The sequence below is a fragment of the Streptomyces sp. NPDC000075 genome (genome assembly GCF_040301925.1).
Lineage (GTDB): Bacteria > Actinomycetota > Actinomycetes > Streptomycetales > Streptomycetaceae > Streptomyces > Streptomyces polychromogenes.
Genome location: NZ_JBEPFL010000039.1, coordinates 1 through 53,903 on the forward strand (window position 1 = coordinate 1; position 53,903 = coordinate 53,903).

56 protein-coding genes (1 of these 56 running past the window's edge) are annotated in these 53,903 nt (G+C 74.8%); 39 read left to right on the top strand and 17 right to left on the bottom strand.

Features of this window, described 5'->3' with window-relative positions; genetic code table 11:
* Positions 1-93: 93 nt before the first annotated feature.
* The 5 genes from ABT403_RS32545 (at position 94) to ABT403_RS32565 (ending at position 6,492) form a co-directional block, all read left to right on the top strand.
* Positions 94-3,531, top strand: a complete 3,438-nt coding sequence (locus ABT403_RS32545; protein ID WP_351650447.1) for a hypothetical protein — start codon at positions 94-96, stop codon at positions 3,529-3,531.
* A 125-nt stretch (positions 3,532-3,656) separates the two neighbouring features.
* Positions 3,657-3,824, top strand: coding sequence for a hypothetical protein (locus tag ABT403_RS32550; protein WP_344158240.1), 168 nt, complete (start codon positions 3,657-3,659; stop codon positions 3,822-3,824).
* 254 nt (positions 3,825-4,078) lie between these two features.
* Positions 4,079-4,849, top strand: a complete 771-nt coding sequence (locus ABT403_RS32555; protein ID WP_344158972.1) for an ABC transporter substrate-binding protein — start codon at positions 4,079-4,081, stop codon at positions 4,847-4,849.
* A complete protein-coding gene (locus ABT403_RS32560; protein ID WP_344158242.1) occupies positions 4,846-5,646 on the top strand; it encodes an amino acid ABC transporter permease in 801 nt (266 codons plus the stop codon). Before ABT403_RS32555 ends, ABT403_RS32560 begins: the two co-directional genes overlap by 4 nt.
* 12 nt (positions 5,647-5,658) lie before the next feature.
* Positions 5,659-6,492 (top strand): amino acid ABC transporter ATP-binding protein, encoded by an 834-nt coding sequence (locus ABT403_RS32565; protein ID WP_425580178.1) that lies wholly within the window; start codon positions 5,659-5,661, stop codon positions 6,490-6,492.
* Positions 6,493-6,536: 44 nt separating this feature from the next.
* Here the strand turns inward: ABT403_RS32565 and ABT403_RS32570 are convergent, their stop codons facing one another.
* The gene (locus ABT403_RS32570; RefSeq protein ID WP_344158244.1) at positions 6,537-7,727 is read right to left on the bottom strand and encodes an MFS transporter; all 1,191 of its coding nucleotides are present in this window, start codon (positions 7,725-7,727) and stop codon (positions 6,537-6,539) included.
* Positions 7,728-7,814: 87 nt separating this feature from the next.
* Complete coding sequence (locus tag ABT403_RS32575) at positions 7,815-8,375, bottom strand: hypothetical protein (protein ID WP_344158246.1); 561 nt, start codon at positions 8,373-8,375, stop codon at positions 7,815-7,817.
* 334 nt (positions 8,376-8,709) lie between these two features.
* Here ABT403_RS32575 and ABT403_RS32580 point away from each other — a divergent pair, with 334 nt between their 5' ends.
* The 7 genes from ABT403_RS32580 to ABT403_RS32610 all read left to right on the top strand — a co-directional run bounded on the left by ABT403_RS32580 (position 8,710) and on the right by ABT403_RS32610 (position 15,166).
* Positions 8,710-9,282 (top strand): NADPH-dependent FMN reductase, encoded by a 573-nt coding sequence (locus tag ABT403_RS32580; protein WP_344158248.1) that lies wholly within the window; start codon positions 8,710-8,712, stop codon positions 9,280-9,282.
* Positions 9,282-9,896, top strand: a complete 615-nt coding sequence (gene epsC / locus ABT403_RS32585) for a serine O-acetyltransferase EpsC (protein WP_344158251.1) — start codon at positions 9,282-9,284, stop codon at positions 9,894-9,896. Before ABT403_RS32580 ends, epsC begins: the two co-directional genes overlap by 1 nt.
* 128 nt (positions 9,897-10,024) lie before the next feature.
* The gene (locus tag ABT403_RS32590; protein ID WP_344158253.1) at positions 10,025-11,110 is read left to right on the top strand and encodes a PLP-dependent cysteine synthase family protein; all 1,086 of its coding nucleotides are present in this window, start codon (positions 10,025-10,027) and stop codon (positions 11,108-11,110) included.
* Between the two features lie 111 nt (positions 11,111-11,221).
* Entirely contained in the window at positions 11,222-11,809 is a 588-nt protein-coding gene (locus ABT403_RS32595) for a hypothetical protein (protein ID WP_344158256.1), read from the top strand.
* 348 nt (positions 11,810-12,157) lie between these two features.
* Complete coding sequence (locus ABT403_RS32600; protein WP_344158259.1) at positions 12,158-13,561, top strand: nucleobase:cation symporter-2 family protein; 1,404 nt, start codon at positions 12,158-12,160, stop codon at positions 13,559-13,561.
* 7 nt (positions 13,562-13,568) lie between these two features.
* Entirely contained in the window at positions 13,569-14,267 is a 699-nt protein-coding gene (locus tag ABT403_RS32605; RefSeq protein ID WP_344158262.1) for a transcriptional regulator, read from the top strand.
* Between the two features lie 59 nt (positions 14,268-14,326).
* Positions 14,327-15,166 carry a class I SAM-dependent methyltransferase gene (locus ABT403_RS32610; RefSeq protein ID WP_344158265.1) on the top strand — a complete coding sequence of 280 codons (840 nt, stop codon included), beginning with the start codon at positions 14,327-14,329 and terminating at the stop codon, positions 15,164-15,166.
* Positions 15,167-15,224: 58 nt separating this feature from the next.
* On the opposite strand, the gene ABT403_RS32615 is transcribed toward ABT403_RS32610, so the two are convergent.
* Positions 15,225-16,112 carry a TIGR03619 family F420-dependent LLM class oxidoreductase gene (locus tag ABT403_RS32615; protein ID WP_344158267.1) on the bottom strand — a complete coding sequence of 296 codons (888 nt, stop codon included), beginning with the start codon at positions 16,110-16,112 and terminating at the stop codon, positions 15,225-15,227.
* A gap of 117 nt (positions 16,113-16,229) precedes the next feature.
* Positions 16,230-16,562: a YnfA family protein gene (locus ABT403_RS32620; protein WP_344158269.1), complete on the bottom strand. Its 333-nt coding sequence runs from the start codon at positions 16,560-16,562 to the stop codon at positions 16,230-16,232.
* A gap of 119 nt (positions 16,563-16,681) precedes the next feature.
* Here ABT403_RS32620 and ABT403_RS32625 point away from each other — a divergent pair, with 119 nt between their 5' ends.
* From ABT403_RS32625 to ABT403_RS32645, 5 genes are all read left to right on the top strand, one after another.
* Positions 16,682-18,046, top strand: coding sequence for an outer membrane protein assembly factor BamB family protein (locus ABT403_RS32625; protein ID WP_344158271.1), 1,365 nt, complete (start codon positions 16,682-16,684; stop codon positions 18,044-18,046).
* 29 nt (positions 18,047-18,075) lie between these two features.
* Positions 18,076-18,588, top strand: coding sequence for a GNAT family N-acetyltransferase (locus tag ABT403_RS32630; RefSeq protein ID WP_344158273.1), 513 nt, complete (start codon positions 18,076-18,078; stop codon positions 18,586-18,588).
* A 74-nt stretch (positions 18,589-18,662) separates the two neighbouring features.
* Entirely contained in the window at positions 18,663-19,463 is an 801-nt protein-coding gene (locus tag ABT403_RS32635; RefSeq protein WP_344158275.1) for a MerR family transcriptional regulator, read from the top strand.
* Complete coding sequence (locus ABT403_RS32640) at positions 19,460-20,680, top strand: glycosyltransferase (protein ID WP_344158277.1); 1,221 nt, start codon at positions 19,460-19,462, stop codon at positions 20,678-20,680. Before ABT403_RS32635 ends, ABT403_RS32640 begins: the two co-directional genes overlap by 4 nt.
* Positions 20,681-20,769: 89 nt before the next feature.
* Entirely contained in the window at positions 20,770-21,006 is a 237-nt protein-coding gene (locus ABT403_RS32645) for a hypothetical protein (RefSeq protein WP_344158279.1), read from the top strand.
* A 198-nt stretch (positions 21,007-21,204) separates the two neighbouring features.
* On the opposite strand, the gene ABT403_RS32650 is transcribed toward ABT403_RS32645, so the two are convergent.
* Both ABT403_RS32650 and ABT403_RS32655 read right to left on the bottom strand, forming a co-directional pair.
* On the bottom strand, positions 21,205-21,360 hold the full coding sequence (locus ABT403_RS32650; RefSeq protein WP_344158281.1) for a DUF6131 family protein: 156 nt from the start codon (positions 21,358-21,360) through the stop codon (positions 21,205-21,207).
* 105 nt (positions 21,361-21,465) lie between these two features.
* A complete protein-coding gene (locus ABT403_RS32655) occupies positions 21,466-22,278 on the bottom strand; it encodes a class I SAM-dependent methyltransferase (RefSeq protein ID WP_344158283.1) in 813 nt (270 codons plus the stop codon).
* Positions 22,279-22,571: 293 nt separating this feature from the next.
* Between ABT403_RS32655 and ABT403_RS32660 the strand changes: the two genes are divergently transcribed.
* From ABT403_RS32660 to ABT403_RS32670, 3 genes are all read left to right on the top strand, one after another.
* Positions 22,572-23,330: a MerR family transcriptional regulator gene (locus ABT403_RS32660; RefSeq protein WP_344158285.1), complete on the top strand. Its 759-nt coding sequence runs from the start codon at positions 22,572-22,574 to the stop codon at positions 23,328-23,330.
* Positions 23,331-23,447: 117 nt separating this feature from the next.
* On the top strand, positions 23,448-23,645 hold the full coding sequence (locus tag ABT403_RS32665; RefSeq protein WP_344158287.1) for an antitoxin: 198 nt from the start codon (positions 23,448-23,450) through the stop codon (positions 23,643-23,645).
* Between the two features lie 87 nt (positions 23,646-23,732).
* On the top strand, positions 23,733-24,251 hold the full coding sequence (locus ABT403_RS32670) for an SUKH-3 domain-containing protein (protein ID WP_344158289.1): 519 nt from the start codon (positions 23,733-23,735) through the stop codon (positions 24,249-24,251).
* 61 nt (positions 24,252-24,312) lie between these two features.
* Here the strand turns inward: ABT403_RS32670 and ABT403_RS32675 are convergent, their stop codons facing one another.
* A complete protein-coding gene (locus ABT403_RS32675) occupies positions 24,313-25,122 on the bottom strand; it encodes a DUF4190 domain-containing protein (RefSeq protein WP_344158291.1) in 810 nt (269 codons plus the stop codon).
* A gap of 605 nt (positions 25,123-25,727) precedes the next feature.
* On the opposite strand from ABT403_RS32675, the gene ABT403_RS32680 reads away from it, so the two are divergent.
* Complete coding sequence (locus ABT403_RS32680; protein ID WP_344158293.1) at positions 25,728-26,354, top strand: hypothetical protein; 627 nt, start codon at positions 25,728-25,730, stop codon at positions 26,352-26,354.
* On the opposite strand, the gene ABT403_RS32685 is transcribed toward ABT403_RS32680, so the two are convergent.
* The 3 genes from ABT403_RS32685 to ABT403_RS32695 form a co-directional block, all read right to left on the bottom strand.
* Entirely contained in the window at positions 26,326-27,111 is a 786-nt protein-coding gene (locus tag ABT403_RS32685) for a polysaccharide deacetylase family protein (protein ID WP_344158295.1), read from the bottom strand. The two genes, ABT403_RS32680 and ABT403_RS32685, sit on opposite strands and share 29 nt — an antisense overlap.
* Positions 27,112-27,291: 180 nt before the next feature.
* Positions 27,292-28,491 carry a sensor histidine kinase gene (locus ABT403_RS32690; RefSeq protein ID WP_344158297.1) on the bottom strand — a complete coding sequence of 400 codons (1,200 nt, stop codon included), beginning with the start codon at positions 28,489-28,491 and terminating at the stop codon, positions 27,292-27,294.
* A 5-nt stretch (positions 28,492-28,496) separates the two neighbouring features.
* The gene (locus ABT403_RS32695; protein ID WP_344158299.1) at positions 28,497-29,162 is read right to left on the bottom strand and encodes a response regulator transcription factor; all 666 of its coding nucleotides are present in this window, start codon (positions 29,160-29,162) and stop codon (positions 28,497-28,499) included.
* Between the two features lie 89 nt (positions 29,163-29,251).
* Here ABT403_RS32695 and ABT403_RS32700 point away from each other — a divergent pair, with 89 nt between their 5' ends.
* From ABT403_RS32700 to ABT403_RS32715, 4 genes are read left to right on the top strand one after another with little or no spacing between them, the layout of a single operon-like run.
* Complete coding sequence (locus ABT403_RS32700) at positions 29,252-29,767, top strand: hypothetical protein (protein WP_344158301.1); 516 nt, start codon at positions 29,252-29,254, stop codon at positions 29,765-29,767.
* Entirely contained in the window at positions 29,752-30,888 is a 1,137-nt protein-coding gene (locus tag ABT403_RS32705) for a peptidoglycan-binding protein (protein ID WP_344158303.1), read from the top strand. The genes ABT403_RS32700 and ABT403_RS32705 overlap by 16 nt, the downstream gene beginning before the upstream one ends.
* Positions 30,885-31,667, top strand: a complete 783-nt coding sequence (locus tag ABT403_RS32710) for an ABC transporter ATP-binding protein (RefSeq protein ID WP_344158305.1) — start codon at positions 30,885-30,887, stop codon at positions 31,665-31,667. Before ABT403_RS32705 ends, ABT403_RS32710 begins: the two co-directional genes overlap by 4 nt.
* Positions 31,664-32,881, top strand: a complete 1,218-nt coding sequence (locus ABT403_RS32715; RefSeq protein WP_344158307.1) for an ABC transporter permease — start codon at positions 31,664-31,666, stop codon at positions 32,879-32,881. Before ABT403_RS32710 ends, ABT403_RS32715 begins: the two co-directional genes overlap by 4 nt.
* 64 nt (positions 32,882-32,945) lie before the next feature.
* Here the strand turns inward: ABT403_RS32715 and ABT403_RS32720 are convergent, their stop codons facing one another.
* Positions 32,946-33,986, bottom strand: coding sequence for a vWA domain-containing protein (locus ABT403_RS32720; protein WP_344158309.1), 1,041 nt, complete (start codon positions 33,984-33,986; stop codon positions 32,946-32,948).
* Between the two features lie 135 nt (positions 33,987-34,121).
* On the opposite strand from ABT403_RS32720, the gene ABT403_RS32725 reads away from it, so the two are divergent.
* From ABT403_RS32725 to ABT403_RS32755, 7 genes are all read left to right on the top strand, one after another.
* Positions 34,122-34,589 carry a YunG family protein gene (locus tag ABT403_RS32725; RefSeq protein ID WP_344158311.1) on the top strand — a complete coding sequence of 156 codons (468 nt, stop codon included), beginning with the start codon at positions 34,122-34,124 and terminating at the stop codon, positions 34,587-34,589.
* A gap of 93 nt (positions 34,590-34,682) precedes the next feature.
* Positions 34,683-34,937 (top strand): hypothetical protein, encoded by a 255-nt coding sequence (locus ABT403_RS32730; protein ID WP_344158313.1) that lies wholly within the window; start codon positions 34,683-34,685, stop codon positions 34,935-34,937.
* Positions 34,938-35,114: 177 nt separating this feature from the next.
* Positions 35,115-38,579: a hypothetical protein gene (locus ABT403_RS32735; protein WP_344158315.1), complete on the top strand. Its 3,465-nt coding sequence runs from the start codon at positions 35,115-35,117 to the stop codon at positions 38,577-38,579.
* Between the two features lie 117 nt (positions 38,580-38,696).
* A complete protein-coding gene (locus ABT403_RS32740) occupies positions 38,697-40,355 on the top strand; it encodes a DUF4153 domain-containing protein (RefSeq protein WP_344158317.1) in 1,659 nt (552 codons plus the stop codon).
* 31 nt (positions 40,356-40,386) lie between these two features.
* Positions 40,387-40,698 (top strand): hypothetical protein, encoded by a 312-nt coding sequence (locus tag ABT403_RS32745; RefSeq protein WP_344158318.1) that lies wholly within the window; start codon positions 40,387-40,389, stop codon positions 40,696-40,698.
* A 121-nt stretch (positions 40,699-40,819) separates the two neighbouring features.
* Positions 40,820-41,416 (top strand): hypothetical protein, encoded by a 597-nt coding sequence (locus tag ABT403_RS32750; RefSeq protein ID WP_344158319.1) that lies wholly within the window; start codon positions 40,820-40,822, stop codon positions 41,414-41,416.
* Complete coding sequence (locus ABT403_RS32755) at positions 41,413-41,784, top strand: peptidase inhibitor family I36 protein (protein WP_344158321.1); 372 nt, start codon at positions 41,413-41,415, stop codon at positions 41,782-41,784. Before ABT403_RS32750 ends, ABT403_RS32755 begins: the two co-directional genes overlap by 4 nt.
* 43 nt (positions 41,785-41,827) lie before the next feature.
* Here ABT403_RS32755 and ABT403_RS32760 read toward each other — a convergent pair whose 3' ends face one another.
* On the bottom strand, positions 41,828-42,715 hold the full coding sequence (locus tag ABT403_RS32760) for a DUF4436 family protein (RefSeq protein ID WP_344158323.1): 888 nt from the start codon (positions 42,713-42,715) through the stop codon (positions 41,828-41,830).
* A 372-nt stretch (positions 42,716-43,087) separates the two neighbouring features.
* On the opposite strand from ABT403_RS32760, the gene ABT403_RS32765 reads away from it, so the two are divergent.
* Positions 43,088-43,621: a hypothetical protein gene (locus tag ABT403_RS32765; RefSeq protein ID WP_344158325.1), complete on the top strand. Its 534-nt coding sequence runs from the start codon at positions 43,088-43,090 to the stop codon at positions 43,619-43,621.
* Between the two features lie 95 nt (positions 43,622-43,716).
* Here the strand turns inward: ABT403_RS32765 and ABT403_RS32770 are convergent, their stop codons facing one another.
* Positions 43,717-44,655: a LysR family transcriptional regulator gene (locus ABT403_RS32770; RefSeq protein ID WP_344158327.1), complete on the bottom strand. Its 939-nt coding sequence runs from the start codon at positions 44,653-44,655 to the stop codon at positions 43,717-43,719.
* Positions 44,656-44,787: 132 nt separating this feature from the next.
* Here ABT403_RS32770 and ABT403_RS32775 point away from each other — a divergent pair, with 132 nt between their 5' ends.
* Positions 44,788-46,035, top strand: coding sequence for an MFS transporter (locus ABT403_RS32775; RefSeq protein ID WP_344158329.1), 1,248 nt, complete (start codon positions 44,788-44,790; stop codon positions 46,033-46,035).
* Here the strand turns inward: ABT403_RS32775 and ABT403_RS32780 are convergent.
* Complete coding sequence (locus tag ABT403_RS32780) at positions 45,989-47,554, bottom strand: SDR family oxidoreductase (RefSeq protein WP_344158331.1); 1,566 nt, start codon at positions 47,552-47,554, stop codon at positions 45,989-45,991. The two genes, ABT403_RS32775 and ABT403_RS32780, sit on opposite strands and share 47 nt — an antisense overlap.
* A gap of 121 nt (positions 47,555-47,675) precedes the next feature.
* Here ABT403_RS32780 and ABT403_RS32785 point away from each other — a divergent pair, with 121 nt between their 5' ends.
* Entirely contained in the window at positions 47,676-48,767 is a 1,092-nt protein-coding gene (locus ABT403_RS32785) for a hypothetical protein (protein WP_344158333.1), read from the top strand.
* A gap of 37 nt (positions 48,768-48,804) precedes the next feature.
* Here ABT403_RS32785 and ABT403_RS32790 read toward each other — a convergent pair whose 3' ends face one another.
* The gene (locus tag ABT403_RS32790) at positions 48,805-49,272 is read right to left on the bottom strand and encodes a winged helix DNA-binding protein (RefSeq protein WP_344158335.1); all 468 of its coding nucleotides are present in this window, start codon (positions 49,270-49,272) and stop codon (positions 48,805-48,807) included.
* A gap of 262 nt (positions 49,273-49,534) precedes the next feature.
* Here ABT403_RS32790 and ABT403_RS32795 point away from each other — a divergent pair, with 262 nt between their 5' ends.
* Entirely contained in the window at positions 49,535-50,221 is a 687-nt protein-coding gene (locus ABT403_RS32795) for a hypothetical protein (protein WP_344158337.1), read from the top strand.
* A gap of 19 nt (positions 50,222-50,240) precedes the next feature.
* On the opposite strand, the gene ABT403_RS32800 is transcribed toward ABT403_RS32795, so the two are convergent.
* On the bottom strand, positions 50,241-51,125 hold the full coding sequence (locus ABT403_RS32800) for a SigB/SigF/SigG family RNA polymerase sigma factor (RefSeq protein WP_344158339.1): 885 nt from the start codon (positions 51,123-51,125) through the stop codon (positions 50,241-50,243).
* A gap of 181 nt (positions 51,126-51,306) precedes the next feature.
* Here ABT403_RS32800 and ABT403_RS32805 point away from each other — a divergent pair, with 181 nt between their 5' ends.
* Both ABT403_RS32805 and ABT403_RS32810 read left to right on the top strand, forming a co-directional pair.
* A complete protein-coding gene (locus tag ABT403_RS32805) occupies positions 51,307-51,687 on the top strand; it encodes a helix-turn-helix transcriptional regulator (RefSeq protein WP_344158341.1) in 381 nt (126 codons plus the stop codon).
* Between the two features lie 340 nt (positions 51,688-52,027).
* A complete protein-coding gene (locus ABT403_RS32810) occupies positions 52,028-52,387 on the top strand; it encodes a PRC-barrel domain-containing protein (RefSeq protein WP_344158343.1) in 360 nt (119 codons plus the stop codon).
* Between the two features lie 119 nt (positions 52,388-52,506).
* Here the strand turns inward: ABT403_RS32810 and ABT403_RS32815 are convergent, their stop codons facing one another.
* Entirely contained in the window at positions 52,507-52,749 is a 243-nt protein-coding gene (locus ABT403_RS32815; RefSeq protein WP_344158345.1) for a protealysin inhibitor emfourin, read from the bottom strand.
* 276 nt (positions 52,750-53,025) lie between these two features.
* Here ABT403_RS32815 and ABT403_RS32820 point away from each other — a divergent pair, with 276 nt between their 5' ends.
* Positions 53,026-53,903: the 5' portion of a mechanosensitive ion channel family protein gene (locus tag ABT403_RS32820; protein WP_344158347.1), read on the top strand. 223 nt of this gene lie beyond the right edge of the window; only the first 878 of its 1,101 coding nucleotides appear in the window; the start codon lies at positions 53,026-53,028; its stop codon lies off the right edge, out of view.

A 53,903-nucleotide genomic window follows, 5' to 3' on the forward strand; every position in this document is an offset into this window, starting at 1 on the left:
CCCCTGACCCCCCCCGGACGGAGTCCGGGGGGGGCAGGGGACTGCGCCGCAGGCGGTCAGGACGCGGCGGCCGCGCGGCGGCTGCGCGGATGGGTGGCCGAGCTGATCGGCGACCGCCCCGACCGGTGGCTCGGCGTGCACGACGCGCTCGCCAGCCACCGTGGCACCCTGCCCGCACTGCTCGCCGAGATACCGCCGCCCGCACCGCCGGCCGCCCCCGGCGAGGTCCGCGCACCCGTGCCCCGCAGCGTCCACACCACCCTGGCCCTGCTGCTGGAGCACGCCCGGCCCGAGGCTGCGGCGGCGGCCCTGGCCGCCTTGCCCGCCCGCACCCGCGAAGCCCTGCTCGGGGGCGGCCCGCTCCCCGCCCCGGCGCTCGTCACGGCCGTCGTGGAGCACGGCGACGCCGCCACCCGGGCGGCCCTCGCCGGCCATCCCCGGCTCGACACGCGGATCCTGGCCCGGCTGCTCGCCGTCGGGGACGCCGCGGTCGCCGCCGCCGTCTACCGCAACCCGCGCGCCACCACGTCCCTGCGCCGCATCGTCGTCGGGCGGCTCGCGCGGCAGCCCATGGACGAGGGCCTGCGCGCCGAACTGACCGACCCCGCCCGCCTCCTCCCGGGCACCTGGCTCACCCCCCTGCTCGCCTCCGGCGACCCGGAGCTCACGCTGCGCGCCCTGCGGACGCGGCAGACCCGGGGCGCCGTCCAGCGGTACGCCTTGATCCGCATCTGGGAGACCGCCGGACCGCAAGCGCTGAGGGCCCTGCTCGACGGCCCCGACGTGCTGCCGCACCTGACCGTGCCCGTCTGCACGGCCGTCCGGAAGGCCCTCGCCGAGGAGGACGGTTCGGGCAACGGGCTGCGCCGCCTGCGCGAGCGGGGCGAGCCCTACGAGGACCCCGCCCGGCTGCCCGCACTGCTGGCCGCCACGCGGGGCACGAGCAGCATCGCCGCCCTGCTCTCCGAGCCCTACGCCCACGACATGGACGCCCTCGCCGAGGCGCACGCCACGACCCCGTTCATGCCCAAGGCCTGCGAGGAGCTCGCCCGGCACGAAGCGGCGGACGACGCGCGGCGCCTGGTGTTCCGGCTCGGCGTCCTCAACGAGCCCTGGCGCACCGGCGGCCGGCGCGCCGGCAACTCGGAGCCGCCCGGGCGGCGCCTGGCCCGGGAGGAGCTCGACGACTCGGCGGCGAGGTGGGCGGAGGGCATGGCCTCGGCCGGCCTGCTGGACCCGGTCGAGCTGATCCGCACCGCACGCCCCGCCGTCCACGCGGTGAACGCCCTGGCCCGGCTCACCGAGCGGAACCTGCTCACCGGCGCCGCCCTGGACGAACTGGGCGCGCTCACCGCCGCCCATCTCGGCGAGCGCCCCGAGGCGTGGGCCGCCCTGGACGCCGGACTCCCCGGACACCAGGGGACGTTGGCCGAACTGATCACTCGAGCGGGCCTGGCCGCGCCCCCACGGCCCGACGCCCCCGGGGCATCCGGCACCCCCGGGGCATCCGGCACCCCCAGAGCCGCCGACGTCTTCGCAGCCGCCGCGCGGCCCGGGGCCGAAGGGGACCCCGGGGCCGTCGGGGAGGCCGGGGCGGCGGGTGCGGCGCGGACGGAGCCGGGGCCCGGCGTCCCGGCCTGGGAGCCCCCGTCCTCGCCGGGCGGCCCTCACCAGCGGGCCGCCCTCGCCGCCCTCGACCTGCTGCACTCCCTCGCGCCCGCCGGGACCCCGCTGCCCACGGACCCGGCCGTCCTGGGCTTCCTGGCGGACCACCGGCAGGAGGACGCCCCCGGACTCGCCACCCCCGCATGGCTCGTCCGGGCCTGCGCGGACGCCGGGGCCGAACCGCCGCGCGGCGGCTGGCACACCGCCCCCACGGCCGGGGAGATCCGCGCGGAGCGGCCCCGTACCTGGGGGAACAGCACCCGGCTGACCGAACAGGCCTACACCCAGGGCCTCCTGACCGCCGAGGAGCTCGTCCACCTGCTTCCGGCGCGCGGCATGCTGCTCCTGGCCCACGACTGGCGCCGCCTGGCCTTCGTCCCGGCCTGGCGGAAGGCCGTCGCCGACCTGCTGCGCCGCGAGCTGGGGACCGACCCGGACCGGTGGCTGCGGCTGGCGCACACGGCCGCGCGGGAAGCCGGCCTGGACCGGCACTCGGACGAGGGCGGCCCCACCTGGGCGGAGCTCCTCGAAGCCTCCCGTACCACCGGCGCCCTGCCCGCCGGCCACCTGCCGTCCGGCCGGGCCGCCTGGGGCGCGTCGGAGCGCGCGCCGAGCACACCGCAGGAGGCGCTGCGGCTGCGGGAGAAGGGCGACACGCGGTGGGCCTGGCCCCTCGCCACCCTGCTGTGCCTGGCCGACGCCGACGTCGTCGACGCGGTCCTGCCCCGCCTCGGGCCCGACGGCCCCTGGCTGCTCGCCGCCTACCTGACGCGCCACGACCGCACCCCGCGCGTCCTGCTCGCCCGGCTCCTGGCGGGGCGCGATCCCGAGGCGCTGCGCGTCCTGGCAGCCCAGTCGCGGTGGCTCACCGACGAGGCCAGGGAGCTGCTGGTCGACCTCGACGACCCCGACGTCGACCTCACCCTGCTGAGCAGCGGAACCCCCTCCCACCTGGCCGCCCGTATCGTCACCCGCCCCCACGACCGCACCGCCGCGCGGGTCCTCGCGCGGCTGTCGGAGGACCCCTCCGCCCCGCTGCACGGGGGTGCCCGCTGGCTGGACTCGGGCCAACCCGGCCTGATCGAGGAGGCGTTCGCCCGGCACGGCGACGAACTGGGCTTCGCCCAGCAGGCGGTGGGCTGCCTCAACCTGCTCGAACACGGCGGAGCCGCCCGCCTCACCGCACTCGTCGGCGGGGGCGGGCTCGGTCAGGCCGCCACCAGACTCTGCGTCAAGGCGCTGGGTTCACCGGACCCTGCCGCCGTGCTCCGCGCCCGGGTCGCCCTCGAACTGAACCAGGCCAAGCTCCTCGCCCGGCTGCGCAAGAGCACCAGCCACTGGCGGACGACGGCCACCGTCCTGGCGACCCGGGGGGCGGTCGACTGGGAGGCGCTGGCCACGGCGCACGAGGAGGAGCCGATCCCCCACTGGGGGTACCTGGTCAACCTCCGCACCGCCCCGGCCGCCCTGCGGATCCGCTACGCCGGCCTGCTGCACGAGCCCGGCGCGGACGGGCTGCCCGACGGCCCCGAAGCCACCCGGGCCCGGGCCCGCCACGGTCTGACCGGCCTCTACCACTGCCCGCCCGTCGTCCAGCTCGACGGCCTGCTGGCCTCGGGCCACCTGACCGGGGAGGACCTGCTGCACACCGCGGCCCCGGCCGCGCGGATCCTCGCCTACCTGAGCACCGCCACCCGCCGCCCGGACGCCCCGGAGGGGGCTCGGGTGGCCCTGGCCGGCCTCGCCGCCCACCTCGGGGCCCGGCTGGCCGCCGACCCCGGTGCCTGGACCAGGGCCGTCGCCCGGCTGACGGGCCGCGACCCCCTCTGGGACCCGGTGTCCCCGGTATCCGCCCTCCTGTCCTGAGGGCCGGTGTGTACGTGATGTGAAGAAATGTCATTGGGGGCGTTCGGGTGGGAGTCGCAGCCACCCGCAACCGAGTGCGCAGAGTAATAACTCATCACAGCCAGTAACTACATTCGGGAGGTTCGATGGACACCACACCGACGTACGCACTGTCATCCCGCATGCCCCGCTGGGCGCTCGACCCCTACCGGTTCCCCGGTCTGGAGGACCTGGAGGAGGCCGAGGCCTTCGGGGACCCGGGCGGCTCGCCCGCCCCGGCGCCCGCGGCCAAGCCCCACCGCCCCTCGCGCTGACACGGCCGCCGGGGACGGGACGCCGCCCGTCCCCGGACCCGCCGCATCGCGAATCATCCGCCGCCGCGCACCCCCGGGGATTACGATCTCGATCGGACGGTCCCGTCCCGCGACCGCCGCCCGCCCTGCACCCGTGGAGGTCAACCGTGTTCCGCACGGCCGAAGGACACCGCAGTCAGCGCAACAGCAACCGCCGCGACGGCCGCGGCCGCTCCGGCTTCCGGGGCGCGGCCTGCGCCGCCGCCGCGGCGGGCATGTTCCTCGCCGCAGGCTGCTCCTCCTCCGGCGAGAGCGGACCCGGGGAGGCGGCCGGCGGGGTTCCCGTCGTCGAGAAGGGCAAGCTCACCACCTGTACCCACCTGCCCTACCCGCCGTTCCAGTTCGAACAGAACGGCAAGGTCGTCGGCTTCGACGTCGCGCTGATCGACCTCGTCGCCCAGAACCTCAAGGTCGAACAGAAGATCCTCGACACCCCGTTCGAGAACTTCAAGACCGGCGCCTTCCTGAACTCGGGCCAGTGCGACCTCGCCGCCGCCGGTATGACCATCACCGACGAGCGCAAGAAGAACGTCGACTTCTCCATCCCCTACTTCGACGCCACCCAGGCGCTGCTCGCGACCAAGAAGAGCGGTTTCACCTCCCTCGCCGACGTCAAGGCCAAGGGGGGCAAGCTCGGTGCCCAGGCCGAGACCACCGGCGAGAGCTACGCCAAGAGCCAGGGCTTCAACCCCGTCGCCTTCGAGAGCTCGGACGCCGTCCTCAACGGCCTGCGCACGGGGCAGGTCGACGCGGTCGTCATCGACTACCCGGTCGTCCAGGGCTGGCTCAAGGACAAGGCCAACTCCTCCGAGTTCGTCCTCGGACAGAACATCGACACCGGGGAGAAGTACGGCTTCTCCGTGAAGAAGGGCAACGCCGCCCTCCTCGCCGCGATCGACAAGGCCATCACCACCGCCAAGGCCGACGGCACCTACAAGAAGATCTACGAGCAGTGGATCGGCCCGCTGCCCCAGGCAGCGTCGTGACCTCTCGGCTGACCCGGCGCCAGCGGCGCCGCGTCTGGCAGGGTGTCCAGTACGCGGTCTTCGTGGCGGCGCTGGTCCTGGTGGGCGTCCTCGCCGACTGGGACAGGCTGGCGAACCAGTTCGCGCAGAAGGACCTGGTGCTGCGGCTCTTCCCGCAGATCATCACCACCGCCCTGCGCAACACGGTGGTGTACACCTTCTCCGGGTTCGCCTTCGGCCTGGTGCTCGGCCTGGTCATCGCCATGATGAGGCTGTCGTCCGTGGCCCCCTACCGCTGGGTCGCGAGCGTATACATCGAGCTGTTCCGCGGCCTGCCCGCCCTGCTGATCTTCATCTTCGTCGGGGTCGCGGTGCCCCTGGCCTTCCCCGGGACCGCGATCCCGGGAGGCACGTACGGCAAGGTCGCGCTGGGCCTCGGCCTGGTCGCGGCCGCCTACATGGCGGAAACGATCCGCGCCGGGATCCAGGCCGTGCCCAAGGGCCAGATGGAGGCGGCCCGTTCGCTGGGCTTCTCCCACGCCCGGGCCATGGTGTCCGTGATCATCCCGCAGGCCTTCCGGATCGTCATCCCGCCGCTCACCAACGAGCTGGTCCTGCTCTTCAAGGACTCCTCGCTGGTGCTGTTCCTGGGCGTCACCCTGGAGGAGAGGGAGCTGACCAAGTTCGGCCGGGACCTCGCCAGCCAGACCGCCAACTCCACCCCGATCCTGGTCGCGGGCCTGTGCTACCTCCTGGTGACCGTACCGCTGAGCTTCGTGGTCCGCCGCCTGGAGGCACGCGCGGACAAGGCCACGTGAGAAGGGGAGACGATGTCACGGACGACGCGAACGGCGGCGGACACCATGGGCGCGGACCGCGCGGAGATCGAGATCCGGGGGCTGCACAAGTCCTTCGGTGACAACCACGTCCTGCGCGGCATCGACCTGGACGTCGCCCGGGGCGAGGTGGTGTGCGTCATCGGGCCCTCGGGCTCGGGCAAGTCCACCCTGCTGCGCTGCGTGAACCTGCTGGAGGAACCGAGCGGGGGCCGGGTCTTCGTCGGCGGCACGGAGCTCACCGATCCCGACGTGGACATCGACGCCGCGCGCCGCCGCATCGGCATGGTCTTCCAGCAGTTCAACCTCTTTCCGCACGTGAGCGTCACCGCCAACCTCACCCTCCCGCAGCGTCGGGTCCTGGGCCGCGACAAGGCGGAGGCCGCCGCCGTCGCCCGCGAGAACCTGGAGCGCGTGGGCCTCGCCGCGAAGGCGGACGCCTACCCCGCCCAGCTCTCGGGTGGGCAGCAGCAGCGCGTGGCGATCGCCCGCGCCTTGTCGATGGGGCCGGAGGTGATGCTCTTCGACGAGCCCACCTCGGCGCTCGACCCCGAACTCGTCGGCGAGGTGCTGTCGGTGATGCGGGTGCTGGCGGGGGAGGGGATGACGATGATGGTCGTCACCCACGAGATGAGCTTCGCCCGGGAGGTCGCCGACCGGGTCGTGTTCATGGACGGCGGCGTCATCGTCGAACAGGGTCCGGCGGAGCAGGTGGTGACCCGGCCGACCCAGGAGCGGACCCGCGACTTCCTCAACCGCGTCCTGGACCCGGCCGCCGCCCCGGCGCCGGGCCCCGAAGACGGCGAAGGCCCGGATGCGACGCAGTGACGGCCGGGGCACGCAGGACTGACGGCCCGGGGGGCGGGGCCCGTTCAGCCGTCCGTCCGCACCGGCCGCCGGAGCAGGTAGGCTCCGGCGGCCGAGACGAGCACGGCCATGCACGCGATGAACACCAGCCCGGCGCCCTCCAGCCCGACCGGCCCCACCAGCAGCCCCACACCGATCACCGGCACCGAGATGCCGAAGTACGCCACCACGAACAGCGTCGAGATCACCGCGGCGCGCCGGTCCTCCGGGGAGGCGGCGGCCACCGCGGACAGTGCCCCCCGGAACGCGAGCCCCTGACCGACGCCCCCGGCCAGCGCGCTCAGCACCACCAGCACCAGCAGGTCCCAGCGCAGCGCCCCCGCGAGCAGCGCCAGGCCGACCAGCAGCCCGGCGCAGCCCAGCGGCAGCGAACGCCCCGTGCCGACCCGGCCGACGGCCAGCTGTCCGGCGGTGGAGGAGAAGAAGGCCAGCGCGACCACCAGCCCGCTCAGCGCGCGGTCGTGCACGTCCAGCGACTCGGAGAGGAACGCCGGGCTGACCGAGGTGAACACCCCGAACAGGGCGAAGCCCACGAACGAGGCGATCGCCGCCGGCCCGAACACCGGCCGGACCCCGGCGGGCAGACCGGGCCGCTGCGGCCGTACGGCGCGCAGCGGGCCCCGCTCCCGTACGGTCTCCGGCAGCCTCAGCAGCACCACGGCCGACCCGGCCACCAGGGCGAGGTGCACGGCGAACGGCAGGTACAGCGGCCCCGGGGCGTACTGGGCCAGCAGCCCGGCGAGCAGCGGACCGCAGCCGAGGCCGCCCATGTTGGCGGCCGTCGCGACGAACGTGGCGCGGGCCGCGCCGCCCTCCGGGGCCAGTTCGAGGACGTAGGCCGTCGCGGCGCCGGTGAACAGCCCGGCGGAGAGCCCCGACAGCAGCCGCCCCGTGTACAGCCAGGGCAGCCCCGTGGCCGACAGGAAGCAGACGGCGCTTCCCGCCGCGCAGGCCAGACCGGTCAGCAGCACCGGCCGCCGGCCGACCGTGTCCGAAGCGTTCCCGGCCAGCAGCAGGACACCGATCACGGCGAAGGCGTACACCGCGTAGACGACGGTCACGGTCAGCTCGGAGAAGGAGAACTTCTCCTGGTACAGGCCGTAGAGCGGAGTGGGCAGCGTGGTGCCGGTCATGCACACGGCGAACACCGCTCCGCTGAGCGAACACTCGCGCCACCCTCGGCGATCACCGTCCATGCCGCGACGGTAACCCCGCCGCCCGCCCCGGGCCGGTCAGGCGCGCGACGGCGGGGATGGACGGCGGGCGGCGCGGGCGCGTGCGTACTACACGGGGCAGGGGCGGTACTCGAGGCTGAGCTCCCGGTCGACGGCGTAGCTGGTCCGCATCGAGGCCTCGCCGACCTTCTCCCAGGAGCCGTACTTGGCGTACAGCTGGTCCGCCGTCGGGCCGAGCGGGTTGCCGTACTTGGCGATGTTGCGCTCCTCCAGGATGCGGACCTCCTCCGGGGTCATGCCGGCCCGGGTGATCTCCTTGGCCTGGTTGCGCATGTCGACCAGCCCCCGGGCGACCTCCTCCTCCGAGGCGCCGGCCGCCCGCATGTCGGCGGCGGTGCGGTGCATGTCCTCCAGGAGGCGGTGGTAGCTCATCCGGGTGCGCTGGGCCTCCACCTTCTGGTCCATCGGCAGCACCCGGATCCGGCAGACGACCGGGTCGGTGCTGGGACACGGGTCGTCGGCGGGGACGGGCGGGGCGAGCGGTGCCGTGATGACCGAACCGCACTGCTCGTATGCGGCGGCCGAGGAGGAGGCCGCCGTGGTCAGCAGGGCGACGGCGGCGACGAACGGGACGAGGGCGCGGCGCAGCCGCGCGGAGTGGGGAGGCATGCCCGCATCCTGGACGGGAACCCCCTCCAAGATCACGCGGACCCACCGGCGATCACTCCAACGAGACCACCCCCGACGCCCCGTGCGTCAACCCGTCACCTATCGCCCCGCACGGGAGCGGGTCGGGCCTCGAGTGGTTCTCCGGGGTGGTGCGAGTCGTGGTCGAGCCCGGCTGCGGCCGCCGCTGGCACCGTAACGACGAAGACGCGGGGCGGACGGCGTACGCACTCCCTCGCCGCTCCGGCCCGGGCGCGGCGGTCCGGCCGGGACCACCCGTCCCGTGCGTGCGCGAAGCCTGCCGACCGGGAGGCCGAGAAACAAAGGAGTTCCCCTGGTGAAGATCGTTCTGATGTCGGGCAGTACCCGACGGGACTCGCTGAACACCACCGTCCTGGAGACGGTGCGCCACATCCTGGCGGGCCTTCCCGGTGCGCACGAGACGGCGGACCTCGCCGTCGCGGAACTGCCGTACTACGAGGCGGGCCTGGAGCTCGCCGACGGCTCGGCGGCGGTGCGCGCCGCCAAGGACCTGGTCGCAGGAGCCGACCTGCTGTTCATCAGCACCCCCTCCTACAACGGCGCGATGCCCGGCGCGCTGAAGAACGCCCTCGACTGGCTGTCCCGGGCGGAGGGCGAGACTCCGAGCCCGCTGGCCGGCAGGGTGACCGCCGTGGCCAGTGCCTCCCCCGGCGGGCGCGGCGGCGTCGAGGCGCAGGCCGGGCTGGTCGCCGTGCTCGAGCGCTGCGGTGCCCGGGTCGTCGGGCACGAGCCCGTCGGTGTCGCCCGCGCCGCCAAGGCGCCCACCGAGGACGGCCGTTACACGGACCCGGAGCTCGTGGCCCGGCTGGAGAGCCTGACCCGTGCGGCGCTCGCCGCCGCCGGGACGCGTGCGGAGGTGCTGGTCTGATGGCGCGTGACAAGGAACCCGGCCTGTTCGCGATCATGAAGGAGGACCTGGACGTCGTCGTCGCCCAGGACCCCTCCATGCGCAACCGCCGCGAGGCCCTGCTGCACGCGGCCCTGCCCGCCCTGTGGGCGCACCGCGTGGCCCACCGCCTGCACCGGCGTGGCATGCGCATGACGGCAGGCGTCATCGCCTGGCAGGCCCGCCGCAAGACCTCCGTGGAGATCCACCCCGGCGCCGTCCTCGGCCGGCGGGTGTTCATCGACCACGGCGCAGCCGTGGTGATCGGCGAGACCGCGGTCGTCGGGGACGACGTCACCATCTACCACCAGGTGACCCTCGGCGCGGTCGGCTGGTGGAGCGACAACAAGCGGCCCGCGGGCGAACGCCGCCACCCCGTGGTCGGCCACCACGTCGTGCTCGGCACGAACGCGACGGTCCTCGGCCCCGTCACCATCGGCGAGCACGCCGTCATCGGCGCGCAGGCCCTCGTCAACAAGGACGTCCCCCCGGGAGCCCGCGTGCTCGCCGCCACCGCCGTCATCAAGGCCGTGGGCGAGCAGCCCCAGCCCATGGAGGACCTGTACGCGGTGACGGCCTCGGCCGGCTCCTGGTAGTCCGCCCCCACCCTCGCTTGCCTCCCCGCCTCGCACCCTCCCCCCACCAAGACTGCGTCGGCGTACGGGCGGACCGTACGACCACCCCCGACAGGCAGCCGCACGACCCGACTTGTGAGGAACCACACGTGGAAAGCCGTAAGCCGCGCCCCATAGCCGACAGCATCGAGGACCTGATCGGCTCGACCCCGCTGATCCGCCTCCACTTCGAGGACACCGCCCCGGGTACGCAGGTGCTGGCCAAGCTCGAGGCCGCCAACCCGATGTCCACCAGCAAGGACCGCGCCGCCCTCTACATGCTGCGGGCCGCCGAGCAGCGCGGTGAACTCACCCCCGGCAGCGGCACGGTCATCGAGGCGACGTCCGGCAACACCGGCATCTCCCTGGCCGCGCTCTGCGCCTCCCGCGGCTACCGGTGCGTCATCGTGCTGCCCGACAGCGCCACCCCCGAGCGGATCGCCCTGCTCAGGGCGCTCGGCGCGGAGATCGTGCGGACCCCGCGCGAGCAGGGCTACTCCGGCGCGATCGCCAAGGCGGGGGAGCTGCACGCGGCGACCCCGAACTCCTGGTTCCCCTGCCAGCACGAGAACGCCGACAACGTCCGGGCCCACTACGAGACCACCGGCCCGGAGATCTGGACCGACACCGAGGGCCGCGTCGACGTCCTGGTCTGCGGCGTGGGCACCGGCGGCACCCTCAGCGGCACGGCCGGGTACCTCAAGGAGCAGAACCCGGAGATCCGCGTCGTCGCGGTCGAGCCGGAGAACTCCCCGGTCCTCACCCAGGGCGTGGGCGGCCTGCACCGCATCCCCGGCCTCAACGGCGGCTTCGTGGCCCCCACCACCGACGTCTCGCTGATCGACAGCGTGGTGACGGTCACCGATGAGGAGGCGCTGACCGCCGCCCGGCAGCTCGCCCGCCGCCAGGGCATCTTCGCCGGTGTCTCCTCCGGCGCCGTCGCCCACGCCGCCGCGCGGCTGGCCGCCCACCCGGACTACGTCGGCGCGTCGATCGTCACCCTGCTGCCGGACACCGGCGAGCGCTACCTCAGCCTGTGGAACGAGCCGGAGGCGCCGGCCGCCCGGCCCGCGGCCCGCAGGCCCTCCGCCGCCCGGCGCCCCGCCACCCCGCAGGTGTCCCAGCAGGTGGCCCCGCCGGCCCCGGAGCCGGAGCAGGCCGCCCCGCAGTCCCTGGCCCTGACCTCGAAGCCCTGACCGCGACGTCCTGACGTCGAAGCCCTGACCGCGACGTCCTGACCCCGTCGCGTCCGGCGCGACGCGCAACCGGCGGAGCCCCGGCGCGCGTCCGGGGGTGGGGGAGGGGTGATGGGCATGCCGGAGGAGGAACCGGGGAGGGGGCGGGCCGCCGTGGCGGTGCTGCCCGTGGCCGCCGCCGCGCTCGTGTACGTCTGGGCCCGCTGGTGCTTCGGCGGCTCCGCGCCCCCGCCCTCCTCCCTGGCGCTCGCCGGCGGGGCGGTGCTGGTCCTCGGCGCGGCGGTGGCGTACTTCGTGCCGGTGCGCGGAGCCGGCGGTCTCTTCGGCGCGCTGTTCCTCGCCCTGGGGCTGCTGTCCACGGTGGCGGTCGTCGAGGGGACCGCCGCGCGGGGCGAGACGGCCACCTGTACCGTCCGCGAGGTGCGCACGAAGGCGGAGCCCTCGTTCGGCGAGGGCGGTGCGGACAGGACGGTGTACCGCCTGGAGCTGGACTGCCCCGGAGGCTACCCGGACGAGCTCAAGGACGCCCCGGCCTCCTTTTCCCGGGGCGCGCGGGTCCGCGTCGCGTACGACGCCCGGCGCCGGCTGTCCCCGGTGCTCGCCGGTGACGGCTCGCCCTGGAAGCCCGCCCTGACCGCAGTGCTCCTCCTCGGCCTCAGCACGCTCCTGGCCGCGCGGCGGCGCCTTCCGCGAACGTAGCCGCCCCGAAGTCGCGCCGCCCGGGGGACAGTTGCGAGAAGGCGCCCGGTGCAACGGAATCCGAAGCAAAGAAGCCGCCTCGCCATGGATTCGCAAGTTACCTACGGGTTTCACTAAGAGAATCACGGCCGACGACTTGCGTAACCGCAAGGCCTCCGACAGTATCGGCCCCGTTCCGCCTCACCGCGCCCGGACGAGCACCGGCAACCCCGTGCCGTCCCACGCCCCGCGAGCCGCCCGATCCGAGCGGTCGCCGTCACGCGCCCTTCTCCGAGGCGATTCCCCCCTTTTCACGCGACCCCGCGTCGCGCCCCCTCTCATTCACCTACCCTCGAAGGCAAGGCAGAGATGGCACCACTGGCCTCGCGCCGACGTACCCCGGCAGCCGCCCAGCACCCCGTGGACGTGGTCCCCCCGTTCTCCCAGCTGTCGTTGTACGGCTTCCAGCACGTCCTGGCGTTCTACGCCGGCGCGGTCCTCGTACCGATCATCCTGGGCAACAGCCTGGGACTCTCCCCCCGCGAACTCGTCTACCTGATCAACGCCGACCTGGTCACGGCCGGTATCGCCACGATCATCCAGGCCTGGGGCTTCTGGCGGATCGGCGCCCGCCTCCCGCTCGTCCAGGGCGCGACCTTCACCGCCGTCTCCCCCATGATCGCCATCGGCCAGGGCGCGGGCGGCGGCACCGCCGGACTGCTGGTGGTCTACGGCGCCGTGATCACCGGCGGGATCGCCACCTTCCTGCTCGCGCCGTTCGTCGGACGGCTCGCCAAGTACTTCCCCCCGATCGTCACCGGCACCCTCCTCACCGTCATCGGCATCGTGCTGATACCCGTCGCCCTCCAGGACGTCGGCGGGGGCTCCGACCTGCTCGGCAAGCCCGGCTACGGCGCCCCGGAGCACCTCGCGTACGCCGGCGGCACCCTCCTGCTCATCCTGCTCCTGTCCCGCTTCGGCGGACCGTTCCTGCGCAGCGTCGCGATCCTGCTCGGCCTCGTCGGCGGGACGGCCGCGGCCTGGCTGCTCGGCGACGCCGACCTCGGCGCGGTGGAGCAGGCCGACTGGATCGGCGTGAGCACCCCGTTCCACTACGGCGTACCGCAGTTCCACCTCTTCCCGATGCTCGCGATGGTCGTCGTCATGGTGATCACCATGGTCGAGACCACCGGAGACGTGTACGCCATGGGCGAGATCACCGGCCGCGAGGTCGACGGCGAGACGGTCGGCCGCGCACTGCGCGCCGACGGCGTCGCCACCGTCCTCGGCGGCGTGTTCAACTCCTTCCCTTACGTGGCCTTCGCCGAGAACATCGGCCTGGTCCGGATCTCCCGGGTCACCAGCCGGTTCGTCGTGGTCGCCGCCGGATTCCTGATGATCCTCCTGGGCCTGGTCCCCAAGGCCGGCGCGGTGGTCGCCTCCGTCCCGCACCCGGTCCTCGGCGGCGCCGCCGTCGCCATGTTCGGGATGGTCGCCACCGTCGGCATCCAGATCCTCGCCAAGGTCGACCTGCGCGAGGAGCGCAACGCCCTGATCCTCGCGCTCAGCCTGGGCGCCGCGATGCTGCCGGCGGTCGTGGGCCCGTTCTTCGCGCAGATGCCCGTGGAACTGCGGGCCGTCCTGGGCAGCGGCATCACCCTCGGCAGCCTCACCGCCGTCCTGCTGAACCTGTTCTTCCACACCCCGGCCGACCGCACGGTGCGGGAGGAGATCGACTGGGACGCCTTCGCCGACGCCCGGCCGGCGAGGTGATCCGCCCGTGTCCGCACCCCCGTTCTCCCCCGCCGAGGCCCGGGCCGCGCGACTGCGCCTGGGCATGACACCCGCCCAGGCCGCCGCCGCCATGGCCCAGTTGGGCCTGGACCGGCCGCCGGAAGCCGTCCAGGCCTGGGAAGCCGGGACGCACGCCCCGTCCGAACCCGAGCTCCTCGCCCTGGCCGACGCCCTGTGGTGCCCGGTCGCGGTCCTCATGGCCGTACGGCCCGCCACCCTGCGCGAACACCGCCTGGCGCGCGGGTTCACCGCCGAACGCCTGGCCCTGCGCATCGGCATGGACCCGTACGCGTACGCCAGGGCCGAGGCCGAGCACCGGTGGGCCGGCACCGACCACCAGACCCTGCTCCTGGCGGACGCCCTCGGCCTGCCCTCGGAGGACCTGCTGGACCTCCTCGACCGCGACGGTGAACTCGTCGGCCTGCTGCGCCAGGCCGTCGAGGGCCGCTGGAAGGCCCACGCCGCCCACCTCGCCTTCCTCGTGCAGGCCGACGAACGGCGGGTGGCACGGGCCCTGAAGGCGCTGCACCGGGAGTACACCCGCTTCGACGAGCGCTACATGGGCCATCTCGTCGCCCGCAACGACGACGCCCGGCTGAGGGAGATCGCCGCCGAGCGGGCGGCCTGGCTCCGCTCCCTCCCGGACCGCTTCCGCTCCCTCACCGCCGCCGACGGGGCCGGCTGAGGTACCCGCCCCCGGTGCGCCGCCGTCCCCCGGGCGGGCCGCCCGGCATCATGGCCCGGATGGGGATGCGGACGGGGACACGGACGGGCGCGGGTCCGGAGAGGCAGGGGCCGATGTGGGCGGCGGGTGAGGCGTACGAGCCGTACGTCGGACGGTGGAGCCGCCTGGTGGCCGCCCGGTTCGTCCGCCGGCTGGACGCGGCCCCGGGCGGCAGCTGGCGTGACGTCGGATGCGGAACTGGCGCCGTCACCCAGGCGGTGCTGGACGCGGCCGAACCCGCCGACGTCATCGGCGTCGACCCGTCGCAGGACTACCTGGCCTACGCCCGCCGGCACGTCGCCGACCGGCGGGCGCGGTTCCTGCGGGCCGACGCCGAGCACCTGCCGTTCACCGGCTCCAGCGCCTCGGCGGTCGTCAGCGGCCTCGTCCTCAACTTCGTTCCCGATCCGGCCCGGGCGGCCGCCGAGATGGTGCGCGTCGTGCGCCCCGGCCGCCTGGTGGGGGTCTACCTCTGGGACTACGGGGAGGGCGGGATGGAGGCCATCCGCGCCTTCTGGGACGCCGCGACCGCCCTGGACCCGGGGGCCCGCGCCCTGGACGAGGCCGTCCGCTTCCCCCTGTGCACCCGGGCGGCGCTGGGCGGGCTCCTGGCCGGCGCGGGACTCCGGGACGTGCGGACCGAGGAGACCCGCGTACCCACCCCCTTCCGCGATTTCGCGGACTACTGGACCCCCTTCCTCGGCGGCCAGGGACCGGCCCCCGCCTACCTGGCCGGCCTTCCCGAAGACCACCGCGCCCGGCTGCGCGAACGGCTGAGGGCCGCGCTGCCCCGGGCGGCGGACGGCACGATCGCGCTGCACGCGAGGGCCTGGGCCGCCCGGGGCCGCCGCGCCGCCTGAACACGGCGCCGTGCCCACCGGCCCGGCGGCTCGCCGGCGTTGACGGCGCCCGGCCCGGTCAGCCCGCCTGGACGCGTTCCAGCGCCGCGACCCCGAGTTCCAGGGCCTCCTCGGGCCCGGCCACGCACTGCTGGAGGTCGATGAAGGCGCTGTCCGCGCCGGAGGCCCGTACACCGTCGAGCACGGCGGCGATCCCGTCGGCCCCGGTACCCGGCCGGACGTTGTGCCGGATGTGACGGGTCAGCACCCCCGGATCCCGGCCGGCCTCCTCGGCGGCCCGCCGCGCGGTGTCCCACAGGCCCGCCGCCATGTCCGGCGGCAGGAGCACCCCGGCCCAGCCGTCGGCGCGGCGGCCGACCCGGCGCATCGCCGCGGCGGAGACGCCGCCGAGCAGCACGGGCGGCCCGCCGGGCCGGGCGGGGCGCAGGCCGACGTACGACTCGGGGATCTTCCACCGCGGGCCCTCGTGGCCGAACACCTCGCGCGTCCAGTAGCCGTGCAGGATGTCGAGGACCTCGTCCAGCAGGGCGCCGCGCCGGGTGAAGTCGGCGTTCACGGCGGTGTACTCGTCGCGCAGCCAGCCGATGCCCAGCCCGGCGACCAGCCGTCCCGCGCTGATCACGTCGAGGGTGGTGAGGGTGCGGGCCAGCAGCGGCGGCGGGTACCAGGGGGCGTTGAGGGTGCTGGTCGCGAGCCGGACCCGGGTGGTCGCACCGGCGGCGGCGGTCAGCACGGTCAGCGGGTCGAGGAAGGTGCGGAACCCGGGCGGATACGGGTCCTCGGCCGTGTGGCCGGGGTACAGGTCGCTCGGCGAGACCGGCGCGAGGGCCCGGTCACCGACCCACAGCCAGCCGAAGCCGGCCTCCTCGGCCTGACGGGCGAACGGCACGATCCACTCGGGGCGGGCGTGGCCGCCGTACTGGGGCAGGGCTATTCCGATGTCCATCGGCCCAGTCTCGGCCGCAGGGGGACGCCCCGCCGAGGGTTTCCGGCCGCCGGGCGTGGCGTACGCCGGGGGTGGTGTACGCCGGGCGTGACGTACGCCGGGCGTGCCGTACGCCGGCTAGCCGCGCGGCCCGTACATGATCACCCCGACGCCGAGGAGGCAGATGACGGCCCCGATGACGTCCGCCCGGTCCGGGCGGTAGCCGTCGAGGACCATGCCCCAGGCGAGCGACCCGGCCACGAACACCCCGCCGTACGCGGCCAGGATCCGGCCGAAGTTCGCGTCCTCCTGAAGGGTCGCGACGAACCCGTAGACGCCGAGCGCGATCACCCCCGCACCGATCCACGCCCACCCCCGGTGCTCCCGCACCCCCTGCCAGACCAGCCAGGCGCCACCGATCTCGAACAGGGCGGCGGCGGCGAACAGGGCGACCGATCGGACTACGAGCACGTCGACTACTTTCAGAGACGGATGGAGTCCGAAACTAACAGCGTTCGCCGGACGTCCGCACACGGGCGTCCGGGCAGGTGGGGGAAGTCGTGGAAGGCAGTTCACCGCGTACGGGGCGGGTGTCCGCGGTAGCGCGGCTCGTCGGGGCCTGCGCGTTCACCGCGGTGGCGCTGCTGTACGCCGTCCTGTGCGTGAAGTCGCTCCTCGTCGACATGACGGAGACCGTGTGCAGCGCCGGCGGCTGCCCGCGCGGGCTCGGGTGGCTGCTGCTGTGGGCGTGCGCCGCCTCGGCCGCGGCGGGCCTGCTGTGGTGGGCGGTGGCGCGGGCCCGCGCCCACCGCTCCGCCGCCGGCTGGACGCTGGCCGTCCTCGTCGCCCTCGCCGCGCTGGTGCCCGCCTGGCAGGGGTTCTCCTGGCTGCGCGGACCGCACCTGACCCTGTTCGGTTACCAGGCCCCCGAGGGCCCGGCGGCCGGCAGCCCGCTGGGTTCCTGGGGCGAGCCCGGCTCCGCTTCCGTGATCCGCGTCCGTACCGACGGGGTGACCCGGTACAACGGGGAGGGCCGCCACGGCTGGCGCCTCGGCCCGTCCCCGGACGGGTCGGAGATCTGCGCCATGAGCGCGCAGACCCCCTCCGGCACCGGCCTGCTGCTCTACGCGTGGGACGGCGCCTGCGGCGCCCGCGTCAGGGCGGTGGACCTGGACAGCGGCCGGGAGTTGTGGACGAAGGCCCTGGCCGCCCCGTCGGGCACGGTGTCCGCGGGCGGCTCCCTCGCCGTCACCGCTGCGGGCGGCGCCGTGGTGGCCCACGACCTGCGCACGGGCGCCGAACGCTGGCGCTCCCCGCTCCCGGAGGGAGCCACCGCCACGGACCTCCTGGCCGGCCCCGACCGCGTCCTGGCCGTCACCCGCTCCGCGTCCGGCACCGAACTCCTCACCCTGGACGCCGCCACCGGTGCCCGGGCCCGGCAGATCCCGCTCCCGTCCGGGATCGAACCGGCGCGCCTCGTGCGGGGAGCGCCGGCCGCCGCCGTCATCGCGGGCGACCGCCTGCTCGCCTTCGACGCTGAGGGCCGCAGCCACCAGGACGGGGAATCCCCGTACGTCCCGTCGAAAGACGACCGCCGGCTCCGCGTCGGGGACGTCCTGGTCGTGGCCGTCCCGGAGCGGGAGCAGCGCGAGGTCCTGGCCGCCTTCTCGCTGACGGACGGTCACCTGCTGTGGAGCCGCCCCCTCGGCGACGACTCGTGGGTCCGCACCCTGGCCGCCGGCCGCGGCGGCCGCTTCGCCGTGGTCTCCGAGGGCGCCTACGCCCACCTGTGGGAGCTGGACCCCCGCACCGGCGCCCAGGCGGGCGAACCGGCGGTCCTGCGGGACCTCCCGATGGGCGAGCGGACGGCCCTGTACGGCCACACGTTCGTCAACCTGGATCCCCGCGGCACCCTGCCCCCGATCTTCGACGTGGCCCCCGTGCTGGGCTGGTGACGGCTCCCGGTCGCATACCCTGCCTGCTCATGACCGTGCTGCGAGGTTCCTCCGTCGTCCTGCGCCCCACCCTCACCGAGGACATCCCCGTCCTGGCCGCCATCCGGGCCACCCCCGAGGTCCGCGCGCGGTGGCGGGGCGAGGACGACCTGGAGGCGGAGATCGCCGGAGACCTCGAGGACCCCGGCACGGTCTGCCTCACCATCCGCGACGGGGAGCGGATCGTCGGCATGATCCAGTGGCACTCCGAGGACGAGCCGGACTACCGGCACGCCGGCATCGACCTCTTCCTCGACCCCGCCGTCCACGGCCGGGGCCTGGGCACGGACGCGGTACGCACCCTCGCCCGCCACCTCGTCGACGACCTGGGCCACCACCGCCTCGTCATCGACCCGGCGGCCGACAACGCCCCGGCCATCCGCTGCTACGAGAAGGTCGGCTTCCGGCCGGTCGGCATCATGCGCCAGTACGAGCGCGGCCCGGACGGCACCTGGCACGACGGCCTGCTGATGGACCTCCTGGCCGCCGAACTGAGGCGCTGACCACCGGCCGCGGTTGACCCTCCCCCCACGTCAGGCTCCAGGCTGGACCCCGACGAAAGGGCAGGTGGCACGGTATGAGCTATTCGGTGGGACAGGTCGCGGCGTTCGCCGGGGTGACGGTGCGTACGCTGCACCACTACGACAGGGCCGGGCTGCTCTCGCCCGGCAGCCGCAGCCACGCCGGCTACCGGCTCTACGACGACGCGGACCTGGCGCGCCTCCAGCAGATCCTCTTCTACCGGGAACTCGGCTTCACCCTGGAGGAGACGGCCGCGATCCTCGACGATCCGCAGGCGAACGCCCTGGAGCACCTGGAGGCCCGGCAGCGCCGGCTCACCGAGGAGATCAGCAGGCTCCAGCGGCTCGCCGAGGTGGCCGCCCGGGCCGTCGAGGTCCAGCGCACGGGGGTCGAGCTGACCCCCGAGGAACGCTTCGAGGTCTTCGGGGAGATCGCCTTCGACCTCAGCTACGCCACGGAGGCGGAACGGAAGTGGACCGCCTCGGAGGGCGGCCGCGAGGCGATGGCACGCGCCGCCGCCCACACCAAGGAGGACTGGCGCCGGCTCATGCGCGAGGCCGGCGCCTGGCGCGCCGAACTGCTCGCCGCCTTCGACGAAGGGGAACCGGCCGGCGGCGAACGCGCCCTGGACCTCGCCGAGGAACACCGCCTGCACGTCTCGCGCTGGTTCACCTCCTGCACCCCCGCCATGCACCGCCGCATCGCGGACGACTTCCTCGCCGACCCCCGCGCCTTCGCCCTCGTCGTACCCCCCTCACAGCAGCGCCCGGGCCTCGCCGGGTACCTGCGCGAGGCCGTCCACGCCAACGCCGACCGCCGTGCCGGCACCCGCACCACGGAGGGCGAGGACCGATGAGGATACTGATCGCCGCAGCCGGATCACGCGGGGACGTCGACCCCTACACGGGCCTGGGCGCCGCGCTGCGCGCCGCCGGCCACGAGGTCGCGCTCGCCGCCACCGCCCCCTTCGCCACCCTGGTGCGGGCGGCGGGCCTGGAGTTCCGGGCCCTGCCGGGCGACACCCGGCCGCGCGGAGACGTCACCGACCGGCGCGAACTGATGCGTACCGCCTCCGCGTTCCTCACCGAGCTGGGCCAGGGCTTCGCCGACGCCGTCGGAGAGGGGGCGGACCTGCTCCTGCTGTCGGCCACCACGGCCCCCCTCGGCTGGCACCTGGCGGAGGCCACGGGTACGCCCGCCCTCGGCGTCTACCTCCAGCCCACCGCCCCCACCGGCGACTTCCCGCCCGTCGTCACCGGCGCCCGCTCCCTGGGCCGGTTCGGCAACCGCGCGGCCGGACGGCTCGCCCTGCGCATGGCCGACCGGATCAGCGAGCCGGGCGCCGCCCGGCTGCGCGAGCGCCTCGGGCTGCCGCCGCTCTCCGCCTCCGCCATGCGCCGGCGGACGGAACGGGCGCACTGGCCCGTCCTGCACGGCTACAGCACGGCCCTGGTCCCGGCCCCCTCCGACTGGCGGCCCGGCCTGGAGGCCGTGGGCAACTGGTGGCCCCACGTCGACCCGGCACGCCGGCTCCCCGCGCGGCTCGCGGACTTCCTCGACGCCGGCCCCCCGCCCGTCCTCATCGGCTTCGGCAGCATGGCCGCGGGCGAGGGCGAGCGACTCGGTGAACTCGCCGTGCGCGCCCTGCGCCGGGCCGGGCTGCGCGGCATCCTGCAGAGCGGGGCCGCCGGGCTCGCGGCGGACGCCGGCCCGGACGTCCTCACCGTCGGCGACGTCCCCCACGCCCTCCTGTTCCCCAGGCTCGCCGCGGTCGTCCACCACGCCGGGGCCGGTACCTCGGCGGCCGGGCTGCGCGCCGGAATCCCGGCCGTGACCGTCCCGGTGACGGCGGACCAGCCGTTCTGGGCGCGCCGCCTCGCCGCGATCGGCGCCGCCACCGCGCCGCTCCCCTACGCTTCCCTCACCGCCGAGGGCCTGGCCGGCGCCCTCGACCGGGCGGTGCGCCGGGAGACGTACGCCGGGGCCGCCCGCGCGGCCGCGCGGCACATGCGGAGCGAGGACGGAGCGCGGCGGGTCCTGCGCGCCGTCGAAGGGCTCGTCCGCGCGGGATGAGGAACGCCCGGGGCGCCGGGAGCGGCGGATCGGCGCCCGGAAACGTGTCGCCGCGCCCGTCACCGCCCACCTCGTGGAACCGTTTTCCCATGACTGAAGGATCGGCACCCCACATCTCCCCGGCGCGCTTCACCGTCCTCGGCGTCCAGCCGGGTGACCCGCCCTTCCGGATCGTCGAGCTCGACGGAGAGATCGTCGGCCGGGCGACGTCGATGACGGACGTCCTGCTGATCGCCGCCGAGGCGGGGGTCACCATCCACGACCTCGACGACCTGGACGAGGTCCGCTGGGTCAGCGGCGGCAAGTTCCACTGGACCCTGCCCTGACGAGCCCGGGCCGGGAGCCGTCGAGCCGTGGGCCCGGCCCGCCGGGCCCGCTCGTAGACCGGATACGGGTCCCGGTGGAAGGCGTCCCGCCGCTCCCGCCAGCGCAGGGCTCCCCGGCGGCGGGGGGCCGCCGGGGGAGCGGGGAGGGGGTGCCGTGACGGTGTGCCGCACCATGCGATGCGGCGGTCGAGGTCACGGTCACCAATAGTGCCTACGGCCTCCCACCGCGTGCCCCACGGCGCCCAGCACCCACAGCACGAGGCCGATGACGACGAGGATCACGCCGATCGTCCAGATGATCGAGATCCCGGTCAAGAAGCCGATGATCAGCAGAATGACGCCCAAGACAATCATGAGTACCTCCTGGCCCCTGACGAACGGGGAACGCCCTGCGTCTACCACCGCCGCCCGGTTTCATGCATGCGCCGGGGTGCCCGCCTCCACCGGCGGCGCGGGAGGTCAGCCCGACGGGGTCTCGCCGGGCTTCCACCCCCAGGCCGTGAGCATCCCGGCCGATAGCGCGGCGCACTCCCGCGATCGCAGGTAGCGGACCGCCGCGTCGATCCCGGCGTCGTCCAGCAGGCCGGTGCCCAGCATCGCCGCGCGGCCGCGCTCCCAGGTGTCCGCCCAGAACCGGCTGATGGGACTGCCCGGCACCAGCGGCGGAACGTGCATCTCGGCGGCGACCGGCAGGAGCCCCGCCGCGCGCAGCAACCGCGGGTACGACGGCACCCCGGAGACGTCCGTCCCGATCGTGGCCCGCAGCCCCTCCCACATCGCCCGCATCGCCACGGCGTACGGATCGCCGGGCGCCCGGTCGCTCGTCAGGTCGACCGCGTCGCTGACCACCAGCACACCGCCGGGCTCGACGTGGTCGGCCAGCGCCGCGAGGACGCGCTCGCGCTCGGGCAGGTGCATCAGCACGAACCGCGCGTGGACCAGCCGGAACCGGCGACCGGGCAGGAAGTCCGGCCCGGTGACGTCGGCGCGGAGCACCTCCAGCCCGGGCCGCGCGGCCAGGAACCGCACGTCGCGGTCGACGGCGAGGACACCCGCCACCCCGGCCTCGTCCAGCAGCCGGCGCGCGACCGTGCCCGTCCCCGCGCCCACGTCCAGACAGCTCCAGCCCGGGCCGGCCCCGAGGGCCCGCAGCCGCGCCATGGTGACGTCGTCGTACGCGAGGGCGCCGAAGTCGATGCGCTCGCCCTCGCCCGCCTGCCCGGGCGGGAAGACGTCCTCGCCGTACCGGCCCTCGGGCCGGCCGGCGCTCACCGCGCCTCCCGGGCGCGGCCCGGGGACGGGAACAGCGGGGCGTCGCACAACGTCATGGCCGGACCTCTTCACACGGTGGGGCGGTGCCGGGCGCCCCCGGCGGGGCCGCCGCCCACCGATCCTCCACCGAAGGCCGCCCGCCGGCCCGAGGCGCGCCGCGCCGGGCGGCCCGTTCCCCGGGCGTCGCCCGGACGGCCGCCCCGGCCGGGGTTGAAGTTGCCGCTGCGGCAGCTTCTACGGTGGCCACCGGGGGCCGGAGGGACCGGCCCGGCGAGACCCGTGAGGGGACGACGATGGACTGGCCGATCGCGGAGGTCGCGCGCATGTCGGGCGTGACCGCCAGGACACTGCGCCATTACGACGAGACCGGTCTCCTCCCGCCGGCCCGCATCGGTGCCAACGGCCACCGCCACTACGGCGAGCACCAACTGCTGCGGCTCCAGCAGATCCTCGTCCTGCGAGCGCTGGGCGTGGGCCTGCACGAGATCGGCCGGATCCTCTCCGAGCAGGTCGACGAGGTGGAGGCGCTGCGCGGGCACCTGCGCCGGCTGCTCGCCGAGCGGGACCGGCTCGACGCCCTGGCCGGCACCGTCTCCCGCACGATCACTGAACTCGAACAGTCAAGGAAGGACGGCGGATCCATGACCATCAACCGACCGGAGAACCTCTTCGAGGGCGTCCAGCCCTCCCAGTACGAAGAGACCCTGCGCGACTTCCCCGAACTGGCCGAGGCGGTCCGCCGCCGGACCGCCGGCGCGACCCCGGCCGAGATCGAGGCCAAGCACCGCGACCGCACGGCCCAGATGATCCGGATCGCCGAACTGATGGCCGCCGGCGCCCCCGCCGGCGCCGAGCCCCTCCAGACCGAGGTGCACGCCCAGTACGAGGCGCTGGTGGCGATACGCGCCGTCTCCGTCGAGGAGTACCTCGCGCTCGCACGCTCCTGCACGGACAACGAGCAGTGGCACGCCGCGTACGAGCTGATCGCACCCGGCCTGGCCGCCTACCACCGCGCCGCGATGGAGTACTACGCGGCGGACCGGCTCGGCTGAACACGGATGGCCCGTCGCCTTTCGGATCTATGTCCGGATGCTCCCCGGCTGCCCGCTTGGGGATATGACGTGAAATCATGTCCTTTACAGCAATCCACCGGAGGGGACGGGTCCACCATGTTCGACGCCTTGAAGAACCTCAAGGACAAGGCCGAGGAGATCGCCCAGACGCACGGCGGCGTGATCACCACCGGGCTGGAGAAGGTCGGCGACCTCGTCGACCAGAAGACCGACGGCAAGCACAGCGCCACGATCGACACGGCCGTCGACAAGGCCCAGGGTCTCGTGGAGAACCTGGCGAAGAAGAAGGACTGACACCCTGCGCACCGTGCCCGCTCCCCGCCGACTCCCTGATCGGCCCGGCCCGCCGACCCCGGCGCTCGCCGGCTGGTCCGTGGACGCATGACGCCCCGCGAGGAGGCCTGGCGCGAAGCGGCCCGGGCGGTGCTGCGGGCCGCCGGGTGGACGCCCGGCCGCAGTTCGGGGCCCGGGCCCGCGCCGGACACGGTGGAGCGGTACGGGCCCCCACCGCGCGCGGCGGCCGAGTTCCTGGCCGAGTTCGGCGGGCTGCACCTGACGTTCGCCGATCCGCGCGGCGGCACCCCCGACGACATCGACATCCGAGGGGGAGCGGACGTCCTGGGCTGGGTGGGCACGTGGAGCCGGGCGGCGGACGAGCCGGTGTACCCGGTGGGGGAGTTCGCGCGCGGGAACTGCGTGCTGCTGGTCGGGGAGAGCGGCAGCCTGTACGGGGCCTTCGACGCCGTCCTGGGCCGGCTCGCCGCCGACGCGCTCACCGGACTCGGCCGGCTGATGGCCGACCCCAGCCCGCTGGAACCCCGCCTGCCCGTCCCGCCGGAGGCCCTGTACCGCCCGGAGCGGCCCGCGCCCCGCGCCCGCCGGCCCCGCGACCGGCCCTGAGCGAACGCGGACCGCGTGCGCGGACGGCGCGGGGCCGGCGAGGGGGTGCGCGGACGGTGGGTCAGGAACCGCCGCGGGCGGAACCGGTGCTCGTACCGCCGGAGCTGCCCAGGAAGCAGGTGACCGTGCGGTCGCCCTGGATCCAGCTGCTGGCCTGCGGGTAGTAGTAGAAGACCTCCAGGTTCTTCGGCAGCTTCGCGGCGTCGCCCACGTAGCCGGTCAGCGCGGTCCCGCCGCACTTCTCCTCGGAGATCCGGACCACCTTCTCCGCGCCGGGGAACACCCCGTCGTCCAGCGTGAAGACGGCGTACGCCTCGCCCTCGTGGGGCTGGTCGCAGGGCACCGTCCGCACCGACAGGCGGGCCTGGGTGCCGTCGCCCCGCTGGGTCTTCGCCAGGTCGTCGTCGGTGTTGAAGCAGTCGCCCTTGCGGATGTCCTCCACCTTGCTGGAGCCCGGCGCCGTGACCTGGCCCTGGGTGTCGCGCTGCGGGCGCGGACCCTCGTCGAACGCCCCCGACAGCCCGAGGACGATCGCGACCGCGTAGAACGCGATGGTCATGCCGTGGATCACGATGGCCGCGATGGCCAGCCCCCTGCCCTTCTCACCGTTCTTGCGGATCTGGGAGAGCGCGACGATGCCCAGGATCAGCGGAACGGTCGGGATCGCGCAGACGATCGACATCACGAACGCCACCACGGACAGGGCGTTGGTCTTCTGCGGAGGCGGCGGGTACCAGCCCTGCTGCGCACCGCCGTACGGGTTCGCGGGCCCGGGCATCCCGGGCTGTCCCGGCTGGCCGGGCTGCCCGAACTGCCCCGGCTGCCCGTACGGCTGCTGCGGGTACGGCGGTGGCTGAGGGGGTATCGACATGCGCGTGCTGCTCCTCGCGGGAGGGTGGACGTGACCGCCGGCAGGGCGGTGAAGCCGCAGGCGGGGACCGGCGAACGGAAGGTGTGCGCACCGGCCGCGCCCCAGTATGCCCCGCCGGAATTCCGCCCTCCGTGCGGGCCGCCGCGAGCACTGTGGTCAGGATCGGAGAAGCACGCGGCCACCACCCGGACTTAGCCTGCGGACGAGGACGCCACGACGACGACAGGAGTCACCCCATGTGCCATCCCGCGTGGGCCCGCGCCCGCACCGCCGCCGCCGAGCGAGCGGCGACAGCCGGTCAGGAGGGCGGTGAGGAACCGGGAAACCGAGTCCGCGCCGGGATGATTCCCGCGCCCGCCGGGCCGCCGGACACGGAATCCCCGCACCGGCCGGATTCCCGGCCGGTGCGGGGGAGCTGACGCCGGATCGGATCCGGGCCGAGAACCCACCGGCTCCGCGTCCCCCCCAACACCCCCACGGCCCGCCAGGGCGTGGCCGCCTACGCCGCCCCACCGCGCGAAACCTGACATCCGTCACTTCCGGCGCCCCGGACCCGCAGCGAAGCTGGTGGGGACACCGACGGGCCGACGGGACGGGGGAAGCGCGTGACGGAGAAGGAGCCGGTGCCGGGCCGGGTGACGCCCAGGCCCACGGCGGCCGCGATCGTACGGCTGTGGGGCGCGTCCCTCGGGCGCCGGCTGCCGCCAGGCCGGCCCGCGCCGGGGCTTCGGCACTCGGCCGCGACGCGGCAGCTGGTGCTGGTCCTGGCGGGCACGGAGGTCGTGACGGCGTTCGTGATCTCCTCGATGCTGCCGCCCGCGCTCCGGGTGGTGCACGCGGTGACCGAACTGCTGATGATCCTGGCCGGGCTGGGCCTGGTGGCCTCGTTGCTGCGCCATCCGCACATGGTGGACGACGCGCACGTGGTGCTGCGGACCGGGTTCCTCGGGGAGGTGGCGCTGCCCCGCGCGGCGGTCCGCTCCGCCGCACCGGTCGTCCGCACCGTCCCGGGCCGCGGCCCGCGCCCCGTGCCGGGCGAACCGGGGGCGGTGGCCTGCTCGGTGGAGGCCGCCGTCAACGTCGCCCTGCACCTCGACCCGCCCGTCCGTCTGGACCTGGGCCGCGCCGGCCGGGTGGACGCGGCGACCGTCTACCTCTCGGCGGACTCCCCGTCCGCCTTCGCGGCGGCGCTCAGCGTGTCCCTCAGGGCGCGGTCCGCGCCGGGAAGGTGAACGTGTAGGAGTGGGACCTGAGCCAGGGGAGGTACTGCTCCAGGGCGGCCACGGTCTGGCTGCGGTCGCCGCCCCCGTCGTGGAAGAGGACCGTGGGCCGCGCGGGGAGCTTGTCCTCCACGGCGGAGACGATGGCCGGCAGGCCGGGGCGGCTCCAGTCCTTGGGGTCCACGCTCCAGCCCAGGGGGCGCATCCCGTTCTCCGCGGCGATCGCCCGGCTCTCGGGCGTGAAGGCGCCGCCCGGCGCGCGGTAGTAGTTCACCGCGACGCCCGGTACGGCCGCCTCGATCATGGCCTTGCCGCCCAGGATCTGGTCCCGCTGGTAGGCGACCGGCTTGTGGTCCATGGTCTCGTCGTGGTCGACGGAGTGGTCGCACAGCTGGTGCCCGTCGGCGGCGATCTCCCGCACCAGCTCCGGGTACTTCCGCGCGCGCGTCCCCACCAGGCAGAAGGTGGCCTTGACGTGGTTCTGCCGGAGCACCCGCAGCACCTGCGGAGTCCAGGTCGGGTCCGGGCCGTCGTCCACGGTGATCGCGATGTCCCGGCCCGTGCCCTGGGCGAGCCGGGATATGCCCTGCGGAACGGAGCCGGCCCCATGGACGGAAGCGGAGGCGTCCTTGTCCGGGGAGCGGCCGGGGGAGGAGGCGTCCGTCGCGGCGAGGGCCGGTCCGCCGGCCGCCGCCAGAAGGCCGAGGACGGCCGCCGCCACGGCGCCGCCCGTCCGCCGGCGGTGCGCGGAACTGCTGCTCATGCCCATGGACGCGCTCTCCTCTGCGTGGGGTCCGGTCGCCGGAAGTACGCGGTGCCGGGCGTCCGGTCGGGGAAGCGGACACCGGGCCGCCCTCTCGACGCTAGGGAGCGCCGCCCGCCCCGGTCAAGGAACCGTGGGACGGCTCACATCGGGCGAATCGGACGCGCCGCCCGCTCCGGTCCGCTCTCAGACCGGGGCCTGGAAGCAGACCCGCACCGTCATGCCCCCGTCCGGCGCGGGATTCGCCTCCGCCCGCAGCCGGGCGCCGTGGGCGCGGGCGATCGAGGCGACGAGCGACAGGCCGAGGCCCGCGCCCTCGCCCGCCGTGTGGCGGCGCTCGGCCCGCCGCCGGAAGGGCTCCAGCAGCCGGGGCACGTCCTGCGGATCGATCACCGGGCCGGTGTTGGACACCGTCAGGGCCCCGCCGCCCGGCTCCGGCGAAGTGCTCACCTCGATCCGGCCGCCCGCCCGGTTGTGGCGCACGGCATTGGTGAGCAGGTTGCGGACCAGGTGGTCCAGCAGGGCCCGGTCGCCCTCGACCGTCAGCGGCGCGAGGTCGGTGACCACCGCCAGCCCCTCGTGGGCCGTCGCCGCCAGGCCCGCCTCGGCCAGCGCCGCCAGGTCCACCGGCCCGGTGCTCTCCAGGCCCTCCTCCGACACCGCGAGCAGCAGCAGCGACTCGATCAGGTGCTCGCTGGACTCCGCGACCCCGATCAGCCGCTCCCGGATCCGCGCCACCTTCTCCGGTGACGGATCCCCCGCCAGCCCGATCTCCGCCGCCGCCCGCTGCACGGCCAGCGGCGTGCGCAGCTCGTGCGCGGCGTTGGCGGCGAACCGGCGCTGCGCCCCCACCAGGCTCTCCATCCGGTCGAGCATCCCGTCGAAGGTGTCGGCGAGCCGCTTCAGCTCGCCGGGCGGGGCCCGCAGGCCGATCCGCTCGTGCAGGTTCGCCCCGGACAGGCGGCGCGCCGTCTCCGTGATCACCCCCACCGGCCGCAGCACCCGGCCCGCCATCCACCAGGCCAGCCAGATCGACAGCACGGCGAAGACGGCCAGCGCGACGAGCGAGACCAGCAGCACCTCGTGCAGGGCGGCCTGCTCGACGGCGGCGGAGAGGTTGCGGGTCACCGCGTACCCCTTCAGCTGCTCCTGGCTCGGCACCTGGCCGCCGGGCGGCAGTCTCTGGGCCGGGACCGGGGTCCTCCACTCCTCCGTCAGGGCCTTCTCGAAGTCGCCGCGCGGCACGGCCGTGGTGACCGCGCCGCTGATCCGGGCGTACAGACCACCCCGCAGCAGGATGTTGACCAGGGCGATCAGGCCGCCGCCGGCGAGCACGAGCAGCGACCCGTACAGCGCGGTGAGACGGGCGCGCTCGGAACGGAGCACCGCTCTCACAGCGGATCAGCGATCCGGTAGCCGACGCCCGGCACGGTCTCGATCAGCTGCGGCTCGCCCAGCTTCGCCCGCAGCTTGCTGAGCGTGACCCGGACGGCGTTCGTCCGGTACGAGGTGTCCTGCTCCCACACCCGCTCGATCAGGTCGTCATTGCCCAGCACCGCGCCCTCGGCCCGCAGCAGCGCCTCCAGCACCGCGAACTCCTTCCGGGACAGCGCGAGGCGCCGCCCGTCCCGGGTGGCCGTCCGCCGCGCCGTGTCCACGGCGACGCCGCACCGCTCCAGGACCGGCGGCAGCGCCGGATGCGCGCGCCGCCCCAGGGCCAGCACCCGCGCCAGCAGCTCGTCGTAGGAGAACGGCTTGGTCAGGTAGTCGTCGGCGCCGAGCCCCAGCCCCTCCACCCGGTCGCGCACCGTCCCCGAGGCGGTCAGCATCAGCACCCGCGTCAGCAGCCGCTCCCGCACGATCTGGCGGCAGACCTCGTCCCCGTGCAGCCCGGGCAGGTCGCGGTCCAGGACGAGCACGTCGTACTCGCCCAGCCGCAGCCGTCGCAGGGCCTCCAGCCCGTCGCCCGCCTCGTCGACGGCGAGGGCGTCACGGCGCAGCCCCTCCGCGATCATCTCCCGGAGGAACTCCTCGTCCTCCACCACCAGAACTCGCATGTGCCCTCTCTACTCGAAGGCCGCATTTCCTCGTCGTAAACATGATCGGTGAAGGAAGCGAAACCGACCTCCCCGGCAGGCTCCGCCCCATGAACCGATCCTCGACCATGACCATGACCGCCGCCGGAGTCGTCACCGGCCTGGCCCTCCTCGTCACCGCGTGCACGGGCACCGGCTCCTCCGGAGGAGGGAAGGACGCCACGGGGCAGAACGCCGGAGCCTCCGGCAAGGGCGACGGCAAGGCCGGAGCCGGCCAGGACGCGGACAAGGCCCTCCGGGTACGCAAGTGCCTGCGCGAGCACGGGATAGACGCCCCCGACCCCCAGCCCGGCCAGGACCCGCGCGGCATGACCCTCGGCACCGGCGGCGAGGACCCCGAAGCCCTCAAGAAGGCCTTCGAGGCCTGCGGGATGCAGGCACCCGGCACCGGGGAGATGCCGCAGGCCGACAAGGACAAGGCCCTGAAGTGGGCCAAGTGCATGCGCGACAACGGCGTCAACGTCCCGGACCCGGAGTTCAAGGGGAACGCGATGAGCTCCACGAAGATCCCCGAGGGGCAGGAGCAGGCCTTCGAGGAGGCCCAGAAGAAGTGCCAGGCCGCGTGAACCGGCGCGGCAAGTGGCTCCTCGGCTCCCTCGCGGTCGCCGTCGCCGCCACGGGGGGCGGCTACGCCGTGACCGCCCAGCCCCGCGCGGACCGGGCGGCGGACCAGGACGGGCGCGCCGGCGGCCTGCCGCAGCGGACCGAACCGGTCCGGCGCGGTGACCTCAGCTCGGGCCTCACCGTCGAAGGCACCCTCGGCTACGCGCAGGAGCGCCGGCTGAACGCCCCCGGCCCCGGCATCCTCACCTGGGCCGCGGCCGCCGGAACGGCCGTCGAGCGGGACGGCAGGCTCTACGAGGTGGCCGGCAGGGCGGTGCGCCTGATGTACGGGACCACGCCGATGTACCGGCAGCTCAAGACGGGCGACAAGGGCGAGGACGTCACCCAGCTCAAACGCAACCTCATCGCCCTGGGCCACGGCACCGGGCTCGACCCGGCCGACGCCACCTACACGGCCGGCACCGCCGCTGCCGTCAAACGCTGGCAGAAGGCCCACAAGGCGCCCGAGACGGGAGAGGTCGGCAAGGAGGACATCGCCTTCGCCTCCGGCCCGCAACGGGTCCAGCGGAGCGACACGCAGGTCGGCGACGAGCCCGGCCCCGGCAAACCCGTGCTCACCCTGACCGGCACCGAGCGGATGGTCCGCTTCCAGCTGGACGCGGCCAAGGCGGGCACGGCCAAGAGCGGCGATCCGGTGACGGTGACCCTGCCCGGCGGCGCGACGGCCACCGGGAAGATCGACGCGGTGGGCAGCACCGCCGGCCCGGACGGCGAGGGCAACGGCTCCGGCTCCGGCGGCTCCGGCGGGGGCGGTGGGGGAGGCGGCGGGAACGGGAAGCCGAAGGTCCAGGTCACCGTCACCCTGGACGACGCCGCCCGGGCCAAGGGCCCCGACCGGTCCCCGGTGTCGGTCCGGCTGACCGGTGAGACCCGCAAGGGCGTCCTCTCCGTCCCCGTCAACGCCCTGCTCGCCCTCGCGGGCGGCGGCTTCGGCGTCCAGGTCGTCGAGAACGGCACCGTACGGGAGGTCCCGGTGGAGCTCGGCATGTTCGGCCAGGGCCGGGTCGAGGTCAGGGGCGACGCCCTGAAGGAGGGCGCGCGAGTGGGGGTGCCGAACGCATGAGCACCCCGGCGCACACCCACCACACCCTCCACGCGGACGACACCCGACACGCCCGCCCGGTCGTGGAGCTGACCGGCGTCACCAAGGAGTACCCCGGCGGCGTCCAGGCGCTGCGCGGAGTGGACCTCACCGTCCTGGACGGGGAACTCCTCGGCATCGTCGGCCCGTCCGGGTCGGGGAAGTCCACCCTCCTGCACATCGTCGGAACCCTGGACCGGCCCAGCGCCGGCCGCGTCGCCATCGCCGGACACGACGTGGCGGCCCTCTCCGACCGGGCCCTGTCCGCCCTGCGCTCCCGCCACGTCGGCTTCGTCTTCCAGTCCTTCCACCTCGTCCCGGGCATCAGCGCCCGGGCCAACGTCGCCGAGGGGCTGCTCTACTCCGGCCTCTCCCGGGCCGAGCGCGGCCGCCGCGCGGCGGCCGCCCTGGAGCGCGTGGGCCTCGGCGACCGGATGGAACACCGGCCGCACGAGCTGTCCGGCGGGCAGAAGCAGCGCGTGGCGATCGCCCGGGCCGTGGCCGGGGAACCCGACCTGCTGCTCGCCGACGAGCCCACGGGCGCGCTCGACTCGGCGTCCGGGCGCTCGGTGATGGAACTGCTGCACGAGCTGAACCGGGAGGGGGCCACCATCGCCGTGATCACCCACGACCAGGAGATCGCGGCGAGCCTGCCCCGGTCCGTCCGGATCCGGGACGGGGAGATCGTCTCCGACGCCCGGCACCCGCGGCCGGGTCCGCACCCGGGCGCGCTGCCGCGCAACCACGGGGAGCCGTCGTGAACGATCAGGCTCCGGCCGGGGCGGCCCGGCTCCGGCCGTCCCGTCTCGGCCCCCGCGATGTCCTGTACGTCGGCTCGGCGGGGCTCCGGTCGCGTCCGACGCGGGTGTTCCTGTCGGCGCTCGGTATCGCCATCGGTATCGCGACGATGATCGCGGTGGTCGGCGTCTCCTCCTCCAGCCAGGCCAAACTGCTGGCGGAACTGGAGAAACTGGGCACGAACATGCTGGTCGTCACCCCCGGCCGGTCCATGTTCGCGGGTCAGGACACCACCCTCCCCAAGGAGGCCCCCGGCATGGTCTCCCGCATCGAGGGCGTCGAGTCGGTGGGCACGACGGGCGACGTGCCGGAGTCGGTGCGCCGCTCGGAGAAGATCCCCGAGGAGGAGACCGGCGGGATCGCCGTGAAGGCGGTCAAGGACGACCTGCCGGGGGTGCTGCGGGCCCGCATGCGCGCGGGGGTCTGGCTGAACGACGCCACCTCCCGCTACCCGTCGGTGGTGCTGGGCCACGTCACGGCGGAGCGGCTCGGCATCAGCGCCCCGGGCGGCCAGGTCTTCATCGGAGGCCGGTACTTCACGGTCATCGGCATCCTGGACCCGGTCCCGCTCGCGCCCGAGATCGAACGCTCGGCACTGGTCGGCTGGCAGGCGGCCGGGGAACTGCTCGGCTTCGACGGCCACCCGACCGCCGTGTACGAGCGCTCCGCGGACGACCGCGTCGCCCGGGTGCGCGACCTGATCGCGCGGACCGCCAACCCGCAGAGCCCGACCACGGTGTCGGTGACCGACCCCTCGGCGGCGCTCCAGGCCAAGGCCGCCACCGAGGGCGCGTTCAGCACGCTCCTCCTCGGCCTCGGCGGGATCGCCCTGCTCGTGGGCGGCGTCGGCGTGGCCAACACGATGATCATCTCGGTGCTGGAGCGCCGTCACGAGATCGGCCTGCGCCGCTCGCTGGGCGCGACCAGGGGCCAGATCCGGATCCAGTTCGTGACGGAGTCCCTGCTGCTGTCCGGGCTCGGCGGGCTCGCGGGCATCGCACTGGGGGCCGCGGCCACCGGGGTGTACGCCCGCACCGGCGACCTCCCCTGGGTGGTCCCCCTGTGGGCGGTCACCGGCGGCTTCGCGGCCACCCTGGCCATCGGCACCCTGGCGGGCCTCTACCCGGCGGTCCGCGCCGCCCGGCTCTCCCCGACCCTGGCCCTCCAGGCGGCGTAGCGGGGGGCCGAAGGCCGCGCAGGGCGTCCCGCCGGCCGGCCCGGCCGGCGGGACGCCCGAGCCGTCAGCCCATCAGCAGCAGACGGGTGTTCGGCACCAGCTTCCGGTTCACGCTGGTGCTCTGCACGAAGATCGTGAAGTCGTCGTTCTGGTCGGGCTTGACGCGGACCTCCGCGTCCGGCAGACCGAGCAGGGAGCGCGCCTGCGGTCCCGTGTACACCCGGTCCGTCTTCTTCTCCAGAACCGCGATCTTCTTGCGCGCCTGGACCTTCTCGGGCTTGCTCAGCTGGTAATAGGCGCCACCCGTGCGGTACGTGTGCCCGCATTCGACGATCCATTCGCGGATTCCCGCCTCGCGCGCCACCGGAATGAGCTGGTAATCGCCCTGTTCCACGGCGGTGAGACCGGCCGCCATGACGGTTTTCGCATTGACCGCCTCGGCGCCCGCGGAGAACACCGCCCGCGAACCCCGGATCCCCTTCGTACGGCCCACCATGAATTTCTCGGTGGCCTCGCGGATGACCTGCCCGGCCTCTTCGAGGCCCCGCGTGCTCGTGGCGTCCCAGATGGCGATGTTGTCCTTGGGGAAGCCGCATGCCATGGCCTCGCGCTTGCCCATCTGGTCCGGTACGAGGACGGCCAGGGTCCAGTTGTCCTGCTGCGTCTCGATCATCGAGGCCATCGCCCGCGTCAGCTCGCGCGGGTCCCGGGAGGGCGCGTCCGGGCAGCGGTGACTGGCGTTCTCCTGGCCGTCGGTGAGCACAAACGTCAGGAAGCTGTGGTCGCCGTAGAGCTGGGCCGTCTGCGCCAGCTCCCGCTGGGACTTCAGCGTGGCCGCCAGCAGGGCGGTCATCCCGCCGACCCGGTACAGCTGCTTCAGGGACGGCATGCGCAGCACGTCCTTGTCGTAGATGACGCATTCCACCGTGTCGGCGAACACGTACACCGTGACCCGGGTCTCCTGGTCGAGTTCCTCCGACCGGCGCGCCAGATAGGCGATCTGCTGATCGGCCACCTCGACGACCTTTCCGCTGAGGTGCGACATCGACGAACTGGCGTCCAGCACAAGGGCGACGTGATTGATGTAGTTCTGGTTTCCGGACATGGCCGCTCCCCCGATTTCCGAAGTGATGGAAAGATCCTCGCACCCGCCACTGACAATCGGCCCCGAGCCGCCCGGGGCCCCGGTCCGGACGGTGCGTCAGGACCGCTGTCAGTGCCCCCTGGCAGCATCGCGGGCATGACGACACCTCTGCTCCTCACCGACATCGAACGCGCCGTCCGCAGCAGTTGGAGCGCCGAGACCTGCACCCCCGAGTACCGGTCGCGCTGGACCGCTGAGAACCCGGCCCGGGACCAGTGCGGGGTGACCGCCATGGTGCTGAACGACCTGCTGGGCGGCGAGGTGGTCCGCGGCGAGGTCCACGTGGACGGGGTGCGCGTGGACTACCACTGGTGGAACCGGCTGGGCCCGGGCATCGACGTCGACCTGACCCGCGAGCAGTTCGGCCCCGGGGAGGCGGTCGTCGGGGGCACCGTGATCCCCCGTCCGCCCGTCTCCGAGTGGGGCAGGCTCCGCGAGGAGTACGAACTCCTGCGCGAGCGCGTCCTGGAGGCGCTCGTCGGCCGACGGTCCACGCTCCCGGAGACCTTCCGGCGGCGGGCGTCTGAGCAGTGGCGAAACGATACCTCTGTGGCATCGGAGTGAACGGCCGTTCCCGCCGGGGGCCCCGGACGGTTGGACCGGCCGACGCGCCCACACACGGCGCGTCGCTTCCACCGATCGATCCTTAGGGGAGTCATGCGTATTCGTTCCGCCGTCACCGCCTCCGTCCTGGCCGCCGGCATCCTCCTGGGCGGGGCCGGCGCCGCCCTGGCCCACGATGGGGTCGACATCGACTACTTCTCCGGCGGTCACAAGGCCTACTCGTCGAACTGCTCCTCCTTCGCCGCGGTGCCGCACAACCTCCCGCAGTTCGCGGGCCCGGTCTACACCTCCAGCTGTGCCAAGGACGGCGAGAAGGAGTGGCTCAAGGGCAGCCACCTGGGCGCCTGACCCGGGACGACTCCGCACCGCGGGGGCGGGCCGACGACGGCGTCGGTCCGCCCCCGCGGCGTTCGCCCTCCCGGGCCGGCCCACCACCGACGCCCCGGAACGCCGGGTGCGGACCGGCTGCCCGGCGGTCCGATAATCCGTAGGACCGGGCCCGGCCGCTCGGGCACAATGCCCGCGATGACCTTCACCGCCGGCGAGCTGCTCGCCGCCCTCGAGCCCCTGTCCCATGCCGACCGGCTCCGGCACACCGCCCTCACCGCGCACCGGCTCGCCGGCCGCGGCGAACTGCGCCCCCTGCTCGACGCCCTGGACGCGCTCGGCCCGTACGAGCGCCGCCTCGCCGCGCTCGCCGCCCTCGCCGGCGGGGAGACCGGCCACCTGGCGGCCCGGCTCGCAGACCCCGATCCGGTGGTGCGCCGGTACGCCGTACGCGCGGCCCGGAGGCTGCCCGTGCCGGACGCCGTCGTCGAAGCCGCCCACGACGACGCCCCCGCCGTGGTCCGCGCCGACCTGGCCCGGCTGCTGCGCGACGGGCGCCGGTCCGCGCTCGCCGAGCGGCTGGTCCCGCGGGTGCGCGCCGAGTACGGAAACCGGGACGCGGCCCGCCTGCTGCCGGGCTGTTCGCCGGAGTTCACCGCCCGCATGCTGCCCGAACTCGCCGGGGCGCTCGCCCCCGAGGACTGGAACACGCTCGCCGTCCGCCACCCGGCCGCCGTCCTCGACCAGGCGGAACGGGAACTGGGCGATCTGCCCGAGCGGTTGCGCGAGCCCTGGTGGAAGCAGCACGCCACCGGCGTCGCCGCCGCTCTGCCGGCCGCGCCCGCCCGCGTGCTCGACCTGCTGGAACGCCACGGACCCGGCTGCCTGCCCGGCCCGGTGCACGACCGGCTGGGCGACCTCGTGGCGGTGGACGCCGAACGCGTCGCCCGCTGGCTCGCCGATCCTGCCCGCAGGCACGGGCGGTGGGAACGGCTGCCCGGACGAGCCGTCCTGAGGCAGCTCGCGGCGGCCGGTCCGCCGTCCCTGCCCGGCCTCGCGGCCCGCTGGTTCCACCGGGGCGCCTTCCACGACCTGCTGCGGTCGGTGCCCCCGCCCCGCCGGGCCGCCTTCCTGGACGCCGCCCTCGCCGCGCGGACCCCGGGCGCCAGGCTCCACGCGCACGAAGCGCTGCTCGCCGTGCTGCCCGCCGACGAGCGGCAGGCCCGGGCCCGCGCCGCGCTCGCGGAGCTCCGCGCCACGAACGGTGAGGCCTGGGAGATCTGGAGCATGATCTCCCTGCTGCCGCCCGCCGAGGCCCGCCCCCTGCTGCTGGCGGCCCTCGGCACCGGTGACTCCGACGAACGCGGGACGCTCTGGACATGGCTCACCTTCAACGCGGGACGCACCCGCGTGCCGGGGGAGGTGGCGGAGGTCCTCGCGCTGGCCGCCGGCCGGCTGGCCAACGAGCGCGATCCGGTACGCCAGGAGGCCCTCGACACCTTCGCGGACCTGCCGGCGCCCCTGCTCCTGGCGGCCCTCTACGAGACCGTGCCCACCGCCGGCGCCGGGGAGCGGACCGGCGCCGCGTTCCTGGAGGGGCTGTGCCGGGACGCCCTGCGGGCCCGGGACTGCTCGCCGATGACCCGGCGCACGGTCCGGCGGCTGGCCCTGAACCTGCTGGAGGCCTCCGCCGGACCCGCCGGGGCCGACCCGGCCGACGGCGTGGGCGCCGCACGGACCGCCGTGCGCGTCCTGGAGGCGCTGACCGCGCACACCGGCACCGTGGAACTCGGCGGCCTGGGCCGCGGACTCCCGGTGAGCGGCATCCGCACGCTGCTCGGCGCCCTCGGCCCGTGGCTCGACCGGGCGGCCGCCCGGGGCGACTTCACGCCCCTGCTCGCGCTCACCGCCTCCTGCGGGCACCGCGCCCCCCGGATCCCGGAACTCCAGGACCGCCTCGAACAGGCCCTGCTCACCTGCCCGGACGGGGCCTTCGGGGAGCTCGCGGCGGCCTGGCTGGCCGCCCCCGCGACCCGGCGCGAACGGGTGGCCGCACTGCTGGAGCGGGAGCCCTCGGCAGCCTTCGTACCGGAGGTCCTGGCCGTCCTCGCCGCCGAGCGCACCGACCTGCTGGACCCGGCGCTGGCCGCCGACCCGCCCCCGGAGGGACGGTTCCCGGCGGCCGGGGCGGCCCGCCCGCTGCCGCCCTTCCGGCACGCCGACCGCTGGCTGCCCCGGCAGCAGCGGGCGGCCGTCCGGCTGGCCGCCGCCGTGGTCGCCGATCCCGGCCGGGGTCTCGACGAACGCGCCGCGGTGCTCCGCGCGGTGGCCCCCGTACCGGTGTACGGACGGGAACTGCTCCGGCGGTACGCCCCCACCGGGGCCGGGCCCGGCGACGGGCGGGCGGCCGAACCGGCGCTGGGCGCGGCGGCCCTGGACGCGGCCGCCCACACGGACGACCCGGCCGCGGCCCTGGAGGCCCTGCTCGCCCTCGCCGGGGACGACCGGGCCGTGGCCGCCTGGAGCGCGGCGGGGCGCGCCGCCGCGCACGCCCGACCCACTCGGGTCGCGGCCCTGCTCCAGGACGTCCTGACCCGCGAGAGCGGGGTCAAGGTCACCGTACGGAAGGCGGCCGTCCGGCTCGCCGCCCACCAGCTGCCGCCGGGCGCCGCCACCGCGCTGCTGGCGCGGGTGGGCCGTGCCCCGGGCGTCCATCCGGACGTGCTGGCCGCCGTCATCGGCCTGGCCCCGGTGCTCCTGCCGGCGAAGGAGATGTGGGAGCTGCTGGAATCGGCGGCCGCCGACGGACCCGAGGCGGCGCGGTGCGCGCTCCTGGACCGGGGACCGGAGGACCTGGCCCCCGCCCACCGGCCCCGGTACGGGGAGCTCGTGGCCCGGCTGCCCTCCGTCGCGCGGGAGCCGACGGCGGGGCGGGCCCTGTCCGTCCTGCACGACTGGGCGCCGTACACGCCCGCGGCCGGTGCGGCGCTGGCGGAGGTCTACACCGACCTCTCCTCGCCCCGGAGCGCCTCGCGGGCGGGTTACGGGCTGAGGCGCCTGGCCACGTCCGGACTGCCCCATCCGACGGGCGGAGTGGCGCCCGGCAGCCTCGTGCACGGGGTCGTGGACCGGCTCCTGGCCCTGGTCGCGGCGGGCGAAGCGGAGGCCGCGGGGCCCGGTGGTGACCTGCCCGCCCGCCGCCGCCTGGAGGGCCTCATCGGTCCGAGGATGGGCGATGCCCGGACGTGCGCCGCCCTGGCCCGCAGGCTGGAGGCCGAACCCGCGCTGGCCTCGACTCGCACCACCCTCCTCGTCGGGGCGGTGGACCTGACGGCGGACGGCCGCGAACTGTGGGGCGCGCTCGACGCGTTGGTCCGCGCGGTGCGGGAGCGTCCGGTCCTCGCGGTCCGGGCGGCGGAGGACCTGGAGCAGGTGCACCGGTACGGCGACCCGCTGCCCGACCCCGCCCCGGCCCTCGACGCCGCCGGCCGGCTGGCGGCCGGCGGCGGCCTCGCCGATGGCCTCCTCGCCGCCGCCCTCACCAGGGCCCTCGGGGCCCGTCAGCACTGGCCGGACGCCTGCCGCGCCGCCGTCCTGGCGCTGCGCCGCCACCCGGACCGGGAGGTGCGGGAGACGGCCTACGCGACGGTCCTGGGCAACTGACCAGGGGCTGAACGCGGTTCGCGATTGTCACGGTCCTGCCACAGAGATCAATTGAATGTGTTCAAAACCCTGGCGGAGGGGCCTACGCTGGCCCCTCCGCAACAGGGGAGGGACCCGATGTCCGAGAACGCCGCCGACCACGCCCAGCAGGCGGACCCGGGAGGACCCGCCCAGGCCCCGCCTCCGCCGCCCGCCCCCGGCCTGCCCGGACACGAACGGACGGCCTGGCTGCTGTACCAGCACCAGCTGCGCCAGCGGCAGCTCCGGGAGGAGGCCGAGGCGAGGGCGGCGAACTCCATGTGGCGGCGGATCCGCCCGGCCGACGCCGCCCCGATCCGCACCGTCACCCTGGCCGCCGCGCTCGGCGCGGGCCTCGCCGCCGCCGTTCTCCTCGGGGACGGGGTGGGCCCCGGCCTGCTCCTCGCCGCACTGCCCGCCATGGTGGCCGCGTACGCCGCCGCCCGCGCCGCCGGCCGCAAGGCCCGCCCCTGGAGCCTGGTGTGGGCGGCCGGCTGCGCGGCGCTGCTCGCGGTGCCGGCGCTGCGGGACTCCGCCTGGCCGTCCACCCTGGCGGTGCTGGCCGCCGTACCCCTGGCCGCCCTGGCCCTGCACGGCACCCGCAGGTGGCCCGGCGTGGTGCTCGGCCCGCTCGGCTTCCTCGACAGCGCCGTCAGCGGAGTCGGCTGGGCCTGGGCCGGCGTCCGGGCGCGCGGCGGCGGGACAGGCCGGGAACACTGGCTGCCCATAGCCAAGGCGGCCGTGGTGGGGGCGGTCCTGCTGCTGCTGTTCGGGGCGCTGTTCGCCTCCGCCGACGCGGCCTTCGCCGACCTGCTGGGCGGCCTGGTCCCCGACGTCTCCGTGGGGGAGGGACCGCTGCGGATCCTGCTCTTCCTGGCCGGCGCCGTCCTCGCGCTCGCCGCCGCCCGCAGCGCCGCGGCCCCGCACCGCTGGGACCGGATGAAGTCCCGCCCGGGCACCCCGCGTTCCCGGCTGGAGTGGAGCCTGCCGCTGATCCTGCTCAACCTGCTCTTCGCCGGCTTCAACGCCGTACAGCTGGCCGTGCTGTTCGGCGGCTACGACAAGGTGCTGGAGAGCACCGGGCTCAGCCACGCCCAGTACGCGCGCCAGGGGTTCTGGCAGCTGCTGTGGGCCACCGTCCTCGTCCTCGCGGTCATCGCGCTCGCCCTGCGCTGGGCGCCCCGGGGCACGGCGGCGGACCGCCGCCTGGTCCGGGCGGTGCTGGGCACGCTGTGCCTGCTGACCCTGGTGGTGGTCGCCTCCGCCGTGCGCCGGATGGACCTGTACGTCGCCGCGTTCGGACTGACGAGGCTGCGGCTGTCCGTGGTCACGACGGAACTGTGGCTGGGCCTGGTGATTCTGCTGCTGATGGCGGCCGGGGCGGCGGGCGGCCGCTGGCTGGCCCGCGCGGTGGTCGCGAGCGCGGCCGCGACCGTACTGGCCTTCGGGCTCGTCTCGCCCGACGGGATCGTCGCGGAGGCGGGCGTCGCCCGCTACCAGCGGGACGGCGAGATCGACCTGGTCTACCTGCGCGGGCTGTCGGCGGACGCGGTCCCCGCCCTGGACCGGCTGCCCGAACCCCAGCGCTCCTGCGCCCTGTTGTCCATCCGCGACGACCTCCGCCGGGCCGGTGAGGTCCCCTGGTACGCCACGAGCCTCGGCGAGTCCCGCGCCCGGAGGATCCTGCGCGAACGGCCGCTGACGGCCGACCGGGACGCATGCGTCCGGCGCGACCTGTACACCGGCCGCCGGCCGTAGGACGGGCGAGGGGAGAATGGAGAATACGGCCATGGAGGAAACGGAGCCGGAGGCTTACCTGATGGCCACGTCGGCGCGGACCCTGGACCTGCTGCGGGCGATCGAGCGAGAGATGGTCGAGCGGTTGGGCGTCGGCCGGGCCGAGGCGGTGGCGCGGATCAACCGGATGTGGTGCGGCCTCGACCTGTCCGGCGAGTACGACCTCATCCTCCACGAGGACGAGTACTACTGGGCGTTGGGGATCTACTTCGGTGACGTCCCGGACTGGAGCCCGGCCGCCGACCGCTCGGGCTGGACCCCGCGCCCCGCTCCGGCGGCGGGATCGGAGTACTGGACGGTGTGACCCCGCCGCCGGAGGGTGCGGTCCGGCCGGATGAACCGTTTCGCCGGGTGAATCGCTCACCCGGCCGGGTGAGTCCGGGGCGCCCGCCCTGTCGCGCCGGGGGCCCGGGCGGCTAGACAGCATGTCCGTGATCAAGGAACCGGCCGGGGCCCGGCCCCGACGGCGCGCACGCCGGCCCGCCGCAAGGCCGTCTGCCGCGGCCGCCCTGGCCTGCGCCCTCGCGGCGGCCTGCGCGCTGCTGACGGGCTGCGCCGGCCGGGCTCCGGAGCGCACCGCCGACCCCGACGAGGTCATCAAGGCCGCCACCGAGCGCCTCACCGACGCGTGCCTGATCCGCCAGGGGCTCGTCCCGCCGCGCAGCGGGGCGGCCCGGCTCCCCGGCACCGACGAACGCCGGGTCGACGCGGCCCTCTTCGGCACGGGCCCGGCCGAGCTGTCCCTCACCCTGCCCACCGGCTACGTCGTACGCGCCCACACCGACGGCTGTCTCGCCGCCGCCCAGCGGCGTCTGTACGGGGACCAGCCCGGCTGGTTCCGCGCCTCGGTCGTCGTCAACAACCTCGGGCCCGAGGCCGACCACACCCACCGGGACCTCGCCGAGGTGCGGGCCCGCCACCACGACGAGATCGCCGAGTGGCAGCGGCTGCGCGCCCACGCCCTCACCGAAGCCACCACCGTGCTCAAGAACCCGCCACCGAAGGGAAACCCGCCCGCATGAAGCGCCTCATCACCCTCCTCGCCGCCACCGTTCTCACCACCGGCGCCGTCCTGGCCACCTCGGCCGCCGCCGAGGCGGCCGACTGCCGCAGCGGCTACTTCTGCGTCTGGACGGACGCGAACTTCGACGGCATGAAGATCGAGCACAGCGGTGACGACCACTGGTGGGAGGGCGACATGTTCAAGCACGACTCCTCCTGGGCCAACCACGGCGTCTCCGGTCCCGGCGTGCCCGACCACGTCAAGGTGTACGAGGGGCGTCAGCTGCTGGGCCGGGTCACGCTCTGCCTGGCCCCCGGGCAGGAGGTCGGCTACAACGCCGGGGCCAACGACCAGGGCGGCTCCCACACCTGGACCAAGGGCTGCTGAACCCCCCGGACGTCCCGTCCGCGGCCCTCCGGTCTTGTCCGCGCTATCCCGGTCCCGGCTCGTCCGCGCGCAGGGCGGTGCGGACGCCGGTGACGACCACGGCGATCAGGCAGAGGGCGATGACGGTCTCGGCCCACAGGAAGGCGAACCAGTCCAGCACGCAGCCGATCGGCGGTGTGCCGGGGGCGGTGTTGCGGAAGGCCGCGAGGGCGAACAGGGTGGCGGCCATCCAGGCGAGGGCGGGCCAGACCACGCCCTCGCCCCGGGAGATCAGGTACCAGGTCCCGATGAGCACGGACGCCGCCAGCGCCCACATCACCATCATCATGAAGACCGCGAAGACCAGCAGGCTGCCCGAGCGGACCAGGGACAGCCCGAAGACCGCCTCCTGCCGGGTGGACAGGGGGTCGGCGGAGACCGAGAAGAGGGTGTCGTTGTTGGAGAACAGCATCCGTACGGGCACCTGCCGGCCGCCCGACACGGCCCAGAACTCGATGTCGGTCTCGTAGGTGTCGAACGGGTAGTCGCCGATCGAGCCCCGGGAGAGGGCGACCCGCACGTCCCTGGTGGTGAGCCGTTCGTGCGCCTTGAACTCCAGGTCGGCGAGGGTCGCCGAGGAGGTCTGGAGGCTGAGGTCGGCCACCGGGGCGGCCGACTCCTCCTCGCCGAGGCTGCCGCGCGGAACGACCCGGACCCGCAGGGTCAGCTCCCTGCCCGCCGCGTCGACGCGCTGGACGGTGGCCTCCACGTCCACCCGGTCGGGGGCGGTGGAGCCGACCGTGTGGACCGTGTCGCCGGCCTGCCGCTCCGAGAACTGGAGCCACGATCCGACGCCCACGGCCACGACGATCAGGACCGCGATGGGGATCAGGACGCGCAGGAGCGAGGTCCGGTCGGGGCGCGGTCGGGGCGTGTCCGGGGGTGGGGCCATGGTGACTCCGGCGGGGAGGAACGGAACATGCTCGTCCGGCCAGCGAAACCTTTCGCCGCCGCTCGCGCCACCCCGGTGGCCCGGGAGGCGATCCCCTTCGCCCCTCCCATCGCGCCACTCGTGCCGGGCCGTTCCGCCCCCGCGCGGAAAACCCGGCTCCGCCAGGGAAGACGATGCATGGACCACACATCTGATCGGATACACCCGTGACGGCTGGGGCCCAGGCGGGTCCGAGGGGCCGGGACGCGTGTCAGGAGCCGTCCGGTTCCGCTCTTCATGCCCCGGTATGACTTCGCGAGGATGGTCCGCGACTCCCGGGCCACCGCCGTCGGCGGTGGGGTCCCCGGCTGCCGAGACAAGAGGGGAACACGTATGGCACCGCGCAGGATCCTGGCGATGATGACCGCGACCGCGGCACTGATCGCGGGACCGGTACTGACCGCCCAGGCCTCTACCTCACCCCAGAACACCTTCGCCCGGCAGACCCGCGCCGCCGGACTGACCGCCCCCCAGGCGGCCGAGCTGCGGCAGCGGGTAGACGCCGTCCTCGCCTCCGACCCGCAGGCCCGTCAGATCTCCGCGAACAAGCTCGCCATCGCCGGCGGCGACCTGGTCCTGCGGGCCCCCGGGCAGAGCGAGACCCGCGACCTGGCCGCCCCGGACCAGGCCCTGGCCTGCGCCGACGGCCACCTGTGCATCCGGGACGGCCAGGGCAGCACCTGGGACTACTACTACTGCGGCTACTACGACTTCCGCGGAATCGGCGACGGCACCTTCACCAACAACCAGAGCTCGGGCACCCGGGCCCGCTTCTACAACCTGAACGGCAGCGAGCGCTGGTCGAACGTGGCCAAGGACAGCGGGACCGCCTCCTGGACCCCCGTCTACCACATCCGCCCCTGCTGACCTCCTCCCCGAACCGTCCGCAGCCGCCGCCCGGCGCCCCGCCCCCGCCGGGGCGGGCCCGGGCGGCCTGCGGCGCGCCCCGGGGCACGCGGCGTTCAGCGCGGGATCACCCAGTCCGGCAGCCAGGTCCCGCAGTCCGCCCCGACGAGGCCCGCCGTGCCGGCGAGGTGGGCGCGCAGGGCCGCCAGCCCCGGGTGGGGGTTGTCGCGGCGCCAGAGCAGCGCGTGCGGGTAGAGCGGCGTCGGGTCCGTCACCGGGATGCGGCGCAGGCCGTGTCCGGCGGGCCAGACGAGCCGGGTCCCCTCGCTCATGAAGGTGGCCAGCGCCGGGGTGTCGGCGATGGTGTCCAGCAGTGCGTCGGAGCCGAAGTTGGGCCCGGTCGCCTCGATGGTGAGGCCGAACGCGGCGACGAGGTCGTCGTAGTAGGCGGTCCACTCGGTGCCGGGCACGACCCCCGGCATCCAGATCCGGTGCCCGGCCAGCTCGGCGAGGGTCACCGACCTCGCCCCCGCCAGCGCGTGCGCCGGGCCGGTGAGGAGCTGGAGCGGCTCGTCGAGCACCCGTACGGCCTCGACATCCTGCGGTAGGGGACGGCCGGGCGCGGTCACGGCGCGGAAGGTCGCGTCGATGGCCCCGGAACGGACGGCGGCCACGGCAGCGTCGATCTCCAGCAGCATCACCACGTCGAGTTCGATCTCGGGGTGCGCCCGGTGGAACCCGCGCATCAGGCCCGTCGCCGCGCCCCGTGAGTTGATCACGTCGACGCGCAGCGGACGGCTGCCGGTACGGACGGACGCGGCGGCGCGCTCGGCGGCGCGCAGCAGTTCGCGGGCGTGGGGCAGGAAGGCCTGCCCGTCGATGGTGAGCGCGGCGCCGCGCGGCGTACGGGTGAACAGGCGCACGCCGAGCTCCCGTTCCAGTGCGGCGATCCGCTTGGAGACGGCCTGCTGGGTGACCGCCAGCTCGGCGGCGGCGTCCTGGAACCGCCCCGCCTCGGCGGCGGCCACGAAGGTCCGGACGGTGTCGAGGTCCATTCCTCCACCCTAGATCCACAACCGCCGGTTGTGCCCCGGCGGCCTGCTGGTTGTTTGATCCGCCGGTACGCCGCCCGCTTTGATGCTCCCGCACGCTGATCGGTTGTACGGGCTGGGGCGAGGAGCGTCAGGATGAGGAGCGGGAAGCGACTGGGACGCCCGTTCGGGTGGCTCTGGGGGGCGTACGGGACCAGCGCCCTCGGCACGTGGCTCGCCTTCGGCGCGTTCCCCGTGATCGCCGTCCGGGTGCTGCACGCCGGGCCGGCCGAGGTGGCCGCGCTCTCCTGCGCCGGGGCCGCGGTGGGCGCGGCGGCGGCGGTGCCGCTCGGCCCCTGGGTGGAGTTCCGCCGCAAGCGGCCCGTGCTGATCGCGATGGACCTGGTCCGGTGCGGCGCCCTGCTGACGGTTCCCGTCGCCTTCGCGCTCGGCGCGCTCGGCTTCCTCCAGCTGCTGCTGGTCTCCGTCGTCGTCGCGGCCGCCGACATCACCTTCGGCGCCGCCTGCGGCGCGTACCTGAAGTCCCTGCTGCCGGCCGAGGACCTCCTCGTCGCCAACGCCCGGTTCGAATCCACGGCCTGGACGGCCACGGTCATCGGCCCCCCGCTCGGCGGCGCCGCGATCGGCCTCCTCGGCCCGGTGGCCACGGTGGCGGCCGACGCGGTCAGCTACCTGCTGTCGGCCCTCGGCATCCGGGCGACGGGCGGACACGAGCCGCCCCCCGCGCCCCGGGAGACCGGGCGCCCGCGGGCCGGGGACCTGCTCGACGGCTGGCGGCACATCCTCGCCGACGCGGCGCTGCGCCCGCTGTTCCTCCACACGGCCCTCTTCAACGGCCTGGTGATGGCCACCTCGCCGCTGCTGGCCGTCCTGATGCTCGGCCGGCTCGGCTTCGAGCCCTGGCAGTACGGGCTCGCCTTCGCCCTGCCCTCCGTCGGCGGGCTCCTCGGTTCCCGGCTGGCCCGCCCGCTCGCCGCCCGCCACGGGGAGGGGCGGGTCCTTGCCGTGTCCGGGACACTGCGCGCGCTCTGGTCCGTCGGCCTGGCCTTCACCGGGCCGGGCACCGGCGGGCTGCTGCTCGTCATGGGCGTCGAGTTCGGGCTCATCCTGTGCTGCGGGGTCTTCAACCCCCTCTGCGCCACCTACCGCCTGCGCCACACCCCGCAGGACCGCGTCGTCCGTACGCTCAGCGCCTGGTCGGTGACGACGAAGGGCGCGACCGCCCTGCTCACGGCGGCCTGGGGCCTCCTGGGCACCCTCCTCGGCCCCCGCCCGGCCCTCGCCCTGGCCGGCGTCCTCCTCCTGGCGACCCCCCTGCTGCTGCCGCGCCGTGCCGCTACGGCCCGCCCCGCCCCGCAGGAGGCGGGCCGCCCGGCCGGGTAGGCGCGGGGGTGCGCGCGGGGTCCGGGGACTGCTCGGCGGCGTGGGCGATGTTGCGGACCATGCCACCGAACACCGCCGCGTGGAAGGGGCTGACGGCCCACCAGTACAGGTGGCCGAGCAGACCGTGCGGATGGAAGAGGGCGCGCTGCCGGTAGCGGGAGCGGCCCGCGTGCGCCGGGTCGGGTTCGGCGTACATCTCCAGCCAGGCCAGCCCCGGCACCCGCATCTCCGCGCGCAGCCGCAGCAGCCGGCCCGGCTCGATCTCCTCGACCCGCCAGAAGTCGAGGGCGTCGCCCACCCGCAGCCGGTCGGCGTCGCGGCGGCCCCGCCGGATGCCGGCGCCGCCCACCAGCCGGTCCATCCAGCCGCGTACGGCCCAGGCCAGCGGGAAGGAGTACCAGCCGTTCTCCCCGCCGATGCCCTCCACGACCCGCCACAGCGCCCCCGGCGGCGCCGCCACCCCGGTGCTGCGGTGGTCGGTGTAGAGGCTGCCGCCGGCCCAGTCCGGGTCGGTGGGCAGGGGGTCGCTGGGCGCGCCGGGCAGCGAGGCGGAGGACCACCGGGTGCTCACCTGTGCCTCGCGGACCCGCTCCAGGGCCAGGGCCAGGGCCCGGTCGAAGGCCAGCGGGGCGCCCGGCGGATCGGGCACCCAGCGGGCGATGTCGTGCTCCGCGCACACCACCTCGTGCCGCAGCGACTCCGCGAGCGGCCGGGCCAGGGCCCGGGGCACCGGGGTGACCAGGCCGATCCAGATGCCCGACAGACCCGGGCTGAGCATGGGCACGCGCAGGATGCGCCGGTGCGGAAGCTCGGCGACGGCCGCGTAACGGTGCATCATCTGCTCGTACGTGAGGACGTCCGGCCCGCCGATGTCGAAGGTCCGGCTGACCTCGGGCGGCATCGCGGCGCTTCCGACGAGGTAGCGCAGCACGTCGCGCACGGCGATGGGCTGCACCCGGGTGCCCACCCAGCTCGGCGTGATCATGACGGGCAGCCGCTCCGTCAGATAGCGCAGCATCTCGAACGAGGCCGAGCCCGAGCCGATGACCACCGCCGCCCGCAGCACCGTGCAGGGGACGCCCGACGCCAGCAGGATGGCGCCCACCTCGGCGCGCGAGCGCAGGTGCGGGGAGAGCCGTGCGGGCGGCATCCCGGACGGGGTGAGCCCCCCGAGGTAGACGATGCGCCGGACGCCGGCCCGCCGCGCCCGCTCCGCGAACAGGCGGGCCGCGTCCCGGTCGCGTTCCTCGAAGCCGGGACCGCCGCCGAGGGCGTGCACCAGGTAGTAGGCGACGGCCACCCCGCGCAGGGCCTCGTCCAGCGAGTCCCCGTCCGTGACGTCACCGCGCGCCACCTCGACGCGGCCGGCCCACGGGTGGTCGCGCAGCCGCTCGGGGGACCGGGCCAGCGCCCGGACGCGGTAGCCGGCGTCGAGGAGCTCGGGCACCAGGCGCCCGCCGATGTAGCCGGTCGCGCCGGTGACCAGGCACAGGTCACCGGCCGGCTCGTCACCCGTCATCGGTTCGCTCCCGTCCCGCGGCGGCGGTTTCGCCCCCTCCGAGCCTGGACCCGACGGGGCCCGGCCGCAACGCCGGGCCGGGCAGCGGGTTACGGTGGCCCTTTTCGAGGGGGAGACAGCGATGTCACACCAGACGGGGTGGGGACAGCCCCACCCGCACCAGCCCGCACCGCACTGGGGAGGCTGGACGCCGCCCCCGCCGCAGCCCGGCGTCATCCCGCTCAGGCCGCTCACGCTGGGCGATGTGCTCAGCGGCGCCTTCACCACGTTCCGCCGGCACTGGAAGCCCCTGACCGGGGTCATCCTGCTGGTCCAGGGAGTCGGCATCCTGCTCGTCGCGGCGGCGGTCGGCTTCGCCGCCTTCGGGCTCGACAGCCGCTTCGCCGCCGTGTTCGACCGCCCGGACGGCGAGGGCCCCGCCGCGGGTGACGTGGCCTCCCTGTTCCTCTACCTCGCACCGGTCCTGGTACTGACCGTGGTCACCGTGGTCCTGGGCGCGGGCATGCTCGCCGCCCTGTGCCCCGCCGTGATCCAGGAGGCGGTGCTCGGCCGCCCCGTCACCTTCGGCGCGATGTGGCGGCGCTGCTGGTCCCGGCTGCCGTCCGTACTCGGCGTCCTGCTGTGCGTGGGGCTGCTCACGGGCGGGCCGCTGCTGGTCCTCTACGCGGTCTGCTTCCCGCCGATCGTCATGTCCGTCCACGACGCCTCCCCGCCCGCGGCCGTGTTCGTGCTGCTCCTGGGCGTGCTGCTGTGGATGCCCGTCCTGGTGTGGCTCGGCGTCCGCTACAGCCTCGCGCCCGCCGTCGCGGTCTGCGAGGGGCTCGGCCCGGTCGCGGCGATGCGCCGCTCCGCCCGGCTGGTCAGCGGCGGCTGGTGGCGCACCTTCGGCATCGCGGGGCTCGCGTACCTGGTGGCCTCGGCGGTCGGCTACGTCATCCAGATGCCGTTCGTCCTCCTCGGTTTCTTCTCGCTCATCCCCGCCCTCATCGCGATGGGCGACGCGGCGGACCCGGGCACGCTGCTCCTCGGCGTCGTCGGGTACGTGGTCTGCATGCTCGTCGGCTCGGTGCTCGGCTCGGTGTTCCAGGTCGGCTATCCCCAGCTGGTGCTGTCCCTGCTCTACGTCGACCAGCGCATCCGCAAGGAGGACCTCGCCGAGTCCCTCGCCGTCGCCGCCTCGCTCCCGGCCCAGCCGGGACCCGCGGGCGCCTGACGAGGGCATGAGCGACCGCGAGGAATCCCCGGCGCCGTCAGGGGGCCGTGCCGCCCGCGTTGGCGATCAGCTTGCGGAGCACCTTCAGCGTGGTGACGTAGTCCGCGTCGTCGATCCCCTCGTGGAGCGCGGCGCGGATCGCCGGCGCGTTGCGCGAGAGCGCGACGCGGGCCCGCTCACCCTCCTCGGTGAGCCACAGACGGTCCTCGGCGTCCCGGGTCAGCCAGCCGCGCCCCACGAGCACCCCGGCCTCCGCCTCCAGGTCGTCCTCGGGGCGGATGTAGGAGGCCATGGCCGTGCGCAGCCCGGCCGCCGTCATCCCCGCGCCGTCGGGCGAGATGTCGTTCACCGACAGGTTGCGCAGCAGCCAGAACTGCGGCTGGGTGTAGCCCTTCTCCGCCTGGCGGGCCCGGGTGAACGCGATGAGCGCCTCGTAGGCGACCCCGGTCCAGTAGGCGGCGGGCTGGCCGGCGAGTTCGGCGTCGGACATCTGTCGGGTCGTCATGGGGAGTCCCCCTCCTGTGGCTTCGGTGCGGGCCGTACGAGGACCGTATGACCTCAAGCGCGGTTGAGGACAAGCGCGCGATCTTCCCTCAGGACCGCCGGCCCGGCCGTCGCGGCCGGTGCCGGGCCGTGGGGTGGCGTGCCGTAGCACATCTGGCCCGTTCCGGGGGGAAGCTCACGTATGTCCGCCCCCGGCGGTGGGGCGCTCACTACCGTGGCGGGGACGGCCACGCCGCTCGGGCGGCCGGGGAGGAGCGGGTCCGATGGGGACCATGGTGGTGGGGTTCCGGCTCGGCTGGGACAGGAAGGGGCGGCAGGCGACGGTCCTGCTCACCCAGGCGGGGGTGCTGCACCACAGCACCGGCCTGCTCGGCCTGGCGGTGCGGCCCACCCGGCCGCACGCCCCGGCCGGCCCCGACCCGCACCCGGTGCCGCGCCAGGCCGCGACGCTGCGCAAGCTGTACGCCGACCTCCACCACCAGGGCTACACCCGCGAGTTGATCCCCCCGGCCTGCGTCCGCCTGGAGACGGAGGAACACCCCCTGCACCCCCGCCCGTACGGGGAGCACGCGCCGCCGCCGCATCCGGAGCTGATCGCCGACTTCACCGGAGCCGCCCCGGCGGGCCCCGGAACGCTGGAGGACGCCCTGGCCGCCTTCTACACCGCGGTCGGCCTCACCCCCCGCCCCCGGACGGCCCTCCCGGGCGGCCCGGCCGGTGTGCCCCCGGCGGTCCGCGAAGCCCTGCGGGGTCTGGCCGAGGGCCGCACCCTGGCCTCCCGCCCCCGGCGCGGGGCGGGCTGGACCGTCACGGGGGCGGGGGTGCGGCTGAGCGTCGGACATGTCGGAGAGGACCTCACCCACCGCGAAGTGGCGGAACTCCAGGCCGCGTTGACGGCCTGGCTGCGCCACCGGCGCCGCCCCGGCACGGCGGGGTCCGGGACGAGGTGACCGGGGCCGGCCCAGGGGCTCAGTCGCGCAGCAGTTCCTCGCGCAGGGCGCCCAGGGTGCGGGTGAGCAGGCGGGAGACGTGCATCTGGGACATGCCGATCTCCTCGCCGATCTGCCGCTGGGTCATCTCCTGCCCGAAGCGGAGTTCGAGGATGCGCGTGGTGCGTTCGTCCAGCCCGGACAGGAGGGGTGCCAGGGACTGGAGGTCCTCGACCGTCTCCAGGGCGTCGTCGGTCTCGCCGAGGGTCTCGGCGAGGGTGTGCGGGGAGCGTGCCGCCCCGGGGGCCGACTCGCGGCCGTCGGGGGAGCCCGTGGCGGCGTCGAGGGACTGGGTGGAGTAGCCGTTCGCCGCGACCAGGCCCTGGCGGACCTCGTCCTCGGTGAGGTCCAGGTGCTCGGCGAGCTCGGCGGGGGTGGGCGCGCGGCCCGTCTCGGAGGTCAGCTCCTCGGTGGAGCGGGCCAGCTGCGCACGCATCTCCTGGAGGCGGCGCGGGACCCGGACGGCCCAGGTCGTGTCCCGGAAGTGCCGTTTGATCTCGCCGGTGATGTACGGCATGGCGAGGGTGGAGAACTGGGTGTCGCGGTCGAGCTCGTACCGGTCGATGGCCTTGATCAGGCCGATGATGCCGACCTGCACGATGTCCTCGTTCTCCGGGCCGCCCGGGCGGTCCCGGAACGGGCGGGCCGCGAAGTTGACCAGTGAGACGTTCATCTCGATCAGCGTGTTGCGGACGTACTGGTATTCCGGGGTGCCCTCGTCCAGGCTCCTGAGCCGTTCGAAGAACACCCGCGTCAGCTGGCGGGCCTCGCCCGGGTCCACCTCCCGTGGGCAAGGCACGTGCGGCAGACCGTCGATCACGGGGTGCTCCGTGACGGACGGGGCGGCTGTGTCGGCAGTGGCCATAGAGGTCATCGTCTCCGCTCCTTGGGCACGGGTGCTTGCGGTGCGCTGCTCGCTCGTCGAACAAGCGGAAGTTCGATTCCGCTCACCCTGAACCCTGCCCGGGCGGCGGACACACGTCAAGGGATACCGGAAAAGTATTTCGGGATTTGCCTTTCGTTCGTCTCCACCCAACAATGGCCGCGTGGAGAACGAGCACGTGGGGTCCCGCCGGAACCGCTGGACCTTCCTGACCAACCACGCACGGGTCCTGATCGCCATCGCGCGGGACCCGGGCATCCGCCTGCGCGACATCGCCCTGGTCTGCGGCCTCACCGAACGGACCGTGCAGGCGATCGTCACGGACCTCCAGGCGGACGGCTACCTCAGCCGCACCCGCGACGGCCGGCGCAACCGCTACGTCGTCGCCCCCGGAGCCCGCTTCCGTCACCCGGCCGAGGCCGACCGCGAGATCGCCGGCCTGCTCGCGTACCTCGCGGGCCCCCTGGCCGTCCCGGCGTCGCCGCCCGCGGGTGAGGCGCACGCGGAGGCCCCCGCCCGCAGCGAGCCGCACGCGACCGCCTAGGACGGGCCCGGGCCGGCCCGGCCACGACCGGTGTGCGTCGATCCGCCGATCCGGGGCAGGCGAGCCGCATGGAACCCCTCTCCCCGTGTGCCTCCCGTCCGCGACGGCCTCCGGGCCCCGGCCCGCGGCAACTGCGCGCCCTGCTGCCCGTGTTGCCCCGTCAGGCCGACCGCCGGGGGCCCGGGCCCGCCGCCGTCGCCCATCTCGCGACGCGGCCGAAACCCGGCCCCGGCGGCCCCAGGCCGCCGCACCACCACCCGGCCTTGCTGCTCGGCGCCGCCGGGCTGCTGGGCCTGGGCGTACGCGCGCTGAACCACCACCGAGAAAGGAACCCGAACCGATGAACGACAACATCTGGGCCTACCACCTGACCGTCGCCCACTTCGAGGACCGGGACCTCACCGGCTACAAGGTGGAGGCCCTGGACGGCACCATCGGCAAGGTCGACAAGCACTCGTACGAGACCGGCGCCTCCTGGATCGTCGTCGACACCGGCCCCTGGATCTTCGGCAGGGAGGTGCTCCTGCCCGCCGGCACGATCACCCGCGTCGACACCACCGAGGAGAAGGTCTACGTCGACCGGACCCGGGAACAGATCAAGGACGCTCCGGACTTCGTCAGGGACAAGCACCTCGGCGACCCCGACTACCACCAGGCGGTCGGCGGCTACTGGGGCGACACGGTGCGCCGCCAGTACTGACCCCCCACCCCAGGGAAAGCACACGGCCACCGCCGCACGGACGGACTCCGTGCGGCGGTGGCCGCGTCATGAGGCGTGTCACGAGGGGGAGGGCGGCCGCCCTCCCCCCGGTGGTCGGATCAGGCGCCCTCGCCGAGCACGCCGTGGATCAACTCCCTCTGCTCCTCGGACAGATACGGGTCCTGAAGGTCGATCGCCCGCCCGTCGACGGTGATCCGGTAGTGGTAGCCGTCCGCCGTGGACGCGACGGCCCGGTGCGCCAGCTCCTCCCACCGCGGCGCGTCCCGCAGACCCGTCGTGTCGAGCTCGCGCTCCTTCTCGCCTCCGGCGAAGCCCCCGGATCGGGTGACGGTGATCAGCATGGTCCCTTTCCTTCCTGGGTCCGGTGTCCGCCGCCGCGCCCGGCCCGGGCGCCCGGCGGCGGAGGCGGCGCGTCGGCCGCCTCCGCCGCGACTGCCCCGGATCCGGGCCGCGTCCCGGGGGAAGGACCCGAACGCGGCGAATCGGCCGGAAACCGCCGGTCGTGCCGGCCGGCCCCGCCGCCGGTTTGCCGGGGGGACGGCAGGGCACGCGCGGACCCGATCCGCACCCAGCGGCACCCTTCAGCCCCCTTCCGCCCCTACACCCACCGAGGAGCCATGAACGGCGTTCTGAGACTGCTGACCGTCATAGGCGGCTCCATCGTGCTCACCTTCGCGGCCGGCCGGCTCGCCGACCTGCTGCTGAGGCGCGTGGACGCCCGCCACCCCGAGACCCCCCTGTGGAGCCTGCTGCGCCGCTGCGGGCTCCCCCTGCGCGTCCTCCTGCTCTCCGCCCTGCTGCGCGCTTCGTACCGGCAGACCGGCTGGCAGCCCCTGCGGGCGCACGAGGCGGCCGTGGGCAGGACCCTCTCGCTGGTCACGATCGGCGCGGGCGCCTGGTTCGTCGTCCGCATCACCGCGGCGGTGGTCGAGTCCTCGTACGCCCGCTACGCCACGGGCACCCGCGACCCGTCCCGGCTGCGCCGGGTCCGCACGCAGGTGACCCTCATCATGAGGATCGTCACCGCCGTCGTCGCACTGGTCGCCGCGGCCGCGATGCTGCTCACCTTCCCCGGCCTCCGCGCCGTCGGAACCTCCGTCCTGGCCTCCGCCGGGATCATCGGCATCGTCGCCGGTGTGGCCGCCCAGTCCACGCTCGGCAACCTCTTCGCCGGGTTCCAGATCGCCTTCGGCGACCTGGTGCGCATCGGCGACACCGTCGTCGTCGACGGTGAATGGGGTGTGGTCGAAGAGGTCACCCTCACCTTCCTCGCCGTGCGCACCTGGGACGAGCGCCGCATCACCATGCCCGTCTCCTACTTCACCGGCAAACCCTTCGAGAACTGGTCCCGCGGCGGGATCCAGATGACCGGCACCGTGTTCCTGCACTGCGACCACAGCGCCCCCGTCCCCCTGATCCGCGAACGCCTCAAGGAGATCCTCGACGGCTGCGCGGCGTGGGACGGTCGCGGCTGGGACCTCGCGGTCACCGACAC

What these genes read in the sequence shown, in the direction of transcription:
- ABT403_RS32740 (WP_344158317.1), top strand. Translation starts at nt 38,697, where the DNA reads ATGTCCGAGAACGCCGCCGACCACGCCCAGCAGGCGGACCCGGGAGGA.
- ABT403_RS32800 (WP_344158339.1), bottom strand. Translation starts at nt 51,125, where the DNA reads ATGGCCACTGCCGACACAGCCGCCCCGTCCGTCACGGAGCACCCCGTG.
- ABT403_RS32600 (WP_344158259.1), top strand. Translation starts at nt 12,158, where the DNA reads ATGGCACCACTGGCCTCGCGCCGACGTACCCCGGCAGCCGCCCAGCAC.
- ABT403_RS32780 (WP_344158331.1), bottom strand. Translation starts at nt 47,554, where the DNA reads ATGACGGGTGACGAGCCGGCCGGTGACCTGTGCCTGGTCACCGGCGCG.
- epsC (WP_344158251.1), top strand. Translation starts at nt 9,282, where the DNA reads ATGGCGCGTGACAAGGAACCCGGCCTGTTCGCGATCATGAAGGAGGAC.
- ABT403_RS32725 (WP_344158311.1), top strand. Translation starts at nt 34,122, where the DNA reads ATGACGACACCTCTGCTCCTCACCGACATCGAACGCGCCGTCCGCAGC.
- ABT403_RS32575 (WP_344158246.1), bottom strand. Translation starts at nt 8,375, where the DNA reads ATGCCTCCCCACTCCGCGCGGCTGCGCCGCGCCCTCGTCCCGTTCGTC.
- ABT403_RS32770 (WP_344158327.1), bottom strand. Translation starts at nt 44,655, where the DNA reads ATGGACCTCGACACCGTCCGGACCTTCGTGGCCGCCGCCGAGGCGGGG.
- ABT403_RS32755 (WP_344158321.1), top strand. Translation starts at nt 41,413, where the DNA reads ATGAAGCGCCTCATCACCCTCCTCGCCGCCACCGTTCTCACCACCGGC.
- ABT403_RS32795 (WP_344158337.1), top strand. Translation starts at nt 49,535, where the DNA reads ATGGGGACCATGGTGGTGGGGTTCCGGCTCGGCTGGGACAGGAAGGGG.
- ABT403_RS32645 (WP_344158279.1), top strand. Translation starts at nt 20,770, where the DNA reads ATGACTGAAGGATCGGCACCCCACATCTCCCCGGCGCGCTTCACCGTC.
- ABT403_RS32570 (WP_344158244.1), bottom strand. Translation starts at nt 7,727, where the DNA reads ATGGACGGTGATCGCCGAGGGTGGCGCGAGTGTTCGCTCAGCGGAGCG.
- ABT403_RS32785 (WP_344158333.1), top strand. Translation starts at nt 47,676, where the DNA reads ATGTCACACCAGACGGGGTGGGGACAGCCCCACCCGCACCAGCCCGCA.
- ABT403_RS32595 (WP_344158256.1), top strand. Translation starts at nt 11,222, where the DNA reads ATGGGCATGCCGGAGGAGGAACCGGGGAGGGGGCGGGCCGCCGTGGCG.
- ABT403_RS32550 (WP_344158240.1), top strand. Translation starts at nt 3,657, where the DNA reads ATGGACACCACACCGACGTACGCACTGTCATCCCGCATGCCCCGCTGG.
- ABT403_RS32565 (WP_425580178.1), top strand. Translation starts at nt 5,659, where the DNA reads ATGTCACGGACGACGCGAACGGCGGCGGACACCATGGGCGCGGACCGC.
- ABT403_RS32730 (WP_344158313.1), top strand. Translation starts at nt 34,683, where the DNA reads ATGCGTATTCGTTCCGCCGTCACCGCCTCCGTCCTGGCCGCCGGCATC.
- ABT403_RS32695 (WP_344158299.1), bottom strand. Translation starts at nt 29,162, where the DNA reads ATGCGAGTTCTGGTGGTGGAGGACGAGGAGTTCCTCCGGGAGATGATC.
- ABT403_RS32675 (WP_344158291.1), bottom strand. Translation starts at nt 25,122, where the DNA reads ATGTCGATACCCCCTCAGCCACCGCCGTACCCGCAGCAGCCGTACGGG.
- ABT403_RS32745 (WP_344158318.1), top strand. Translation starts at nt 40,387, where the DNA reads ATGGAGGAAACGGAGCCGGAGGCTTACCTGATGGCCACGTCGGCGCGG.
- ABT403_RS32765 (WP_344158325.1), top strand. Translation starts at nt 43,088, where the DNA reads ATGGCACCGCGCAGGATCCTGGCGATGATGACCGCGACCGCGGCACTG.
- ABT403_RS32810 (WP_344158343.1), top strand. Translation starts at nt 52,028, where the DNA reads ATGAACGACAACATCTGGGCCTACCACCTGACCGTCGCCCACTTCGAG.
- ABT403_RS32650 (WP_344158281.1), bottom strand. Translation starts at nt 21,360, where the DNA reads ATGATTGTCTTGGGCGTCATTCTGCTGATCATCGGCTTCTTGACCGGG.
- ABT403_RS32670 (WP_344158289.1), top strand. Translation starts at nt 23,733, where the DNA reads ATGACGCCCCGCGAGGAGGCCTGGCGCGAAGCGGCCCGGGCGGTGCTG.
- ABT403_RS32555 (WP_344158972.1), top strand. Translation starts at nt 4,079, where the DNA reads ATGTTCCTCGCCGCAGGCTGCTCCTCCTCCGGCGAGAGCGGACCCGGG.
- ABT403_RS32700 (WP_344158301.1), top strand. Translation starts at nt 29,252, where the DNA reads ATGAACCGATCCTCGACCATGACCATGACCGCCGCCGGAGTCGTCACC.
- ABT403_RS32710 (WP_344158305.1), top strand. Translation starts at nt 30,885, where the DNA reads ATGAGCACCCCGGCGCACACCCACCACACCCTCCACGCGGACGACACC.
- ABT403_RS32735 (WP_344158315.1), top strand. Translation starts at nt 35,115, where the DNA reads ATGACCTTCACCGCCGGCGAGCTGCTCGCCGCCCTCGAGCCCCTGTCC.
- ABT403_RS32685 (WP_344158295.1), bottom strand. Translation starts at nt 27,111, where the DNA reads ATGGGCATGAGCAGCAGTTCCGCGCACCGCCGGCGGACGGGCGGCGCC.
- ABT403_RS32615 (WP_344158267.1), bottom strand. Translation starts at nt 16,112, where the DNA reads ATGGACATCGGAATAGCCCTGCCCCAGTACGGCGGCCACGCCCGCCCC.
- ABT403_RS32760 (WP_344158323.1), bottom strand. Translation starts at nt 42,715, where the DNA reads ATGGCCCCACCCCCGGACACGCCCCGACCGCGCCCCGACCGGACCTCG.
- ABT403_RS32635 (WP_344158275.1), top strand. Translation starts at nt 18,663, where the DNA reads ATGAGCTATTCGGTGGGACAGGTCGCGGCGTTCGCCGGGGTGACGGTG.
- ABT403_RS32750 (WP_344158319.1), top strand. Translation starts at nt 40,820, where the DNA reads ATGTCCGTGATCAAGGAACCGGCCGGGGCCCGGCCCCGACGGCGCGCA.
- ABT403_RS32775 (WP_344158329.1), top strand. Translation starts at nt 44,788, where the DNA reads ATGAGGAGCGGGAAGCGACTGGGACGCCCGTTCGGGTGGCTCTGGGGG.
- ABT403_RS32610 (WP_344158265.1), top strand. Translation starts at nt 14,327, where the DNA reads ATGGGGATGCGGACGGGGACACGGACGGGCGCGGGTCCGGAGAGGCAG.
- ABT403_RS32660 (WP_344158285.1), top strand. Translation starts at nt 22,572, where the DNA reads ATGGACTGGCCGATCGCGGAGGTCGCGCGCATGTCGGGCGTGACCGCC.
- ABT403_RS32630 (WP_344158273.1), top strand. Translation starts at nt 18,076, where the DNA reads ATGACCGTGCTGCGAGGTTCCTCCGTCGTCCTGCGCCCCACCCTCACC.
- ABT403_RS32720 (WP_344158309.1), bottom strand. Translation starts at nt 33,986, where the DNA reads ATGTCCGGAAACCAGAACTACATCAATCACGTCGCCCTTGTGCTGGAC.
- ABT403_RS32815 (WP_344158345.1), bottom strand. Translation starts at nt 52,749, where the DNA reads ATGCTGATCACCGTCACCCGATCCGGGGGCTTCGCCGGAGGCGAGAAG.
- ABT403_RS32790 (WP_344158335.1), bottom strand. Translation starts at nt 49,272, where the DNA reads ATGACGACCCGACAGATGTCCGACGCCGAACTCGCCGGCCAGCCCGCC.
- ABT403_RS32665 (WP_344158287.1), top strand. Translation starts at nt 23,448, where the DNA reads ATGTTCGACGCCTTGAAGAACCTCAAGGACAAGGCCGAGGAGATCGCC.
- ABT403_RS32640 (WP_344158277.1), top strand. Translation starts at nt 19,460, where the DNA reads ATGAGGATACTGATCGCCGCAGCCGGATCACGCGGGGACGTCGACCCC.